The sequence below is a fragment of the Thauera sp. ZXT1-4 genome (assembly GCF_052598215.2).
In genome coordinates, this window is record NZ_JBQWSN020000027.1 from 1 (window position 1) to 44,682 (window position 44,682).

The 44,682-nt window shown below is 64.2% G+C and carries 32 protein-coding genes; 13 read left to right on the plus strand and 19 right to left on the minus strand.

All coding sequences use genetic code 11. The features are described 5' to 3' along the window. The coding region (locus tag ACUH78_RS15775) for an MFS transporter (RefSeq protein ID WP_445333978.1) at positions 1 to 1,193 on the minus strand (1,193 nt) is incomplete at its 3' end. Positions 1,194 to 1,859: 666 nt separating this feature from the next. Between ACUH78_RS15775 and ACUH78_RS15780 the strand changes: the two genes are divergently transcribed. Both ACUH78_RS15780 and ACUH78_RS15785 read left to right on the plus strand, forming a co-directional pair. After that, entirely contained in the window at positions 1,860 to 2,315 is a 456-nt protein-coding gene (locus ACUH78_RS15780; protein ID WP_418365005.1) for a universal stress protein, read from the plus strand. Between the two features lie 74 nt (positions 2,316 to 2,389). Continuing rightward, complete coding sequence (locus ACUH78_RS15785) at positions 2,390 to 3,880, plus strand: MFS transporter (RefSeq protein WP_418365006.1); 1,491 nt, start codon at positions 2,390 to 2,392, stop codon at positions 3,878 to 3,880. A gap of 86 nt (positions 3,881 to 3,966) precedes the next feature. Here ACUH78_RS15785 and ACUH78_RS15790 read toward each other — a convergent pair whose 3' ends face one another. The 5 genes from ACUH78_RS15790 to ACUH78_RS15810 all read right to left on the minus strand — a co-directional run bounded on the left by ACUH78_RS15790 (position 3,967) and on the right by ACUH78_RS15810 (position 11,257). Continuing rightward, positions 3,967 to 4,821 (minus strand): Crp/Fnr family transcriptional regulator, encoded by an 855-nt coding sequence (locus ACUH78_RS15790; RefSeq protein WP_445333977.1) that lies wholly within the window; start codon positions 4,819 to 4,821, stop codon positions 3,967 to 3,969. Positions 4,822 to 4,901: 80 nt separating this feature from the next. After that, a complete protein-coding gene (locus ACUH78_RS15795; RefSeq protein WP_445333976.1) occupies positions 4,902 to 6,473 on the minus strand; it encodes a protein adenylyltransferase SelO in 1,572 nt (523 codons plus the stop codon). 61 nt (positions 6,474 to 6,534) lie between these two features. After that, positions 6,535 to 8,016, minus strand: coding sequence for an ABC transporter permease (locus tag ACUH78_RS15800; protein WP_445333980.1), 1,482 nt, complete (start codon positions 8,014 to 8,016; stop codon positions 6,535 to 6,537). A gap of 20 nt (positions 8,017 to 8,036) precedes the next feature. After that, positions 8,037 to 9,014: an ABC transporter permease gene (locus ACUH78_RS15805; protein WP_418365009.1), complete on the minus strand. Its 978-nt coding sequence runs from the start codon at positions 9,012 to 9,014 to the stop codon at positions 8,037 to 8,039. Continuing rightward, on the minus strand, positions 9,014 to 11,257 hold the full coding sequence (locus ACUH78_RS15810; protein WP_445333979.1) for an ABC transporter substrate-binding protein: 2,244 nt from the start codon (positions 11,255 to 11,257) through the stop codon (positions 9,014 to 9,016). Before ACUH78_RS15810 ends, ACUH78_RS15805 begins: the two co-directional genes overlap by 1 nt. A gap of 230 nt (positions 11,258 to 11,487) precedes the next feature. Between ACUH78_RS15810 and fabI the strand changes: the two genes are divergently transcribed. Further along, positions 11,488 to 12,285, plus strand: a complete 798-nt coding sequence (fabI, locus tag ACUH78_RS15815; protein WP_418365011.1) for an enoyl-ACP reductase FabI — start codon at positions 11,488 to 11,490, stop codon at positions 12,283 to 12,285. A gap of 164 nt (positions 12,286 to 12,449) precedes the next feature. Here fabI and ACUH78_RS15820 read toward each other — a convergent pair whose 3' ends face one another. The 8 genes from ACUH78_RS15820 to acs all read right to left on the minus strand — a co-directional run bounded on the left by ACUH78_RS15820 (position 12,450) and on the right by acs (position 26,959). Beyond that, positions 12,450 to 14,342 (minus strand): SurA N-terminal domain-containing protein, encoded by a 1,893-nt coding sequence (locus ACUH78_RS15820; protein ID WP_445333975.1) that lies wholly within the window; start codon positions 14,340 to 14,342, stop codon positions 12,450 to 12,452. A gap of 171 nt (positions 14,343 to 14,513) precedes the next feature. Beyond that, the gene (clpB, locus tag ACUH78_RS15825) at positions 14,514 to 17,096 is read right to left on the minus strand and encodes an ATP-dependent chaperone ClpB (RefSeq protein WP_445333974.1); all 2,583 of its coding nucleotides are present in this window, start codon (positions 17,094 to 17,096) and stop codon (positions 14,514 to 14,516) included. A gap of 70 nt (positions 17,097 to 17,166) precedes the next feature. Then, positions 17,167 to 19,212 (minus strand): sodium:solute symporter family protein, encoded by a 2,046-nt coding sequence (locus ACUH78_RS15830; RefSeq protein ID WP_418365013.1) that lies wholly within the window; start codon positions 19,210 to 19,212, stop codon positions 17,167 to 17,169. A gap of 37 nt (positions 19,213 to 19,249) precedes the next feature. Next, positions 19,250 to 21,442 carry a 3'-5' exonuclease gene (locus tag ACUH78_RS15835; RefSeq protein WP_418365014.1) on the minus strand — a complete coding sequence of 731 codons (2,193 nt, stop codon included), beginning with the start codon at positions 21,440 to 21,442 and terminating at the stop codon, positions 19,250 to 19,252. Between the two features lie 3 nt (positions 21,443 to 21,445). Continuing rightward, positions 21,446 to 21,814, minus strand: coding sequence for a response regulator transcription factor (locus ACUH78_RS15840; RefSeq protein ID WP_418365015.1), 369 nt, complete (start codon positions 21,812 to 21,814; stop codon positions 21,446 to 21,448). A 31-nt stretch (positions 21,815 to 21,845) separates the two neighbouring features. Further along, positions 21,846 to 24,587, minus strand: a complete 2,742-nt coding sequence (locus ACUH78_RS15845; protein WP_445333973.1) for an ATP-binding protein — start codon at positions 24,585 to 24,587, stop codon at positions 21,846 to 21,848. A gap of 13 nt (positions 24,588 to 24,600) precedes the next feature. Continuing rightward, positions 24,601 to 24,798, minus strand: coding sequence for a hypothetical protein (locus ACUH78_RS15850; protein WP_418365115.1), 198 nt, complete (start codon positions 24,796 to 24,798; stop codon positions 24,601 to 24,603). A gap of 199 nt (positions 24,799 to 24,997) precedes the next feature. Beyond that, on the minus strand, positions 24,998 to 26,959 hold the full coding sequence (acs, locus tag ACUH78_RS15855) for an acetate--CoA ligase (protein ID WP_445333972.1): 1,962 nt from the start codon (positions 26,957 to 26,959) through the stop codon (positions 24,998 to 25,000). Between the two features lie 288 nt (positions 26,960 to 27,247). Between acs and ACUH78_RS15860 the strand changes: the two genes are divergently transcribed. Next, a complete protein-coding gene (locus ACUH78_RS15860; protein ID WP_445333971.1) occupies positions 27,248 to 28,780 on the plus strand; it encodes a fumarate hydratase in 1,533 nt (510 codons plus the stop codon). Positions 28,781 to 28,943: 163 nt separating this feature from the next. Here the strand turns inward: ACUH78_RS15860 and ppsA are convergent, their stop codons facing one another. Next, on the minus strand, positions 28,944 to 31,310 hold the full coding sequence (gene ppsA / locus ACUH78_RS15865; RefSeq protein WP_435751034.1) for a phosphoenolpyruvate synthase: 2,367 nt from the start codon (positions 31,308 to 31,310) through the stop codon (positions 28,944 to 28,946). A gap of 135 nt (positions 31,311 to 31,445) precedes the next feature. On the opposite strand from ppsA, the gene ppsR reads away from it, so the two are divergent. The 3 genes from ppsR (at position 31,446) to msrB (ending at position 33,928) form a co-directional block, all read left to right on the plus strand. Then, a complete protein-coding gene (gene ppsR, locus ACUH78_RS15870; RefSeq protein WP_418365020.1) occupies positions 31,446 to 32,279 on the plus strand; it encodes a posphoenolpyruvate synthetase regulatory kinase/phosphorylase PpsR in 834 nt (277 codons plus the stop codon). Positions 32,280 to 32,345: 66 nt separating this feature from the next. Next, entirely contained in the window at positions 32,346 to 33,515 is a 1,170-nt protein-coding gene (locus ACUH78_RS15875) for a DUF2863 family protein (protein WP_445333970.1), read from the plus strand. An 11-nt stretch (positions 33,516 to 33,526) separates the two neighbouring features. Continuing rightward, a complete protein-coding gene (gene msrB / locus ACUH78_RS15880) occupies positions 33,527 to 33,928 on the plus strand; it encodes a peptide-methionine (R)-S-oxide reductase MsrB (protein WP_435751032.1) in 402 nt (133 codons plus the stop codon). Positions 33,929 to 33,959: 31 nt separating this feature from the next. Here the strand turns inward: msrB and yjjJ are convergent, their stop codons facing one another. The 4 genes from yjjJ to ACUH78_RS15900 all read right to left on the minus strand — a co-directional run bounded on the left by yjjJ (position 33,960) and on the right by ACUH78_RS15900 (position 38,430). Beyond that, the gene (gene yjjJ / locus ACUH78_RS15885) at positions 33,960 to 35,333 is read right to left on the minus strand and encodes a type II toxin-antitoxin system HipA family toxin YjjJ (RefSeq protein WP_445333969.1); all 1,374 of its coding nucleotides are present in this window, start codon (positions 35,331 to 35,333) and stop codon (positions 33,960 to 33,962) included. A 175-nt stretch (positions 35,334 to 35,508) separates the two neighbouring features. Continuing rightward, positions 35,509 to 36,690 (minus strand): acetyl-CoA C-acyltransferase family protein, encoded by a 1,182-nt coding sequence (locus tag ACUH78_RS15890; RefSeq protein WP_445333968.1) that lies wholly within the window; start codon positions 36,688 to 36,690, stop codon positions 35,509 to 35,511. Between the two features lie 29 nt (positions 36,691 to 36,719). Further along, complete coding sequence (locus tag ACUH78_RS15895) at positions 36,720 to 37,634, minus strand: CobD/CbiB family protein (RefSeq protein WP_445333967.1); 915 nt, start codon at positions 37,632 to 37,634, stop codon at positions 36,720 to 36,722. Positions 37,635 to 37,821: 187 nt separating this feature from the next. Beyond that, entirely contained in the window at positions 37,822 to 38,430 is a 609-nt protein-coding gene (locus ACUH78_RS15900; RefSeq protein ID WP_445333966.1) for a CoA pyrophosphatase, read from the minus strand. Between the two features lie 197 nt (positions 38,431 to 38,627). Here ACUH78_RS15900 and ACUH78_RS15905 point away from each other — a divergent pair, with 197 nt between their 5' ends. From ACUH78_RS15905 to ACUH78_RS15930, 6 genes are all read left to right on the plus strand, one after another. After that, the gene (locus ACUH78_RS15905; protein ID WP_510497572.1) at positions 38,628 to 39,077 is read left to right on the plus strand and encodes a GspH/FimT family pseudopilin; all 450 of its coding nucleotides are present in this window, start codon (positions 38,628 to 38,630) and stop codon (positions 39,075 to 39,077) included. A 39-nt stretch (positions 39,078 to 39,116) separates the two neighbouring features. Continuing rightward, on the plus strand, positions 39,117 to 39,560 hold the full coding sequence (pilV, locus tag ACUH78_RS15910; RefSeq protein WP_445333964.1) for a type IV pilus modification protein PilV: 444 nt from the start codon (positions 39,117 to 39,119) through the stop codon (positions 39,558 to 39,560). A 2-nt stretch (positions 39,561 to 39,562) separates the two neighbouring features. Continuing rightward, positions 39,563 to 40,615 carry a PilW family protein gene (locus ACUH78_RS15915; RefSeq protein WP_510497573.1) on the plus strand — a complete coding sequence of 351 codons (1,053 nt, stop codon included), beginning with the start codon at positions 39,563 to 39,565 and terminating at the stop codon, positions 40,613 to 40,615. After that, positions 40,608 to 41,162, plus strand: coding sequence for a pilus assembly PilX family protein (locus ACUH78_RS15920; RefSeq protein ID WP_445333962.1), 555 nt, complete (start codon positions 40,608 to 40,610; stop codon positions 41,160 to 41,162). The genes ACUH78_RS15915 and ACUH78_RS15920 overlap by 8 nt, the downstream gene beginning before the upstream one ends. Positions 41,163 to 41,175: 13 nt before the next feature. Continuing rightward, positions 41,176 to 44,340: a pilus assembly protein gene (locus tag ACUH78_RS15925; RefSeq protein ID WP_445333961.1), complete on the plus strand. Its 3,165-nt coding sequence runs from the start codon at positions 41,176 to 41,178 to the stop codon at positions 44,338 to 44,340. A gap of 1 nt (position 44,341) precedes the next feature. Next, the coding region (locus tag ACUH78_RS15930) for a hypothetical protein (RefSeq protein ID WP_445333960.1) at positions 44,342 to 44,682 on the plus strand (341 nt) is incomplete at its 3' end.

Genomic DNA, 44,682 nt, shown 5'->3' on the forward strand with positions numbered 1-44,682 from the left:
CGCTCCTCGAGCACATCGGTGCGGCGCACCTCGGTCCAGTACATCCAGATCAGCGACACCCAGGTCACGCCGTAGAGCAGCATGAACGCGCTCGAGCGCACCCCGGTGAGATCGAGCAGCGCGCCGAACATGATGGGCAGCAGGAAGCCACCCATGCCACCCACCAGGCCGACGATGCCCGACACTGCACCGATCTCCTTGGGAAACTCGTCCGAGATGTACTTGAACACCGAGGCCTTGCCGAAGGCGAAGGCCACGCCAACGACGAACAACAGCGCGGTGAAGACCCAGACATTCAGATGAATCGCGAAGGTTCGCGGCCCATCCACGGTCTGGACGGTGAATTCGGTATGCGGGTACGAGAGCAGGAACAGGCAGATCCACGACACCCACATCACCCACCAGGTGACCTTGTGCGCGCCGTAGCGGTCCGACAGCCACCCGCCCACGGCGCGCAGGACCCCGCCTGGCAGCGAGAAGCAGGCCGCAAGCAGTGCCGCCACCTGGATCCCCAGACCGAACTCGGCGACGTAGTACTTGGTCATCCACAGCGACAAGCCCACATAGCCGCCGAACACGATCGAGTAGTACTGGCAGTACTTCCACACGCGCGGATCCTTCAACACACGCAGCTGCTCGCGGAAGGTCACCGTCGAGGACACGCGATGCGAAGGATCGTCATAGGTGAAAAACCAGAACGCGAGCGCGATGATCAGCATGGCCGCAGCATAGATCTGCGGCACCGCAGCCCAGCCGAACAGCACCACCAGCGTGGGCGCCACCAGCTTCGTGACGGCGGCGCCCGAGTTGCCCGCGCCGAACACGCCCATCGCAAACCCCTGCTGCGCACGCTCGTACCAGCGCGCGCAGTAGGCGATCCCCACCGAAAACGACCCTCCAGCCAGACCTACGAACAGACCGGCCAGCAGGAATTGCCAGTACTCCGTGGCGTGCCCGATCAGGTAGATGGGCAGAACCGTGCACAGCATCAGCACGAAGAAGACGACCCTGCCGCCAAATCGGTCGGTCATCATCCCCAGCGGTAGTCGGACGAGTGAGCCCGTCAGCACCGGCGTGGCCGCAAGCAGGCCGAACTGGGTCTCATTGAGCGCAAGCATCTCCTTGATCGGGATGCCGATCACCGCGAACAGCATCCACGCCGCGAAACACATCGTGAATGCCGTCGTGCTCATGATGAGCACGGAAAGCTGCTGATACCTGCGCGTTGCCACGTCGGACCACTCCTGCACACCCGACCCCCTCGGGAACAGTCCGAAGCATAGGCATGCAACTGCCTGCGCACCATTCGCCAAAAGCAGGAGGCACAAAGGGCGCAGCCTCTCAACCTACACCTTTCGAACTAGGCCACACCCCGTATCACCACCTCCCCCCGGAACTACTCAGATTCCAGAACATGCCAAAAACATGATCCACTTCAATCAAAAAAATCAAGATGAAATCAAAGACCAAACAAATCCAGCTCTAAAAAAATTGAATGGTTTTTCTCGGCGAGTTTTTACATCACGCCTTGACTTTCTTTAGTCAAGCCGTGATATTAATTGGCGGATATTTTTTGAGCTAAATCAAAAATCAATATAAAACAGCTATTTGCTAACACAGAAAGCACATTGGCATCAATTCCCCATTCGCATTAACAGGCGCCTTTTTTCGAATTGCCCTACCCTCCTTCCGGCTTATGGCGACCCTCCTAAGCGGGGTCTAGACTGATTTCCGAAATGCCGGGGAGTGAATCGTTCGTCTCCAGGGTTCGGCTGAAACACGGCCTGTGTTCAGCACTATCCGAGGTCATCGTCCGCAAGCGCACTCCGGCTGGTCAGACCGCCAACTGGAGGTGTTCCATGAAGATCATGATTGCGTACGACGACTCACGTAATGCGAAGCTTGCCCTCGCGCAGGTCGTCACCCTGTTCGGCAGACTCTCCCCCGAGATCACCCTCGTGACCGTGGTGGAGAACCCGGGCGACTCCACCGACAAGAACCTGGAGTTCTTCGACCAGGAAACCGAGGAGTTGCGCCAGGGGGTGGATCAAGCCCTGGCCTTCTGCTCCAAGGAAGGCATCAAGGCGCATGCGCTGTTCGCGCAAGGCGACGCGCGCAAGATGATTCTCGCCGCCACCAAGAAACACACGCCCGACATCCTCGTCGTGGCCCGCCACAGCCATCAGCCCGACGGTGGCTTCATCGCGAAATCCCTGACCTATTTCGTCGACGAGGTCGACTACATGACCTTCGGCAGCGTCAGCGCATTCCTCGCCCGCCGCGTGGAATGCCCACTGCTGATCCTGCCGAGCTGAGCCGGAACATCAAAACAAGAACAAGCGCCTGACAGAGAAAACGATTTCTCCTCATCACGCATCGAGGCCCCAAAATGGTCGTAGCCGATCTCTTCAAGTACCGGAATCCCGAAATCAGGGCACTGCACCTGACCTGGATTGCCTTCTTCATCTGCTTTTATGTCTGGTTCAACATGGCGCCGCTGGCATCGAGCATGCTGCGCAGCGCCGACTGGCTGACGAAGGACGACATCCGGCTGTTCGCAATTTGCAACGTCGCACTCACCATCCCGGCCCGCATCCTGGTCGGCGCCGCGCTTGACCGCTTCGGTCCGCGCCGTGTGTTCTCCATCCTGATGGTCACCATGGCCATCCCCGCCCTGTTCTTCGCATTCGGCACCACCAAGACGCAGTTGCTGGTGTCGCGCCTGGTGCTGTCGAGCGTGGGCGCCAGCTTCGTCGTCGGCATCCACATGACCGCGCTCTGGTTCAAGCCGCGCAGCATCGGTTTTGCCGAGGGCTTCTATGCCGGCTGGGGCAACTTCGGCTCGGCCGCGGCAGCCATGACGCTCCCGACCATCGCGCTCACCATGTTCGGCGGCGATGATGGCTGGCGATGGGCGCTCGCGATGAGCGGCATCGTGATGGCGGTCTATGGCGTCTTCTACTGGTTCGCAATCACCGACGGCCCCACCAACACCCACAGCAAGCCGCGCAAGACCGCAGCACTCGAGGTCAGCACCTGGGCGGACATGATCAAGCTGATCATCATGACGATTCCGTTGCTGGGCATCCTCTCAGTGCTCGTATGGCGGGTCGAAAAGATGGGCTACATCGACAGCGGCACGGCCTGGCTCTTCCATGCACTGATCGCCTTTGGCGTGATCTACCAGATCATCCAGATCCTTCGAGTGAACGTGCCCATCCTCAAGCAGGGCGTGCCCGAGGACGACCGATACCCGTTCAATAGCGTCGCGGCGCTCAACACCACCTATTTCGCCAACTTCGGTGCGGAACTGGCCGTGGTGTCGATGCTGCCGATGTTCTTCGAGCAGACCTGGGGTCTTTCGGCAGCAGCCGCCGGTCTCATCGCGTCCTCCTTCGCCTTTGTCAACCTCTTCGCCCGCCCGATCGGCGGTCTCGTCTCCGACCGTATGGGTAACCGCCGCTTCGTGATGCTGTCGTACATGTTCGGCATCGGCGTCGGCTTCGTGCTGATGGGGCTGATGAACGAAACCTGGCCGCTGTTCATCGCGGTCGCCGTGACGATCGCCTGCTCGGTTTTCGTGCAGGGCTCCGAAGGTGCCACCTTCGGCATCATCCCGTCGATCAAGCGCCGTGTGACCGGACAGATCTCCGGTATGGCTGGCGCTTACGGCAACGTGGGCGCGGTGTTCTACCTCACGCTCTTCACCTTCACCACCGCCGAGCAGTTCTTCTTCATCATCGCCGGCGGCGCCTTCGTCAGCTGGCTCGTGTGCTTCATCTGGTTGAAGGAGCCGGAGGGAGCGTTCGCCGAGGAATACTACGAGTCGTCGGTCGACCGCCAGATCGCACTCGAAGCGCAACAGGCCAATAGCGCCTGATCGGGCTCCTCAAGCCACGCAAGAACGCCACCACAAAATGTGGTGGCGTTCTTTTTTGTTCTTCAGCAGCGCAGGGAAGGCGCGGATCAGCCTTCGGCCGGCTGTGACTCGGCCGCAGCGCATTCGAGCAGACGAGCCAGCTGCGAACGGTTACGCACACGAATCCGCCTCCCCGTCACGCTGAGAAGCTCGTCCTCGACCAGGCTGCGCAGCACCCGCGAGAAGGTCTCGGGCGTGAGATTGAGGAGCGAGGCGATGGTCTTCTTGGGCGCGGGCAGGATGACGCCCGCCTCGGGCCGTTCCAGCCGGTCGTACTGATCGAGCAGGTAGCTCACAACCCGCACCGAAGCGGTTCCGGCAGCAGTGCAACTGATCGCATCGATAAGACGCTGGATCCGCGCGCAGACCGCCTCCAGCATGCGGTTCGACAAGGCGGCGTCGAGCGCCACCGCCTCGAGGATCCGCTCCCTGGGAACGTGGATCAGCAACGCGGTGCCCACGGCCTGCGTCCAGGTCCGGTAACGGTGTCCGGTGAAGACCCCGATCTCGCCGAACATTCCGCCCGTCTCGAAGATCTCCACCACCTTCGGCCGCCCCTCCGGGCCATGCGACATCAGGCGCACCGCGCCACTGCACACGAAGAAGATCCCGGTCGGCACCGAACCACGCTCGAAGATCGAGGCGGAAGGCGAGAACCGGACGAATGCAGCTTCGCTTGCCAGGATATCCAGCACGCGCGGATCACTGCCTTGCAGAATCGGCATGTCCGCCAGCACCTCCCGGACGGACGCTCTTTTTGTTATCGAATGCACGCGAAACAGCCCCCTGGAATCGGTGCCGGCCATCATCGATGAATGACGACCCACGTCCTGCGCCAAGTGCACATGATCGCGGGCCGTATTTTTTTTCCTATCGTAAGCCCGTTCGCCCCAGGTTTCCATTGCCCAATCGAATGCCGACCTAGGTCGAAAGAACTAGGCTACACCCTACTCAAGGCCAGGCGGACTCCTGCAGTACCCGCTCAGGAACTGCAGGAGAGCATCGAGCAGCCAGCACGCGCACGCGCCCAGTCCGGCCTGCGTGCCGCAAAGCGCTCATAGCCAGGCTGTTCGCGATAGGGGGTGCGCAGCACCTTCATCAGCAGTTCCAACTCGGACAGATCCCCCTGCTCGGCCGCGTCGATGGCCTGTTGCGCAAGATAGTTTCGGGGCACATAGAGGGGGTTCACTGCGTTCATCTCCGCCTTGCGCAGCGCCTGCGGGCGCCCCTCCTGTCGCAGGCGCGCGGCATAGTGGACCAGCCAAGCCTGCAGGGCCTCGGCACTCTGCTGACGGCGTACGGGGTCGTAGAACGCCGGTTCAAACGGACCGCTCTGCGGGGCATGCTCGTCGAGCCCGGCCAGGGTGCGGAAAAACAGGGTCATGTCGATCTCACCGGCCTGCAGTGCTGCATGCAGTTGCTCCAGCAGCCGGTCATCGTCGCCCCCCTGCCACTGCGCAAGGCCGAGCTTGGCCTGCATCATGCGCCGATAGGCCGCATCGTACCGATCCGGAAAGGCGGCCAGCGCCTGCTCCAGCGCTTCGGCCTGACCGATCGCCGGATGGAGGGCATTTGCGAGTTGCCACAGATTCCAGTGCGCGATCCGGGCCTGATGGCCGAAGCGATAGCGGCGACCACCCGCGTCAGTCGTGTTCGGCGTCCAGTCGGGATCGTAGTTGTCGATCCAGCCATAGGGCCCATAGTCGATGGTCAGGCCGAGGATGGACATGTTGTCGGTGTTCATCACGCCATGCACGAAACCGACCCGCATCCAGTGCGCGATCAACTCCGCGGTACGCTGGCACACTTCCTCGAACCAGCGCACCCGCCGGCGCGCAGGGTCCGACTCGGCCGCGCACAATCCGGGAAAGTCACGGTCGATAGTGAAGTCAATCAGTTGCCCCAGCACGGCCTCCTCGCCGCGCGAAGCAAGGATCTCGAAGTTGCCAAAGCGGATGAAGGAAGGTGCCACCCTGCAGACGACGGCGCCCGGCTCTGGGCGCGGATGTCCGTCATAGAACATGTCCCGCACCACCTGTTCGCCCGTGGCGACAAGGCTGAGTGCACGCGTGGTCGGCACGCCGAGGTGATGCATGGCCTCACTGCACAGGAACTCGCGCATGGAGGAGCGCAGCACCGCACGGCCGTCCGCGCGGCGCGAATACGGCGTCGGGCCGGCGCCCTTGAGTTGCAACTCCCAGCGCTCGCCCTGCGGGTTGATCGTCTCGCCCAGCGTAATCGCCCGCCCGTCGCCAAGCTGGCCCGCCCAGTTGCCGAACTGGTGGCCGCCATAGCATGCGGCATAGGGCTCCATGCCCGGAAGCAGCGCATTGCCACCAAATACCTCGGCGAACACCTGGCTGCGGATGTCCGCATCGTCGATGCCCAGCAAGCCGGCCACCTCCGGCGACCACGCCAGCAGCGCCGGCGCACGCACCGGTGTGGGTTCGACACGCGAATAGCAGGCGCCATGCACCTGGCGTACATGCCGCCCTTCCTCCGGGTCGCCGGGCAGCTCGCGCACGAAGCGGTTGTCGAATCGAGGCGCTCTCATGGGGAATCCCTTTTTTATATAGTCGCCGCGGGGCGCGCACGCCGGCCAAGGCTGCGACGCACTAGCCCCGGCGCGGATCGAAAGCGTCGCGCACCGCGTCCGCGAACAGATTCGCTGCCAGCACCAGCACGAACATGAACACGAAGGCTGCGGCCAGTGACCACCAGACCATCGGCTCGCGCGCAAGTTCGGCACGCGCCATGTTGATCATGGTGCCAAAGCTGATCGTGGTCGGATCGACACCGATACCGACGTAGGACAGCACCGCCTCGGCCAGCACCAGGCCGGAAAAATCCATCACCAACGCGATCATCACGATATGCATGACGTTGGGCAGGATGTGGCGGCGCAGGATGGCAGGTGTGCGCACACCGAAGGCGCGTGCCGCCTGCACGTACTCCAGCTCGCGCAGCTTCAGCGTCTCGCCGCGCAGCAGACGGGCCAAGCCCGTCCAGCTGGTGATGCCGAGGATGAAGCACAGCGCCAGCAGGCGCGCATCCGACCGCTCGGCGGCGGTGTCGAACCACTGTGGGTTCGTATCGATCACCACCTGCATCATCAGTACCGCGGCCGCGATCAGCAGCACCCCGGGGATGGCATTGAGTACCGTGTAGAGGTACTGCACCACATCATCCACCCACCCACCGAGATACCCTGCGGCGATGCCGAGCGCCACCGCGAAGGGCATCATCACGAGCGTCGTCACTGTGCCGATCACGAGCGCGGTGCGCACGCTCTTCAGCGCCAGGTACAGCACGTCCTGCCCCACCTTGTCGGTACCCAGCACATGGTAGTAGGGCGCGAGCTGCACGCAGGCGGCTGCGATCAGCAACAGCACACCCAGCGTCAGCAGCGCCGCACGCCACGCCAGCACGGTCCGGCCGACGAGCATCGCCCCCGCGACCTCGCTCCAGCCCAGACCGCTGCCCCGCCACACCGCGGTGGCGAGGACCAGGAACGCACCACACCACCACAGCACGGCCTGCCCCAGCGCGCGCAGCAGGCGTGCGCCCACGTCCCCCGTGCGCGCTTCAGCGGGCAGATCGAGATGCACGGCTCCGTGCACGAGCCGCGGGTACTCGCGCACCTGTCGGCCATCGGGCAACTCGATGGTTTCGCGCTGGTACAGCGTCCATGCGAACGGTGCGGAGTAGGTCTTTTCGGTCTGCGCCCGCAGCGGCGAAAGCAGGGCATCGAGCACCGAAACGACCTCGGTGGAGTACCGCGCCGCCGGCATCGCCCCCGTACGCCCGGACCCGCCTGCTTCGCCCACCTCATTCGCCTCGTTCGCCGACTGCCCCACCTCCGCGCCCGCGCCCGCCGGCGGCAGCAGTTCGCGGTAATGAAGGCTGTCAAGCACCCCTATGGCGACAAAGGCAAGCAGCACGGTGGCTGCCGCCATACCGACCGGTCGCCGGCCCACCTTGCGCCACGCTTCGCACAAGGGCGGCTGGCTGCGGACATGGAAGACCGCGAGCACGCCCAGCCCGAGCAGCAGGAACAGCAGCGCGTCGGTCCACAGCAGCACCGGCTGGAAGCGCATCGCGGTCTCCAGTGGCGCACTCATTCCAGCCTCACCCGCGGATCGGCCAGCGTGTAGGAGAGGTCGGTCAGGATCAGGCCGATGATGTACAGCACCGAGCCGATGAAGACCATCGCCCGCACCACCGCGAAGTCCTGCGCGTTGATCGCGTCGATCGTGTAGCTGCCCAGCCCCGGAATCGCAAAGAAGGACTCGACCAGCAGACTGCCCATGAACAGCAGCGGGACCACCACCACCACGCCGGTCAGGATCGGGATCAGCGCATTGCGCAGCACGTGGCGGAACAGCACCGCGAGTTCGGACAGGCCCTTCGCACGCGCGGTGCGCACGTAGTCCTTGGAGATCTCCTCGAGGAAGATGGTGCGGTACCAGCGCGCAGACGAGCCGATTCCGGCCAGCACGCTGATCAGCACCGGCAGCACCAGAAAGCGCGCCGCATCCAGTCCGGGGGCGTAGCCCGAGATCGGCACCAGCGCCCACATCTTCGATACCAGCCACTGCCCGCCGATGATGTAGAACAGGCTGGAGATCGACATCATCGCCACGCACAGCACGACGCCCCAGAAATCCAGCCGGGTGGCGCGGAAGAACACCAGCAGCAGCGCTAGACTGATCGACACGAACAGGCTGAGGATGAAGGTCGGAACCGCGATCGCCAGCGACGGCCCCATGCGGTCGCGGATCTCCTGGCCGATGTCGCGACCGTCGTCGGCGCGACCGAACTCGAGCGCGAACATGCGCAGCGACTTGTCGAAGAAGATCGTCTCGGTGAAACGCGCCGGCCCCTCGGCCGAGGCGTTCACGAACATGGGCTTGTCGTAGCCGCGCTCCACCTTCCAGCGCTCGATCGCCTCCGGCGTGGCCCGCTTGACGCCGATGTGCATGCGCGCCATGTCGTCGGGCGAGTTCACCACGAAGAAGAGCACGAAGGTCAGCAGGTTCACCCCGATCAGGATCGGAACCGCGTACAGCACGCGGCGCAGGAGATAGGCCAGCATCAGCGCAAAGTCCCCGTGTCCGTCTGCGCGGTGGCGGTTTCGCTCCGCCGCCAGTGCAGGACCGCCGGCGCCACCAGCGCCAGCAGCAGCAGCGCAACCAGCCCCAGCGGCCACAGCACCGGCCGGTTCCACTGCGCGCGCGCGGCCTCGCGGCGCTCGATGTCGAGGCGCTGGTACTTCATCGTATTACGCACCATCGCCCCGGTCTTGCGGTTCAACAACCACCCATGCTGAAGCGAATACGACATCGGGTGGAAGGCGAAGATCCAGGGCGCATCCTGCTGCAGCATCGCCACCATGCGATCGATGATCTGCTGGCGCGCGGGGCCGTCGGGCATGGCCTTCATGCGCTCGAACAGCGCGTCGTACTCGGGGTTCTCGTAGTTGGCCGCGTTCTGGCCATTGAACCTCACCTTGCCCTGCGGACCATGGAGCAGGAAGAGCAGGTTCTCCGGGTCCGGGTAGTCCGCGTTCCAGCCGAAGAAGAAGAGCTGTGCATTGCCCTTGCGCACCTTGTCCTGGAAGCGGTTGAAATCAGTCGGCCGCACCACGAACTGCACCCCCAGATCCCGGAATTTCTTCGCCAACCAGTCCGAGCGCGCCTTGTCGCCCAGCCCGCCGGGCGTGGTGTCGAGATGGATCACCAGCGGCTCGCCGGTTTGCGCATTGCGCCCGTCGGGCCAGCCAGCCTCTGCGAGCAGTTGGCGCGCCGCGTCGACGCCCCGGCGCACCGGGCGGCCTCCCGCCTCGTTGCCTTGCCACGCATAGACGACAGGGTTGATGCCCGCCCTGCCCTCGCGCGCGCCAAAGATGCCCGGCGGCAACGGGCTCATGCCCGGCAGTCCCCGCCCGTTGAGGAAGATCGACACGAACTCCTCCATGTCGAGCGCAATCGAGATCGCCTGGCGCAGTTTGCGCGCACGCGCCTGCTCCGCCTTCGACGCGCCGCCGCCCACCAGCGGATCAAGCATGTTGAAGCCGAGGTAGAAGATCGATGGCGAAACCGAGGTCAGCAGGCGGATGCCCTTGTCCTCCATGTCCTCGGACAGGGAGACCTCGCCCTGACTGGTCAGCGACACGGCCTGATCGAAGTTGTCCGAGGACACGCCCGAAGCGTCGTAATAGCCTTGCAGGAACTTGTTCCAGTATGGAATGCCCTCGCGCTCACGCGAGAACACCACCTTGTCGATGAAGGGCATGAGCTTGCCGCAGTCGGCGAGCAGGCCGGCTTCGACATCCCCCGGCTCGCCCTCGCAGGGATAGGCCTCGCCGCGGTAGTTGGGGTTACGCGCCAGCACCATGCGCGCATTCGGATTGTTCTCGACCAGCATGTAGGGCCCGGTGCCAACCGGCCACCAGTCCAGCGTGAGGTTGCGCTCGACCATGCCCGGCTGGGCGAAGAAGCGGTCGACCTCGCGCGGCACCGGACTGAAGAAGGGCATGGAGAGCCAGTACAGGAACTGCGGGTAGGCACCCTGCAGCGTGATGCGATAGACCTGCTCATCCACCACCTCCACCCCGGGCAGATCGAAGCGGTCGAGGTCCAGCCATCCGGTGGCCGGCCCCGCCGCCCCGTCAGCCACATGCGGCTTTCCGTCTGCTGCACGCCCTGCGTCCAGCGCGGCCTGCAGATCCGCCTGCAAGGTCTTCAAGCCCGGCAGGTACTCCGCCATGAGCTCGAAGATCGGCGAATGCAGCCGCGGATGGGCAAGGCGCTTGATCTGGTAGACGTAGTCCGCAGCACGCAGCTCGCGCGTCCCGGTTTCGGGGAAATCGGCCAGGCCGCGCACACTGCGCAGATCGGCCGCGCTCAGACCCAGATAACGCGGGCGACCATCTTCCCCGCGAGCAAACGCAGGGTGGGGCTGGTACAGGATGCCTGGGCGGATGCGTACTTCCACCACGGTGCGGGCGACCCTGGCCGGATCGGCGTCCGCGGCCAGCTCGCGTCCGGCCGCATCGAGGCGACGCAGCCGCGGCATCCCGTCGGCTGTCGCCGGCTCCAGCGCATAGGGCCGTTTCAGGTAGTGGTACTGCAGCGGGGGTTCGACGATCTGGTACAGGAAGGTGGCCTCATCCTCGCTGTAAGACTGCACTGGATCCAGATGCTTCGGGCGCTCGGTGAAGGCGGTATAGAGCACGTTGCCGCCACGCTCGGCAACCGGATACGGGTCATTCCATACATCGCCGCAGCCCGCGGCAAGCGAGGCGGCGAGCACAGCGATGCCCACCCGCAACAGCACCGCAGGGCGCGCACGCACAAGGCCCACTCCCCGTCCAGCGGGGAAGGCGCAGGCACAGCGTAGGGCTCGGAGAAGGCTTTGGGTCCAGCGCACGTGGAGGCTTCAGTTGGGCGGTCGGGGCGTCGGAGCCGTGGATTCTGGCAGCTTTTGGTGCCGGACGCGATCGGGGGCGCCTATCCCGGCCGGGGTTTTGGCTATAATTCCCGCCTTGACAATAGGAGTATCGATCCATGGGCTTTCTTGCCGGCAAACGAATCCTGATCACGGGCCTGCTCAGCAACCGCTCGATCGCTTACGGTATTGCCAAGGCCATGCACCGCGAGGGCGCGGAGCTCGCCTTCACCTACCAGAACGAACGTTTCAAGGACCGCGTCGCCAAACTGGCGGCCGACTTCGACAGCACGCTGATCTTCCCGCTCGATGTGCAGGACGACGCACAGATCACCGGCCTCTTCGAACAGATCGGCCAGCACTGGGACGGGCTCGACAGCCTGGTGCACTCCATCGCCTTCGCCCCCGGTGAAGCGCTCGAGGGCGACTTCCTTGATGGGCTCACCCGCGAAGCCTTCCGCATCTCGCAGGAAGTCAGCACCTACAGCTTCCCCGCGCTGGTCAAGGCTGCACGCCCGATGATGAAGGGCCGCAACGGCTCGGTGCTCACCCTGTCCTACCTGGGCGCGGTACGCACCATGCCCAACTACAACATCATGGGTCTGGCCAAGGCGAGCCTCGAGGCCTCGGTGCGCTACCTCGCCGTGACCCTCGGTCCGGAAGGGACGCGCGCCAACGCGATCTCCGCCGGCCCGATCAAGACCCTGGCCGCCTCGGGTATCGGCAGCTTCGGCAAGCTGCTCGCCTTCAACGAACATAACGCACCGCTGCGCCGCAACGTCACGATCGAAGAGGTCGGCAACGCCGCAGCCTTCATCTGCTCGGACCTCGCCAGCGGCATCACCGGCGAGATCATGTATGTGGACGGCGGCTTCAACACCACCGCCCTCGGCAACGCCCTGCCCCTGCCGCAGTAAGCCTGGCAATGCCTGCCGACCAGCAGTTCCGGTCGGCAATCTCCTAGCCAGCAAAAAGCCCGGACTCGAGAGCCCGGGCTTTTTCATGTCTGTACAGCGGGCAGCGTTCGCTGCAGAGAGCCTGTCGGCGTGCCTGCCGCTGAGCGCCACGGGGCGCTCAACGCTCAGGGCTTCTGCAACACTGCCTGATTGACCTGCACCTCGTAGCGCTGACGCAGATCGGAAAGGAAGGCGCCAAAATCGCGCCCTGCAAGCAGCTGCGCATACTGCGAAGCCACCGCCTCCACGCGCGGATCGTCCTTGTCCAGATCGGGGCGGGTCACCGCCTCGATGCGATAAATCACATAGGCACTCTCCGGTAACTGCACGCCGACGTGCGCCGGGAGCGCCTCGGTCGCCGCGGAGAACACAGCCTGCATGGCTGCCGCGGGAAGACTCGGCGCTCCACGCTGTGCGGCGCGCTCCTCGCTCCACTTCGCCTCGACCGACTCCCCCTTCTCCAGGCGGGCCAGCGTCGCCTTGCCCGCCGCCTCGGCCCGCGCCCTGCCCTGCTCGTCGCGCAGCATACCGACGATGCGCTCGCGAACGGCCTCCAGCGGCAACTGGGTTGCAGCCTCGAAGGTCTTCACGCGCGCGGAAACCAGCGCGCCTGAAGCGATCTCGATCGCCTCGGTGTTGTGGCCCTTCTGCACCGCCTCTTCGCTGAACACGGCACTGATCAGGCGTGCGTTGTCGAAGGGCGCCGCAGCCGGGGCATCCCGGCTGATCCAGTCGGTGGTACGAACCTCCAGACCGAGCGCCTCTGCGGCCGGCGCCAGGGTATCGGGCTGCTCATAAACCGTGTTGGCGAACTGCTCGGCCAGCTCGGCAAAGCGCCGCCCGGCCTCCTGCGCGCGCAACTCGGCGAGGATCTCGCCGCGTACCTCGTCGAAGGCACGAAGCGAAGCCGGTTTGATCTCGGTGACCTCCACCACATGCACACCAAACTCGCTGCGCACCGGATCCCCAACCTGCCCCGGTGCCTGCGAGAAAACGGCCTCCTCGAAGGCGCCGACCATGACACCGCGCCCAAAGAAACCGAGGTCGCCGCCACGACTGGCTGAACCCGGGTCTTGGGATTTCTCCTTCGCCAGATCCGCAAAGCGGGCCGGATCGGAGCGCAGGGTTTCGACCAGGCCGCGTGCCTCCGCCATCACCCGATCAACCTCGGCCTGCTCCGCACCCGCATCGAGCGCGAGCAGGATGTGGCGGGCACGGCGCTCCTCGGCCACACCGAAGCGCTGCGGGTTGCCGTCGTAAAAGGCGCGTACAGCATCGTCTGCGATCTCGATCTTCTGCTCGACGGCTGCACGGTCGAAGATCAGGTACTCGGCCTGCACGCGGGCGGGCTGCTCGAAGCGCGCCGGGTTCTGTGCGTAGAACGCCGCGACTTGCTCGTCCGTGATCTCGACGCCTTCGACATGGTCGGCAGCCGCGAAACGCAACTCACGCACCTTGCGCTCTTCAAGCTGCGCGTCGAGGAAGCGGCGCGCCGAGGCCTCCGGCACAAAACCCGCATCGCCCACCGCGGCCACGACCTGCTGGATGCGCACGTCCTGCGCCAGGCGCGCTTCGAAGCTCGCGGGCGTCATCCCCTGCGCGCGCAGCATGGTCTCGTAGCGCTGTAGCGAGAAGCGCCCCTCCTCCTGGAATGCGGGCACGCCCGCGATCGTGTCCTGAAGCTGGGCGGGCGTCACCACCAGCCGGCTGTCGAGCGCGTACAACGCAAGCACACGCTGGTTGATGAGGTTGTCCAGGACCGCCTTGCGAAGCTCGGGAGAGTCGAGCAGTTCGCGGTTGATCTGCCCCCCTGCGCTCTCGCGCAGACGGTCCTGCTGGTTGCGCAGCGCATCGTCGAACTCGAAGGTGCTGATGCTGCTGCCACCGACTGTGGCGGCATCGTTGCCCCGGGCGGAGTCGCTGAAATACGCATCCATGCCAAAGAACGCGAAAGGAATGATGAGCAGCGCCAGGATGACCTGTGCGACCCGCTTGTTTTTGCGAATGGATTCGAACATCTCGATTTCCGTGGGAACTGACGGGAGTCGTATGCGCATGACGGGTCCGAACGAACCCCTCCGCGCACGAAAGGCAGCAGTTTAACGCATTCACCGCCTGATCTGGCTGCAGGCGCGACAACGCCCGGGGGCTTCTCAGCCACCCGGGCGCGGGCGCAATTCCAGTCGTCTTCAGGCGAGCCTGTCGAACACCAGCGCGCCTTCACGGGCGTCGACCCGGATGCGGTCCCTGGCAGCGAATCTGCCTTCCAGGATCGCCTTCGCGAGCGGATTCTCGATGCGCTCCTGGATCGCGCGCTTGAGCGGCCGGGCGCCGAAAACCGGGTCGAAGCCCGCACTCGCCAGTTCGGCCAGCGCACCGTCGGTCACCTCAAGCCCCATCTCCAGCCGCGCCAGACGCTTCTCGAGGTACTGAAGCTGGATACGAGCGATGCCGGCGATATGCTTCTCGTCGAGCGCATGGAACACCACCACCTCGTCGATGCGGTTGATGAACTCGGGGCGGAAATACGTTTTGACTTCCGCCATCACCGCGAGCTTGATCACGCCGTAGTCGTCGCCAGCCATGGCCTGGATCATCTGGCTGCCGAGGTTGGAGGTCATCACGATCACGGTGTTCTTGAAGTCCACCGTGCGCCCCTGGCCGTCGGTCATGCGGCCATCGTCGAGCACCTGCAGCAGCACGTTGAACACGTCCGGGTGCGCCTTCTCGACCTCGTCGAACAGGATCACGCTGTAGGGCTTGCGCCGCACCTGCTCGGTCAGATAGCCGCCTTCCTCGTAGCCGACGTAGCCCGGCGGCGCGCCGATCAGGCGGGCGACCGAGTGCTTCTCCATGAACTCGCTCATGTCGATGCGGATCAGGTGCTCCTCGGAATCGAACAGGAAGCTCGCCAGCGTCTTGCACAGTTCGGTCTTGCCCACGCCGGTGGGGCCGAGGAAGAGGAAGGAGCCGTACGGGCGATTCTCGTCCGACAGGCCCGCGCGCGAACGTCGGATGGCGTCGGCCACCAGGCGTACGGCCTCGTCCTGACCGACCACGCGCTCGTGCAGCTTGTCTTCCATCTTCAGCAGCTTCTCGCGCTCGCCCTGCATCATCTTGCTCACCGGGATGCCGGTGGCGCGCGACACCACCTCGGCGATCTCCTCGGTACCAACCTGGGTACGCAAGAGCTTGTTTGGCGTGGCGTTCTCGCCCGCCTGCTCGGCCATCTTCAGCTGGCCCTCGAGTTGCGGCAGTTTGCCGTACTGCAGCTCGGCGACCTTGTCGAGCTGGCCTTTGCGCTGGAACTCCGCCATCTGCGCACGCAGCGCGTCGATCTCTTCCTTGATGTGGGCCGAGCCCGCGGCCTTGGACTTCTCGGCCTTCCAGATTTCCTCCAGGTCGTTGTACTCGCGCTGCAGCTTGGCGAGTTCTTCCTCGATCAGCTGCAGACGCTTCTGCGAGGCCTCGTCCTTCTCCTTTTTCACCGCCTCGCGCTCGATCTTGAGCTGGATCATGCGGCGGTCGAGCTTGTCCATGACCTCCGGCTTCGAGTCGATCTCCATCTTGATGCGCGCGGCCGCCTCGTCGATCAGGTCGATCGCCTTGTCGGGCAGGAAGCGGTCGGTGATGTAGCGGTGTGACAGCTCGGCCGCGGCAACGATGGCCGGGTCGGTGATGTCGACGCCGTGGTGGATCTCGTACTTCTCCTGCAGACCACGGAGGATGGCGATCGTCGCCTCCACCGTCGGCTCGTCGACCAGCACCTTCTGGAAGCGGCGCTCGAGCGCGGCGTCCTTCTCGATGTACTTGCGATACTCGTCCAGCGTGGTCGCGCCGATGCAATGCAGTTCGCCGCGGGCAAGCGCGGGCTTGAGCATGTTGCCGGCATCCATCGCGCCCTCGGCCTTGCCGGCGCCGACCATGGTATGGATCTCGTCGATGAAGAGGATGATGCGCCCTTCTTCCTGGGCGATCTCCTTCAACACCGCCTTGAGACGCTCCTCGAACTCGCCGCGGTACTTGGCGCCGGCGAGCAGCGCGGCCATGTCGAGCGACAGCACTTTCTTGCCCTTGAGCGTCTCGGGGACCTCGTCGTTGACGATGCGTTGCGCCAGGCCCTCCACGATCGCGGTCTTGCCTACGCCGGGTTCGCCGATCAGTACCGGGTTGTTCTTGGTGCGACGCTGCAGGATCTGTATCGCGCGGCGGATCTCGTCGTCACGGCCGATCACCGGGTCCAGCTTGCCGCTGCGTGCACGCTCGGTCAGGTCAAGGCAGTACTTCGACAGCGACTCGCGCTGTCCCTCGGCATCCTGGCTGCCCACGCTGGCACCCCCGCGCACGGCCTCGATCGCGGCCTCGAGCGCCTTGCGATTCAGTCCGTTCTCCTTCAGCAGCCGGCCGGCCTCGCCCTTGTCCTCGCACAACGCGAGCAGGAACATCTCGCTGGCGATGAACTGGTCGCCGCGCCTCTGCGCCTCCTTGTCGGTGACGTTGAGGAGATTGTTGAGATCGCGTCCGATGCTGACCTCGCCGCCATGGCCTTCGACCTTGGGCAGCCGGCCGATGGCTTTAACGGTCGCGGCCTTGAGCGGTGGCACATTGACACCGGCACGCTGCAACAGCGACACACTGCCGCCGTCGTCCTGCTCGAGCAGGGCCTGCAGCAGGTGCAGCGGCTCGATGAATTGCTGGTCGTTCCCCACGGCGATGCTTTGCGCATCGGCCAGGGCCTGCTGGAATTTGGTAGTGAGCTTGTCGAAGCGCATTGCGGGCATCCTCGGGAATCGTTGAACTGAACCCTATGTGGGGTGCATCGGCCACGCTTCAAGGGCCGGATCAGCCTTGCGGTCGGTCCTGCCCCGGCAGGTCGGGGTAGCGCACATAGTCCACCAGATCCTGGATCTCCTGCGGCGGCGGCTTGGTCAGCAGACTGACGACGAAGATCGTCAGGAAGCCCAGGGGTACGCCGAAGGCCCCGGCCGAGATCGGGTTGATGTCGAACCATGCGTTCGCCATGGACCCGCCGAAGAAGGGGTGCGTGCGCACCACGTAGAACAGCGCGACCGCCAGCCCGACGATCATGCCCGTCACCGCCCCGGGCCGGTTGGCCCGCTTCCAGAAGATCCCCAGCACCAGCGCGGGAAAGAACCCCGAAGCGCCGATCGAAAAGGCCAGCCCGACCATGAACAGGATGTTGTCCGGGCGCAGCGAGGCCACCCACGCCGCCACCACCGCAACCACCAGCAACTGCGACTTCGAGATCACCAGACGGCGGTGCGTCGAGGCCTGCGGGTTGATCACCTTGTAGTACAGGTCGTGCGACAGCGCGTTCGAGATCGTCAGCAACAGCCCATCGGCGGTCGACAGCGCAGCGGCCAGCCCCCCGGCCGCCACAAGGCCCGATACGACGTAGGGGAGACCGGCGATCTCCGGCGTTGCGAGCACGATGACATCGGTGTTCAAGCGCAGCTCCGCAAGCTGCAGCACCCCGTCGCCATTGAGGTCGTCGAGCGTCACCAACCCGACCCTGCCCCAGGAGGCGACCCAGTCGGGGAGGATCGCAATGCTCGAGCCCACCAGGTTGTGATACACCTCCCACTTCGCAAACACCGCGTAGGCCGGTGCGGTCACGTAGAGCAGGAAGATGAAGAACAGCGACCACGCGACCGAGCGCCGCGCCTCCATGACACCTGGCGTGGTGTAGTAGCGCATCAGGATGTGCGGCAGCGCCGCAGTGCCGACCATGAGCACGAACATCAGCGCGAGGAAGTTGTTGCGTGCGACCGCGGACAGCGCGGGCGTGCTGCCCGGATGGGCCTCGGCATGCCGTGGCGGGGGCTTCGAACGCTCGAGCGCCTCCAGGCGCTTGAGCTCCCATTGCTCGCGGGCCTGCGCCGGGGTGGCGGGCAGATCGCGCAGCGCCCGCTCGGTCAGCGCGATGTCCCGCGCAGGCGCATGGTTGATGCGCATCGAATTGACCTGATCGATCAGTGCCTGGCGTTCGACCTCGAGCGAATCAGGAAGGGCCGCGATCTTCGCCGCGTGGTTGTTCGCCTGCGCCGCGTACATGTCGCGCACCTCGCGCTCCGTGGGCGAGGCAAACAGCACCTCCTCCCGCTCGCTGATCTGCTGCAGCACGGTGCCGTACACCGCCTGTGGAATCGGAATGCCGGTGAGCTTGTAGGACAGGATCACCACCGGCACCAGGTAGGCGATGATCAGGATCACGTATTGTGCTACCTGGGTCCAGGTGACCGCCCGCATGCCGCCGAGAAAGGAACACACCAGGATGCCCGCCAGGCCGATGAAGAGTCCGATCTCGAACTCCACGCTGACGAATCGGCTGGTCACCAGCCCCACGCCGTAGATCTGCGCCACGAGGTAGACGAAGCTCGCCAGCACCGCGGCGGCGAGCCCCACCAGGCGCGCGACGTTGCCTTGGTAGCGCGCGCCAAGAAAGTCCGGGATCGTGTATTGCCCGAACTTGCGCAGATAGGGCGCGAGCAGCAGCGCCACCAGCACGAAGCCGCCCGTCCATCCGGTGACGAAGGCCAGCCCTTCGAAGCCGCTGAAGTACAGGGTGCCGGCGAGACCGATGAAGGATGCGGCGCTCATCCAGTCGGCTGCGGTCGCCATGCCGTTGAACACCGCCGGCACCCGCCGCCCGGCCACGTAGTACTCGGACACGTCCGAGGTGCGGCTCATCACGCCAATCGTGGCGTAGATGGCGATGGTCACGAACAGGAAAACATGCCCGATCACGCGCTCGGAAAGCCCCAGCGACTCACCGATCGCGAGTGCAACGACGAAAAACGCGAAGGTGAGCGTGTACAGCCCGTAATACTTGCGCAGCCGGCGCGTGAAACCGACGTTGCGCTTCAAGACCGCCGCCCCACGCGCCTCACGCCCGCAGCCCGCATCAGTACTTGATCCGTGCGTAGTAGGACTTCTCCGCCGCCTCGCGCGCATCGCGCAAGGTACGAATACCCATCTCGGCCAACAGCGGGATCAGCTTCAGGAACACCTCTGCGGTGACGATCGCATCGCCCAGCGCGGTGTGCCGCCCCACGATGGTCAGCCCGAGGCGCTCCGCGATGGCTTCGAGACGGTGGGACGCCTGGTTCGGATGCACCACCGCCGAAAGCAGCAGCGTGTCGATCACCGGCTGGTCGAATCGCAAGCCGGTCTGTGCCTCCTTGAGCTGCAGGAAGCGCATGTCGAAGGCAGCGTTGTGCGCGATCAGCACCGTATCGGCGGCAAAGGCGTGGAAGGCCGGCAACACCTTGTCGATGGTCGGCTGCCCGCGCAGCATGTCGGAGGTGATGCCATGGATCTTCGCGGACTCCGGCGCCAGCGGTCGCTCGGGGTCGACGAGCTGCTCGAAGGATTCACTGCGCAGCAGCTTGCCGTTGAGCACGCGCGTTGCGCCGATCTGGATGATCTCGTCGCCACCGGACGGGTTCAGGCCGGTGGTTTCGGTGTCGAACACCGTATAGGTCAGCTCCGACAGCAGCCGGTCTTCCAGCCCATGCGAGCGCTCGGACCACGCGAAGAGATCGAAGTCGTAGTATTCCGGCCGGCTTTCACCGCGCAGGTAGGTGTCGGCCTCGACCTGCTCCTGCGGCGTCGCGGTCGGCAGCAGGATGCGGAAGAACGCGCGATGGCGTACCTTCTCGCGCTCCAGCCACATCTCGCCGCCATGGCGGTCGATGACATCGCGCACGCTGAGCGGGCTGTTCTCGCCCTCGATCTGCATGGGCTCGAGTTCCCAGCTCATCACTGTCTCGGTGCTCATCGCCTGCCCGGACCAGATCAGGTCGAGATGGGCGAGGCGGCCGGCAGGCGTGAGACGGAAACGCACCTCGCGCACCTCGAACTCGTCGGAGAGCCGGTTCGCGAGATAGGTGATGGCCTGCAGCAGCGCGAAACTGTCCACCCGGACCCAGAGTGACTCATCCACCTCCTCGATCTTGGTGGGCAAGCCGATGCGTTTCTCCACGCGTTGCTGGGCGGCGGCGATGAGGTCCGCACCGAGCATATCCTCGAGCTCCCAGCGCGCCTTGACCGAGTCGGCGAACTCGGCCGCAGCCTGGTCGAGACGCTGACTCATCGCCGCAACCTCGTCGCGCACCACCTTGCGGAAGCGCACCCGCATCTCTTCGGGCAGGTCGTCGTACTCGAGCATGTCGGCCGCTGCGCGCACATTGGCGAGCGCCGCGCGGTTGCCCTCGGTCAGGCCATGCAGCATCTGGTCGCGGCGGGATTCGGACTCGAAATCGCGCGTGATGTTGTCGAGCATCAGGATGAAGCCGGTCAGGGCGCGCTCAGGCTGCGCCGCCGCGGCCTCTTCCTCCTGGGCGGCCCCAGCCACGGACAGCACCGGAGACATCTGCACGCGCAGCAACTGCCCCGCCCGCGTGGTGGTGACGAAATTGGCCTGCGGCTGTGCAACGCCGCGGCGAAGACGCTGCTGGATGGAGTCGAGCGCGTGGGCAATCAGGTTGCGCTCGAGCACGCCGTAGATCGAGCGTCCCAGGCCGATCAACTCGCCGCCACCCGCGACGCCGGGGGCATCGGAGAGCGCGCGGAACTGGGTGCGCGCCCGGTTGTTGTAGAGCAGCACACGGCCGTCGAGGTTACACACCACCACGCTCTGCGTAAGTTCCGACATCAGCGCCGCGAGCCTGTTCTTCTCGAGCTCCACCGACTCCTTGGCGCGCATGATCTGCGCCTCGACATCGGACATCAGCGCGTCGCGCTGACTCGCGAGCTCGTTCGCAGCCGCGGCCAGCGCCTGCACCTCGGGCGGTCCTTCGGGCTGCACGCGGAAACCGCGATTGGCGCCCACCATGAGCCGCAGGTGCTCGGCCATGCGCAACAGCCCCTGGACGTACTGGCGGAACAGACTCTGCACCACGCCCACCCCCGCCGCGAAACCGACCGCGGTGAGCACGGTGCCCAGGGTCAGGTGCGGCGTGAGCACATCGATCAGCAGCGTTCGCCCCTCACCGCTCGTCTCCAGCCAGACGATCAGGGCCGTAAGCAGGAAAGGCCCGGTCATGAGCATGAACAGCACCATGACCGCGAGAATGAAGCGCACACGGGCGGACATGGTTCATTGCTCCAGCATGCTGCGCACCTTGTCCACCAGTTCACGCGTGGAAAAGGGCTTGGTCATGTACGCGTCGGCACCGAGCGCAAGCCCCTTGGCAACCTCCGTATCCCGCCCCTTGGCGGTGAGCATCAGGACGCGCACCGCTGCAAGCGCGGGGTCCGCCTTGACCTCCTGACAGACCTCGAATCCGGTCTTCTTCGGCATCATCACGTCGAGCAGCACCAGGTCCGGGCGCTCGGCCCGGATGCGCTGCACGGCTTCCTCACCGTCGTTGGCCACGACCACGTCGAAGCCCTCCCGCTTCATCAGGAACTCCAGCGAGATGACAATGTTCTGTTCGTCGTCGGCAATCAGGATCTTCTTGTTCATCGATCTCTCTCCTCCCCACGCCTATTCTATGTCATCCCTCGCTCGCCGCCGAAGTCAGTGGCAGCTCGAACGAGAAGGTCGCGCCTTCTCCGGGCGCGGACTGCAGCCACAGACGGCCGCCAAAGTGCTCGATGATCTGCCGGCTGATCGGCAGCCCCAGCCCGGTGCCCTGCGGCCGCGAGTGCTCGTCCCCACCCTGGCGGAACTTCTGGAACACCACCGCCTGGGTTGCAGGGTCGATGCCCGGTCCGTTGTCCTTCACATCCACGCGCATGTGCGCATCGTCGCATGCGAGCGTGACATCCACCCGGCCGCTACCTGCAGGAACGAACTTCGCGGCGTTCGAAAGCAGGTTCAGCATCACCTGCAGCAGGCGGTCGTGGTCGGCGCGCAGCGTGGGCGCCGAAGCCGGGAGATGCAGTTCCACCACCGCGCCGCGGTCGCGGAAGAGCTGCAGGGTCGCATCCACCGAATGCCGCACCAGCTCGCACGGATCAATATCGGTGTTGTGCCATTCGGCATGTCCCGACTCGATCTTCGCCATGTCCAGCACCTGATTGACCAGACGCGACAGGCGCACGGTTTCCGACACGATGATGCCGAGAAAGCGCTGCCGATCCTCAAGCGCGATCTCCGCATCGTCGAGCAGCATCTCGGAAAGCGCGCGGATCGAGGTAAGTGGCGTGCGCAGCTCGTGCGTCACCGAGGACATGAAATCGTCCTTCAGCCGGTCGAGCTCCTTCAGCTGCTCATTGGCGGCGCGCAGTTCGGCCGTGGCCGCCTCCAGTGCGCGGGACTTCTCCTCGAGCTGGTGCGAGTAGGCGCGCACCTGCGAGGCCTCGTCGAGGATGTCCATCACCTCGCCCAGACCGAGCGGCTCCTCCTGCACGACGGTGGACACCATCACGCGCGCCGACGCCCCCCCGATCGCCCCTGCCAGCAAGGACTCGGCGAAGTGCACAAGCTCCGGGTCGGCCTTGAGCCGCGACAGGTCATCCAGGCCGTGGCTGCGGGCGTAGGCACCGAAAGCCTCCTCGGTGCGGCGCTGGCCCAGAAACCGTGCCACCAGCGGCAGCAGGTCACGGACCTCCGCACCCGAGCGCCAGAAGCTTGCGGGACGCCCGTCTGCGCGCCGGAACGCATCGACGAAAAGCGCGCCCTGCGTGGCCTCGGCCCCCGTGGGCACGCGCGCGAGCGAAACCAGCAGATAGGCACCGATGTTGGCGAGCAGACTCCAGAACAGCGCATGACTGATGTTGTCCCAGCCTGCCAGGCCGAACAGTTGCTCCGGCTTGAGCCAGCCGAGCCCATACGGTCCATGGGTGAGGAAGCCCGGGTCGAGCCAGCCCGACTTCGCGAACGAGGGCAGCAGCAAGGTGTAGCCCCACACCACGAAGCCCGCGAGCAACCCGGCGAGCGCCCCCTCGCGCGTGCCGCCGCGCCAGTACATCCCGCCGAGCACCGCCGGAGCGAACTGCGCCACCGCCGCAAAGCTGATCAGGCCGATGCTCACCAGCGCGTAGGCCTCGCCCGCAAGCCGGAAGTAGAGATAGCCCAGCAGCAGCAGGACCACGATCGCCCCGCGCCGGATGCCAAGCAGCAGTCCGGTCAGGTCGCGCTCGCGCGCCAGGTCGAGGCGCTTGCTGCGCAGCAGCATGGGCATGACCAGGTCGTTGCACACCATGGTCGACAGCGCGATCGCCTCCACGATCACCATGCCGGTCGCTGCCGACAGGCCGCCGATGAATACGAACAGCGCCAGCGCCACGTTGTCGTGCGCCATCGGCAGCGTCAGCACGAAGGTATCGGGGTCGACCGTGCCCTGGCCGAAATGGAGCAGACCGCCGATGGCGATCGGCACCACGAACAGGTTGATCGCGAGCAGGTAGGCGGGAAAGACCCAGGTGGCGCGGCGCAGGTGCTGCTCGTTCACGTTTTCCACCACCGCGATCTGGAACTGGCGCGGCAGGAAGATGATCGACAGCATCGCCAGCAGCACGTGGGCGAACCAGCCGCCGTAGCCCAGCTTGCCCCCGCCATCGAAGACCAGCAGGTTGTGCAGTTCGGGCATCGCCACCGCGCGCGCGTAGAGGTCGCCGAAACCGTCGTAGAGCCAGTAGGTCACGTAGATCCCGACCGCGAGGAAGGCCAGCAGCTTGACCACCGACTCGAAGGCGATCGCGGCCACCATGCCCTCGTGGCGCTCGGTGGTGTCGAGGTGGCGGGTGCCGAACAGCACCGTGAATGCCGCCAGCGTCAGTGCGATGTAGAGCGTCCCGTCCTGCCACCAGCCACCGGAAGCTGCGACGCGAAACAGGTTGTCGTGCTCGCCGACCAGCAGTGCATAGCCACTGGAGATGGCCTTCAGCTGCAGCGCGATATACGGCACGATGCCGACGACCGCGATCAGCGTCACCAGTCCGCCCAGCAGATGGCTCTTGCCGTAGCGCGAGGCCACGAAGTCGGCGATGGAGGTGATGCGCTGACTGCGGGCGATGCGGATCATCTTCAGCAGCACCAGCCAGGCCAGTGCCAGGCCCAAGGTCGGCCCGAGATAGGTCGGCAGGAACCACAACCCGCCCGAAGCGGCACGACCGACACTGCCGAAGTAGGTCCACGCCGTGCAATAGACGGCGAGCGAAAGACTGAACACCCACGGGTTGTCGATGACCGAGCGCCCCTGATCCGCCCTGCGGTCGCCGAAATACGCCACGGCAAACAGCAGCAGCAGGTAGGCGAAGGACGCCGCGACGATCAGCCAGCCGGGCAGCATCGCATGCTCCGCATCAGCGCGCTCCGCGCTCGACGATCCACGCCGCAGCGACGATCAGGCCCAGCCACACCCCGAACAGGTAGAGATGGAGCAAGGGCAGGCCAAACACGCTCAGCGGGCGATCGAACAGCGAAAGAATCGGGTAATTGAGTAGCAGCAGGCCGGCGATGAACACCGCCATCAGGCGCTGGCCGGCGAGTCCCTTGCGCATCATGAGTCTCCCATGATGTCCGATTCGGCGTCGAAAAATGACGAGGCGCCGCCCCGCTCTTTGCGGCAGGGTCGGCGCATCGCACGATCAGGCACCGCGCGTCATGCGCGGCCGGTCTCCCCCGATGTCCGGCTTGTGCGCCGGATCTCCTCCTGTCGTTCAGGTCGGGGCCACCCTGGAAGAGCGGCCCCCGCGGTCGTCAGCCCTTGAGCTGCTCGAGGATATGCGGGTTCTCGAGCGTCGAGGTGTCCTGCGTGACGTCCTCGCCCTTGGCCAGCTGACGCAGCAGGCGGCGCATGATTTTGCCCGAGCGCGTCTTGGGCAGGTTCTCGCCGAAGCGGATGTCCTTGGGCTTGGCGATCGGGCCGATCTCGTGACCGACCCAAGCCTGCAGCTCCTTGACCACCTTGGCGGCCTCTTCGCCGGTCGGACGTGCGCCCTTCAGCACCACGAAAGCCACGATCGCTTCACCGGTCACATCGTCCGGACGGCCGACCACGGCAGCTTCGGCCACCTTCTCGTGCGCCACCAGCGCAGACTCGATCTCCATCGTGCCCATGCGGTGACCGGAGACGTTCAGCACATCGTCGATACGGCCGGTGATGGTGAAGTAGCCGGTCTCGGCGTCGCGGATGGCACCGTCGCCCGCAAGATAGAGCTTGCCCTTGAAGTCCTCGGGGTAGTAGGTCTTCTTGAAGCGGTCGGGGTCGCCCCAGACGTTGCGGATCATCGCCGGCCACGGCTTGGTGACCACCAGGATGCCGCCCTGGCCCCACGGTACTTCGGTGCCGGTCTCATCGACCACTGCAGCCATGATGCCCGGGAAGGGCAGCGTGCAGGAGCCCGGAACCATCGGCGTGGCGCCCGGCATCGGCGTGATCATGTGCGCGCCGGTCTCGGTCTGCCAGAAGGTATCGACGATCGGGCAGCGGCCGCCGCCGACGTTCTCGTAGTACCACTCCCAGGCGGCCGGGTTGATGGGCTCGCCCACCGAACCCAGGATGCGCAGCGAAGACAGGTTGTACTGCTTCGGATGCACGGACGGGTTGTTGTCGGCAGCCTTGATCAGCGAACGGATCGCGGTCGGCGCGGTGTAGAAGATGCTGACCTTATGATCCTGGATCATCTTCCAGAAGCGGCCGGCGTCCGGGTAGGTAGGCACGCCCTCGAACACGATCTCGGTCGCACCGCAGGCAAGCGGGCCATAGGTGATGTAGGTGTGGCCCGTAACCCAGCCGATGTCGGCGGTGCACCAATAGATGTCATCGGGCTTGATGTCGAAGGTGTATTTCATCGACAGCATGGCCTGAAGCAGATAGCCGCCCGAGGAGTGCTGCACGCCCTTCGGCTTCCCGGTGGAGCCCGAGGTGTAGAGAATGAACAGCGGGTGCTCGGCTTCGACCCACTCCGGCTCGCAGGTCTCGGACTGGCTGGCGACCGCCTCGTGGTACCAGCTGTCGCGGCCGGCGACCATGTTGATGTCTGCGCCCGTGCGCTTGACCACGATGACGTTCTTGACCGAGTCGCAACCGCCCAGCGACAGCGCCTCATCGGCGATCGGCTTGAGCGGCAGCGCCTTGCCGCCGCGGAACTGGCCGTCGGAGGTGATCACGGCCACGGCCGCGGCGTCCTCGATACGGTCGCGCAGGGCTTGGGCCGAGAAGCCGCCGAAGACGATGGAGTGGGTGGCGCCGATGCGGGCGCAGGCCTGCATCGCGACCACACCTTCGATCGACATCGGCAGGTAGATGATGACGCGGTCACCCTTCTTGACGCCCATGCCGCGCAGGGCGTTGGCGAACTTGCTGACGCGGGCGAGCAGATCCTTGTAGGTGACCTTGGTGACTTCGCCGCTGTCGGCTTCGAAAATCAGCGCGACCTTGTCGCCCAGGCCATTATTGACGTTGCGGTCGAGGCAGTTGTAGGAAACGTTCAGCTTGCCGTCGGCGAACCACTTGAAGAACGGAGGGTTCGACTGGTCGAGGACCTGAGTGAAGGGTTCCTTCCAGTCCAGCAGTTCCTTGGCACGGCGGCCCCAGAAACCCTCGTAGTCGTCCTCGGCTTCCTTGCACAGCGCACGATAACCGTCCATGCCGGACACCGCTGCGTTCTTGACCATCTCTTCCGACGGGTTGTAAATGCGGACTTGCTCGTTGGACATACTCACCTCTCCTCAACTGTTCAAATGGTTGAAGCTGACCCGGTTACGGGCGGGCTGGTTGGTTCCAGCCTGTTTGATCGCCTGACCGAAAGCCCCTCGGGGGCCTCCCGCTCGGGCGCTTCGATGCCTTCGAATCGCCGGCATTTTAGTGATGTCTATCTTACACAGGACTTACACAGCCCGGCCAGCGGCGGTTGAACGCCCCCGGTGGTAGAATCCGACGCCTGTCCGGGCCGGCCGGCCCGTGCACGTCATTCTGCCCCCATGTCATTCCGGAGACCAAGCGTCATGACGATCATTCGCCAGGAAGACCTCATCCAGTCGATCGCGGATGCCTTCCAGTACATCAGCTACTACCACCCGCTCGACTACATCCAGGCGCTCGGCGAGGCATATGAGCGAGAGGAAAGTCCCGCGGCCAAGGACGCCATCGCGCAGATCCTGACCAACTCGCGCATGGCCGCCGAAGGCCACCGCCCGATCTGCCAGGATACCGGCATCGCGGTCGTCTTCCTCAAGGTCGGCATGAACGTGCAGTGGGACGCGAAGATGAGTGTCCAGGACATGATCAACGAAGGCGTTCGCCGCGCCTACAACAACCCTGACAACAAGCTGCGCGCCTCGGTGCTGCTCGACCCGGCCGGCAAGCGCCAGAACAGCAAGGACAACACCCCGGCGGTGGTCCATTACGAGATCGTCGAGGGCGATGACGTCGAGGTCATCTGTGCGGCCAAGGGCGGCGGTTCGGAAAACAAGACCAAGATGGTCATGCTCAACCCGTCCGACTCCATCGTCGACTGGGTGCTCAAGACCGTTCCGACCATGGGCGCCGGCTGGTGTCCGCCGGGTATCCTCGGCATCGGCATCGGCGGCACGCCCGAGAAGGCGATGCTGCTGGCCAAGGAATCGCTGATGGACCCGGTGAACATCCACGAGCTGCGCGAGAAGGCTGCCTCGGGCGCCCAGCTCAGCCGCGTGGAGGCGCTTCGCCTCGAACTGATGGACAAGGTCAACGCGCTCGGTATCGGCGCCCAGGGCCTGGGTGGCCTCACCACCGTGCTCGACGTCAAGATCATGGACTACCCGACCCACGCCGCCAGCCTGCCGGTCGCGATGATCCCCAACTGTGCCGCCACCCGCCACGTGCACTTCCACCTCGACGGCTCGGGCCCCGCGCACCTGCCGACGCCCAAGCTGGAGGACTGGCCGCAGGTCACCTGGAAGGCCGACACCAACGTCGCCACCCGCGTCAATCTGGATACCCTGACCAAGGAAGAAGTCGCCTCCTGGAAGCCGGGCCAGATCCTGCTCCTCAACGGCAAGATGCTCACCGGCCGCGACGCCGCCCACAAGCGCATCGCCGACATGCTGGAAAAGGGCGAGAAGCTGCCGGTCGACTTCACCAACCGCGTCATCTACTACGTCGGCCCGGTCGACCCGGTGCGTGATGAGGTCGTCGGCCCGGCCGGTCCCACCACCGCCACCCGCATGGACAAGTTCACCCGCATGATGCTGGAGAAGACCGGCCTCATCTCGATGATCGGCAAGTCCGAGCGTGGCCCGATCGCCATCGAGGCAATCAAGGACAACCGGTCGGCCTACCTGATGGCGGTGGGCGGTGCAGCCTACCTGGTGTCGAAGGCGATCAAGGAAGCCAAGGTGGTCGGCTTCGAGGACCTGGGCATGGAAGCGATCTACGAGTTCACCGTGCAGGACATGCCGGTGACGGTCGCGGTCGACGCCAACGGCACCAGCGTACACAACACCGGCCCGAAGGAATGGCAGGCGAAGATCGGCAAGATTCCGGTCACCGTCGCCTGAGCAACGCAGCCTGCGCCGCCACCCGCAGCGCAGCACCACACACAGCCCGGCCAAGGGAAGCGAACCCCGGCCGGGCTTTTTCATGGGCAGACAAAACAAACGGGGAGCAGGCTTCACGCCCCTCCCCGTTCTTCACTTCAGCACCGGCTCACCGGCCGCCGCCTTACTGCGCGCGATGCGCAGCCAGCTTCAGCCAGGTATCGACCACCGTATCCGGGTTCAGTGAAATGGTCTGAATCCCCTCGTCCATCAGCCACTCGGCAAAATCCGCATGGTCGGACGGACCCTGGCCGCAGATGCCCACGTACTTGCCGAGCTTGTTGGCCGCCTGGATGGACATCGACAGCAGTTGCTTGACCGCCGGATCGCGCTCGTCGAAGGCGTGCGCCACCAGACCGGAGTCGCGGTCCAGGCCCAGCGTGAGCTGGGTCAGGTCGTTCGAGCCGATCGAGAAGCCGTCGAAGTACTGCAGGAACTGCTCGGCCAGGATGGCGTTGGACGGAATCTCGCACATCATGATCAGCTTGAGATCCTTCTCGCCGCGCTTGAGGCCGTGCTCCGCGAGCAGATCCACCACGCCGGCGGCCTCTTCGAGGTTACGCACGAACGGGATCATGATCTGCACGTTGGTCAGCCCCAGCTCGTTGCGCACCTTCTTCATCGCCGCCACTTCCATCTCGAAGCAGTCACGGAAGCTGTGCGCGATGTAGCGCGAGGCGCCGCGGAAGCCCAGCATCGGGTTCTCTTCCTCCGGCTCGTAGATGTCGCCGCCGAGCAGCTTGCGGTACTCGTTCGACTTGAAGTCGGACATGCGCACGATCACGGGCTTCGGATAGAAGGCCGAGGCGATCGTGGCCACACCCTCGACCAGCTTCTCGATGAAGAACTGCTTGGGCGTGGCGTAGCCGCGCGAACGGCGATTGATCTCGTCACGCAGGCTGGCCGGCACCTGGCCAAGGTCGAGGATGGCCTTGGGGTGGATGCCGATCATGTTGTTGATGACGAACTCCAGGCGCGCCAGGCCGACGCCGCCATTGGGGATCTGCGCGAACTCGAAGGCAAGCTCGGGGTTGCCCACGTTCATCATGATCTTCACCGGAATCTCGGGCAGGTTGCCCATGTCGGTGGTGATGACCTCGAACTCGAGCTTGCCGCGATACACGTAGCCGGTATCGCCTTCGGCGCAGGACACGGTGACCGACTCGCCTTCATTGAGCACCTCGGTCGCGTTGCCGCAGCCCACGATGGCGGGGATGCCCAGCTCGCGCGCGATGATCGCCGCGTGACAGGTGCGGCCGCCGCGGTTGGTGACGATGGCGCTCGCACGCTTCATCACCGGCTCCCAGTTGGGGTCGGTCATGTCGGTGACGAGGATGTCGCCCGCCTGCACGCGGTTCATCTCCGAGGCATCGCCGACGATGCGGACCACACCGGCACCGATCTTCTGCCCGATGGCACGGCCATGGGTGAGCGCCTTGCCGTATTGCTTGAGGCGGTACTTCTCCATCACCAGGCCCGTATCCTGGCTCTTCACCGTTTCGGGGCGAGCCTGCAGGATGTAGAGCTTGCCGTCGACACCGTCCTTGCCCCACTCGATGTCCATCGGGCGGCCGTAGTGCTTCTCGATGATCACCGCGTAGCGGGCCAGCTCCAGCACGTCCTCGTCGGTCAGCGAGAAGCGGTTGCGATCCGCCTCGGGAACATCCACGGTGCGCACGGACTTGCCAGCGACGGCCTTGTCGGTGAATACCATCTTGATCAGCTTGGAACCCAGGTTGCGGCGCACGATGGCGGGCTTGTCCAGCGCCAGCGTGGGCTTGTGCACGTAGAACTCGTCCGGGTTCACCGCGCCCTGCACCACCGTCTCGCCCAGGCCGTAGGAGGCGGTGATGAACACCACCTGATCGAAGCCGGATTCGGTGTCGATCGAGAACATCACACCCGAAGCGCCCGAGTCGGAACGCACCATGCGCTGCACGCCTGCCGACAGCGCCACGTCAGCGTGGGCGAAGTTCTTGTGCACGCGGTAGGCAATCGCACGGTCGTTGTACAGCGACGCGAACACTTCCTTCATCGCATGCAGGATGTTCTCGTAGCCGTGGATGTTGAGGAAGGTTTCCTGCTGGCCGGCGAAGGACGCATCCGGCAGGTCCTCGGCGGTCGCCGACGAGCGCACCGCGAAGCTGCCCTCGCCCTCGGCAGTGATCGCCTCGTAAGCCGTCTTGATCTCGGCTTCGAGCTTGGCCGGGAACGGAATGTCGATGATCCACTGGCGGATCTGCGCGCCGGTCTTCGCCAGGGCTTCGACGTCTTCGACGTCCAGTGCGTCGAGCGCGGCATTGATGCGGTCGGCAAGGCCGTCGTGGGCCAGGAACTCGCGATAGGCCTCGGCCGTGGTCGCAAAGCCGCCCGGGACACGCACGCTCGAAGGAAGCTGGCTGATCATCTCGCCGAGCGAGGCGTTCTTGCCGCCGACCTTCTCGACATCGGTCATGCGCAGTTCGTTGAAGGGGATCACATAGCGTGTCATGGGTGGCTTCCGCAAATGTTGGAGAGAAAGCAAAATAACCGAGCGCGAAGTTTAACGTTTTTTTTGTGCTCTGCCGCATCCGGGCTTGTATGTATGTATAGAAGCCGCTGATGCAGGAGCCACAAGGCCCAACACATGACCGACATTCCAAGCCGCAGCGTCTTCTTCGTTTCCGACGGCACCGGCATCACCGCAGAAACCCTGGGCCACAGCCTGCTGGCGCAGTTTCCCGAGGCGAGATTCCGCCAGATACGCGCCCCCTTCGTCGACGACATCGACAAGGCGATCGACTGCGCCAACCACATCCGAGAGGTCGCCCGGGAAGACGGTGTGCGCCCGATCGTGTTCAGTACCCTGGTGCATGAGGACACCGTTGCTGCGCTGCACAAAGCGGACGCGCTCTTCCTGGATCTCTTCGACAGCTTCATCGGACCACTCGAATCCGAGCTCGGGCAGCGCTCCACGCACGCCGTCGGCCGGTTCCACGGCATTGCCGACAGTCTCAACTACAAGCACCGCATCGAGGCGATCAACTTCGCCATGGCCCACGACGACGGCATCTCCAGCGACGGAGAACTGGCCGAAGCGGACGTGATCCTGGTAGGCGTGTCGCGCTCGGGCAAGACCCCCACCAGCCTCTACCTCGCCATGCAGTTCGGCGTGAAGGCCGCCAACTATCCGCTGATCCCCGAGGATTTCGAGCGCAACAAGCTCCCGGGCGAACTGCACAAGTACCGCGCCAAGCTCTTCGGCCTTACCATCGCGCCGGAGCGCCTCTCTCAGATCCGCCAGGAGCGTCGCCCCAACAGCCGCTACGCCTCGCTGGACAACTGCCGCTACGAGATCGACGCGGCTCAGAAGCTCATGCGCCGCGAGAACATCCGCTGGCTCGAATCCACCACCAAGTCCATCGAAGAGATCTCTGCCACCATCCTCCAGACCGTGCGCGTGGAACGCCCCGGCTTCTGACCTGCCCAAGGGCGGGCAAGCACGAAAATCGAACGGACCAAAACAACGCCCAACACAGGACAAGACATGAAAAGAACGCGCATCAAGCGCCGAGGCGGCCTCGGCCGCAGCGCCGAACGACTCGTCCGCCTAGCCACCGGCCTCGCCCAGTCCGGCAGCCGCATCGAAGACCGCTACTGGGAGCGCCAGCTTGCGGGCCTGATCGATGAAACGCTTGCGGACAACGACGAGGAAGTGCTCAACACCGCGCTCGACCACCTCTACAGCACCGAGCCGCGTGCCTATGACGAGCTCGCAGACAGCATCGAATCGCGCGCCGAATGCGCCGCGGGCGCCCTGCCCGAGCACGACGTGGTGCTCATCGCCGCGCCGGTGCTCGCCTGGTCGCGCTACCGCATCGGCGCCACCAGCATTTCGCCCGCCGTGCTCGCCAACCTCCGCGTGCACCTGCAGGCGCACGTGCTCGCGAAGGACGCGCGGCTGTCGGTGGCCGACTTCCTGTTCAGCCCCGACCAGTTGCCGCAGGGCTACTGCGCCACCGCCGAATTCGCCAAGGTGATCTGCGCTGCCGCCCTCGAGGGCCTCGATCTGCACATCGAGACCGAAGGCATGCCGGAAACCGCCCAGTTCCTCTCCGACACGCGCTACCTGCTCGCTGCGGTCGCCGTCCCGCGCGACGCCCCGATCTTCCGCTGGCAGGAAGAAGACGGCTCGCGCGATGGCGCACTCGAGCACTGGCGCACCCAGGGTGGCGCCTGCCTGACGCCGCTGCTGCCGGGCTGCGTCGTGGATCTGGTGCTGCCCGAGTCCTACTTTGCCGCCAGCCGCGCCGCCGACAAGGAGAGCCGCCCCTACTCGGTGCGGGCCTCGGTTGCCTATCTCGCCACCACGCTCGAAACCCCGGCCGCAAACTTGCGCGCCGTGGTCGCCCCGTACTGGGACCGCGCGCTGGAGGAATACCGGATCGGCTTCACCGTCCGCGATCAGGACCAGGTCGTGCACGGCGTGGTGTGGCCGTTGCTCGGCGCCGAGGACGAAACCTCCGACTGCATCGGCGAGATCGAAGCCGTGCTGCGTGAATCGGGGGTCAGCGAGATCCTCGCGCTCGACCACCACTTCCCGCTCGAGTATTGCGACGACTGTGGCGTTCCGCTCTACCCCTCGCCCGAGGGCGAAGCCGCCCACGCCGAGATGCCGGCCGAGCAGACCGAGCAGATCCCGCGTCACCTGCACTGAGGAAGTCGCCCGTGTCCCGCAAGATCGTCAAACCCGAAGCCGAGTGGCGCGCCCAACTCACCGACGCGCAATACCACGTCACACGCGAGAAAGGCACCGAGCGCGCCTTCACCGGCGAATACTGGAACGTCTGGGACAAGGGCGCCTACCACTGTGTGTGCTGCGGCGCCCCGCTCTTCCGCTCCGAGCACAAGTTCGACGCGGGCTGCGGCTGGCCCAGCTTCTGGACCGCCGCCGAGCCCGACAATGTCGAAACCGCCGAAGACCGCAGCCACTTCATGATCCGCACCGAAGTCCTGTGCCACGCATGCGGCGCCCACCTCGGCCACGTCTTCGAAGACGGCCCCCAACCCACCGGCCTGCGCTACTGCATCAACTCGGCGTCGATCAAGCTGGAAAAGGACGCGGGCTGAAGGAAGGCTCAGGGATGCGGGCTGAGCGTGCTCACACGCGGCCCGCTGCATTCTCGAGCCGGTTTGCGTTATCGCGGAACACCTCGCGCAGGGGGTCGGAGATCCGGCGATCACCAGCGGCCGCGCTCCAGAAGACCAGCGCCTGTCTGCAGGCCTCCAGCCAGATGGCGCGCTCTCCGGGGAGCGGCAAGGGCGGTTGCCATACCTTCGTAGGTAGTTCGCCGCCGGGCAGCGGAGCGTAGTCCATTGGCACCATGTCGTAGGCTGGCGCGGGCGTGAGCCGGCCATCGGCCACGCGGAAGGCGCAGTTGCCAAGGTGCATGTCGCCATTGGCGATCAGGCGCCCGAACCACCACAGCCGGCCGATGCTTGCTGCATCCACCGGGAACAAGAACCCTGCCTCGACCAGCGCACTGGCATGTTCCCGCCAGTCACGCGCGCCCAAGCCAAGAAGATGCGCGCTGACCGCTTGCAGGCTTACGACCGGCAGCCGACCGAAGCGACCCAGCCGGTCGAAGCGCTCCGACTCGAGGAAGGTTCGACCCTTGCTGGCGAGGATGCGAGTTCGCGCAACCTCGATACCCGTCAGCCCCTGCGCCGCGCCCAATGCAAGGTGCTCGCAGACCAGCAAATCGGCCCAGCGCTGGCTGCTCTCCCCCGCACCGGAAAACTTCACCAGCACATGCGGTGTGCGCTGACCCGGTAGCTCGCGTAGTGACAGGAACTTCGGAAACTCACCCGCCGCGCTGCTCCCCGCGATACCGAGTGACACGCTGCGCTCCGCCGAATCGTGATAAGCCGCGAGCAGCGTCGACTCGGTGAGGACCGGCGTAGGCGCCAGCGCCTCGGCCTGCCACAGCCGCGCTGCCTGCTCGCCGAAAATCAGGTGACCGGGAAGGTCAACGCCGCGGCGGCTCAGGACCCAGGCGATTTCGTCATCGCCCCAGCCGCGGGGATCATCGGACACCTCGAGATCCAGGTGAAGTTGGCGGGCGAACTGGCGCCCGAGGTATCCCTGCGGCTGCATGTCGTACAACGGATAAGGCAAACCCGGCCACCACCCGTCTCGTGCCTCGCCATCGACCGGAAATCCGAGCCTGTCCAGCGCGCACCAGGCCCCCTCTGGCTGGAGCAGGCGCAGGACCCCACCCTCCTGCAATCGACCGTCGGCACCGACATGAAACACCGGAACCGGCGCCGACGAACCACCCAACGGGCGGCACGCAGCGTACCGCGTTCTACCCGCCGCCCCACCACGGCATACATCCGTGCCCAACTCTTCAAACAGGCGCAGCACCGTTCGCGCCGACACGTCCAGTTGCCGCGCCAGATCGGCCGCACGCGCAGGCCCTCGCCGCAGGAGGGCGATCAGCCGCTGGCGTACTTCAAGATTCCTGGGGCGCATAATGTCGAGCTAACTGCATCGTTAAAATAAAAATTAATCTCTAATAATCATATTGTTAGGCTAGCATGTTGCCTCATTACGTCTAGAGTTTTGTCCACAAATTACCCGGATGAAAAAAACCCGCGCCAGCCTCACGGCCGCGCGGGTTTCTTTTATCAGAGGGCAAAGACAGCGCTTACACGCGTTCCCACACCGTGGTGATGCCCTGGCCGCCGCCGATGCACATGGTGGCCACGCCGTAGCGGCCATTCACGCGGATCAGCTCGTGCAGCAGCTTGGTGATGATCACCGAGCCCGTCGCGCCCACCGGGTGGCCGAGCGAGATCGCGCCGCCGTTGGGGTTGACCTTGGCGGTGTCGAGGCCGAGGCCGCGGTTCACCGTGATCGACTGCGCCGCAAAGGCCTCGTTGGACTCGATCACGTCGATCTGGTCCAGCGTCAGGCCAGCGCGCTTGAGCGCGAGCCGGGTCGCGGGGATCGGGCCTTCGCCCATCACCTCGTTGGGCACGCCGGCGATCGCGTACGACACCAGGCGGGCGATCGGCTTGTGGCCGGCGGCCGAAGCCTTGGCCGCATCCGCCAGCAGCAGGAAAGCGGCAGCGTCATTGATGCCCGAGGCGTTACCCGCCGTGACGGAACCGTCCTTCTTGAAAGCGGGCTTCATCTTCGCCAGCGCTTCCAGGGTGGTCATGCGCGGATGTTCGTCGGTGTCGAACACCACGGTGCCCTTGCGGGTCTCGAAGGTGATCGGGACGATCTGGCTCTTGAAGCGACCCTCGGCGATCGCCGCCGCAGCGCGTTTCTGCGACTCGAGCGCAAAGGCGTCCTGCTCTTCGCGGGTAATGCCATGCTTGGTGCACAGGTTCTCCGCGGTAATGCCCATGTGGCCGACGCCGAAGGGGTCGGTCAGCACTGCAACCATCGAGTCGATGGCCTTGGTGTCACCCATGCGCGCGCCGCTGCGCAGTGCGGGCAGCAGATAGGCGCCACGCGACATCACCTCGACGCCGCCGCCGATCGCGTAGTCGGCATCGCCCAGCATGATGGCCTGGGCCGAGCTGACGATGGCCTGTTGCGCCGAACCGCACAGGCGGCTGACCTGGAAGGCCACGGAATCCATTGCCATGCCGGCGTTGATGGTAGCAACACGAGACACGTAGGCGTAGCGGGAGTCGGTCGGAATCACATGACCCACGGAAGCGAACGAAACTTCCTTCGGATCGACACCGCCGCGTGCGATCGCCTCCTTGATCACCACCGCACCGAGGTCGGACGGCTCCATGTCTTTCAGCGAGCCACCAAAGCCACCCACCGCGGAACGAACAGCACTCAGAACAACGACTTCACGATTTGCCATAACCCACTCCCTTGTTGAGATGAAACGTGTCACCCGCCCGCCGCGCCCGCAACCACGAGCAGCGCCAGCAGGAACAGACACACCAGCAGAGCCCGCCAGAGCAGACCCACCGTACCTTGCATGTGGTCGACGCCCGCCTCGCTGCCCAGCCCCATCTCGGGCCGTTCGACAAGCGCACCCGCTTCGTGAATCGGCCCGCCCAGGCGGACACCCAGCGCGCCACCACCGCTTGCAATCAGTATAGCCGACGACCTCTCCGGCCACAGCACCGCCTGCGACCGCCAGCAATACACCGCATCCTCGAAGTTCCCCACCACCGAAAACACCAGCGCCGTCAGCCGTGCCGGCAACCAGTCGAGGGCGAGAAAAACGCGCTGCGCAAATCCGTCGCAAGCACCGGACTGCACCGCGCGCCCAGCCGCCAGCAGCGCCGCCAGGCGATAGAGCACCACCCCGCTCGGCCCGGGCAGCAGCACGAACCAGAAGATCACCCCGAACACCGAACGGTGCGCTGCAACCAGCGCCTGCTCGATCGACAGCCGTGCAACCTCTCCGGTGGTCGCGGCGTCATGGCGCACGCCACGCCAGTCCGACAACAGGGCACGCGCGCCATCGAGATCCCCCATGCGCAGCGCCACGTGCACTTCGTTGAAGAACCGACTGTCGCGCGCAAACCCCATGCCGGCGAACAGCACCGCCACGTTGAACAGGAAGGCCAGCAGCGGATGCAGCGACCACAGCATGCCGTACAGAACGGCGCTCGCCAGCGCAGTCGCGGGCACGACCAGCAACCAGGCCGTCCGCCCACCCGCCCCGGTGCTCGCCTGCACGCGGCGCTCGAACCAGGCGACGAAGCCCCGGCCGAGCCTGCCCGCCAGCGACCCGGCACCTGCCGGCCAGAATTGCTGCAGCACGAGCGCAACAAACAAGGAAAGAAGGGTCATGCGGCAGCCCAGGAAGGCATCAGGAGCGAAACGTGGAATAAAACTGAAAGACTGAAAGACCGAAAGACTGGAACGACTCCAGAATAGTACCGCAGCACCCTACCGGACATGCTGCGCAGGCGACGTATGCACGCAACACCTGTTGCATCCGCGCCCGCGCCTGCATGTGGCACCGACGCCGTACAGATCAGCTGCGCTGTCCCAGCAAGCGGTACAGCGACATGATGATCCCCGCCGTCGCGCCCCAGATGAAATACCCCTGGTACGGCATGGCATGGAAGGTGCGCAGCCGCCCCTCGTGCACGATGCTGTGTGCCTCGTGGTTGGCCGGGTCGAGAAAGTGCGCCAGCGGCACCTCGAACGCCTCCGCCACCTCGAAGGCATCCAGCGTGAGCTCGAACGGCGGCCGCACCACCCCCACCACCGGCGTCACGCGAAACCCCGTTCCGGTCAGATAATCGGGCAAGGCACCGAGTAGCTCCACATGGCGGCGATGCAGGCCGATCTCCTCCTCCGTCTCACGCAGCGCAGTCTCCACCGGCGACGCATCACCCGCCTCCACCCGCCCCCCTGGAAAGCTGATCTGGCCCGGGTGGTGGTGCAGGTGGTCGGTGCGCTTGGTGAAGAGCAGCGCGGGCGCCTCGGCGCGCACCACCACGGGCACCAGCACCGCAGCCGGCGTGGGCGCGCGATTGTCGGCAAGCTCGGCCCAGTCTCCGGAGGGCGCACGCGCAGGCGCGGCGGCGAGGCGTTCTCGCAGCGTCGCGATATCGCCGACGGACGGGTAATACGACACGGCTGGCTTCCTCATCGTGCTGATATAAACACTCTTGGACTAAAACAGATGCTGCGCCGGAGGTGCGCATTATCTCACCCGCAGCAGCGACGCACACGGTCACGCCCATCCGAAAAAGGGCTCCGTTCGTCAGCACCCGGTGGCACCTGCAAAAGCGACGCCGCACACTACAAACACAGAAATCGGACATCAAGCCAATGAAAAAGAGGCAACACAGGGGGTTCACCCTGATCGAAATGATGATGACGGTCGCCATCATGGGGATCATTGCCACCATCGCCGCCCCGTCGTTTGTGGAGATGATCCGGAACAACCGGGTGACGTCCGCAACCAATGAAGTGCTTCTTTCGCTTCAGCTTGCGCGCGCCGAGGCGATCAAGCAGCGTCGCACCCTGACGGTCTGTTCCGGAGCCAGCGCCTGCACCAATAGTGCGGACTGGTCTGGCGGATGGATCGTGAGTAACAGCGACGGTGTAATCCGGGTCTGGGACGCCCGAGCAAACCTCAGCATCACGGGGCCCGCCGGGGGCGTGATCTTCTCGGCAGATGGTCGTGGAGGTGCGGCCGAAACCGTCACAATTTCATCGGACAGCGTTTCTCGCACGATCGACATCACTCCTACTGGGCGTGCCAGCGTCAGACACTAAGCTCACCCCACCCCCTAGACACGGCAATACGGTGATTCCATGCACAAACAATCCGGCTCATCCCTGCTCGAAGTGCTCGTTGCTGTGGTGATCCTCGCGTTTGGTCTGCTGGGCCTCGCGGGGCTGCAGGCAACTTCGGTCAAGAGCAGTCATAGTGCCTATCAACGCTCGCAGGCAACCCTTCTCGCCTATGACATGGCCGACCGCATGCGTGCCGCCCGCGAAGATGCGCTCGCGGGCCTGTTCGACAACGGCAGCACCCACGCCGGTCGGACGTCTTGGGATGACTTAATTCTGCGCACCTTGGGGGCCGGCGCCGCGGGCACGGGCAGCGTTGTGCGCGCAGCGAACGATCGCGTCACCATCACCATCAGTTGGAACGACAACCGCGGACGGATCCGGACGAGCACTACGGCAGATGCGGCCGGTTCGGTATCCGCCACCGACGACGTGTCCGACTTTGTCTTCCAAACGGAGTTCTGAGCATGCGCGTTAGCACTAGACACCAACGCGGCCTGACGATCGTGGAGCTGATGGTCGGCTTGGCACTCGGGCTCTTCCTGCTTGGCGGCGTGCTGCACATCTACCTGAGCAGCAACCAAACCTACCGCAGCACTGAGGCCTTGGCGCGCATGCAGGAGAATGGTCGTTTCGCGATGGATTTTCTTCTGCCCGATATTCGCGAAGCTGGGTACAAGGGTGTTTGCAGCCGGGATCAGCCAATCAAGACGCATTTGAATACCACTTCCGCAGACAAGTACTTTGATGTAGGCGCAGGTATTGAGGGATGGGAAGCGGGAACGGGCGGGAACGCTCTTCCGGACTATCTTGCAGGCACCGACACCATCCTGCTCAAACACGCTGCGGCGTGGTCTGGGGTTACGGCGAGCGGCAATACAGGCACCAACGCTGACACCATTAACCTATCAGGCAGTAGTGGCATCCCCGCAGGCACCATCATGGTGATTTCGAGTGAAATTGGCTGCGAGATCTTTCAGAACACCAACAACGCGAACGCACACGCCATCACCAAAGCGAGCGGAGGGGCAGTAACCCCAGGTAACGTGACCCCAGGGGACGATTTCATCGATGGCTACACGGGCACTATGGAGATCAGTTTCCTGCAAAGCGCCATTTATTACATCAGCCAGCGGGCGGGAGCGCTTCCGATGCTTCGGCGCGTCACCTTCAACGCGGGAACAGCCGTCACGGCGGCCGCAGAAACCGAATTGGTCGAAGGCGTCATCGACATGCAGATCTGCTACGGCGTGGACACGAACGAAGACATCAGCGTCGACAGCTTCGAGAAGGCGAATGCCGTAACCAACTGGGACGACGTTCGCGCCGCCCGCATCACCGTGGTCACGGTAAGCCCGCAGGAGAACGTGGCTACCGAAGCGGTCTCCGTGCAGTTTCCCGACTGCGACGGAGCCGTGCTGACGCGCACCGCTGCCGACTATCCAGAACTTGGCCAGCGACGGCTCGCGCAAGCTTTCACCTCCACCATCGGTCTTCGTAACAGGCTGCATCATGAATAAGCACCCAACCTCCCGCCCCCGCCAGCACGGCACGGTTCTGCTGGTTGCGATGATCATGCTGCTCGTCATGTCCATGCTCGGGATCAGCAGCATGCGCGGCACCGCGCTCGAAGAACGCATGTCCGGTAACTGGCGCGACCAGAACCTGGCCTTGCAGGCAGCAGAAGCCGCCCTGCGCGAAGCCGAGCGCAGTCTGCCCAACCTGCGGCCTGATCCGTGCCTCAGCACGCAAACCTGCCAAGTGTACGAACTGCTGCAGAACGACTCCGCCACCTACAACTATCTGCTTTCGACCGACCCGGTCAAACAAGCGGCATGGCGCGCGCGGGCAACGCCCTACAGCGGCACCATCGCGGGCGTGGCTGCGGCGCCGCGTTACCTCATCGAGTATCGCGGTGCAATTCGTGACTCGCTTACCAGCGGTTTCGGCTATGACGGCGCCACGGAAGGGCAAAGAGACCTCTATCTCGTCACTGCGGAAGGATTGGGCCAGACGCTCGAAACCTCACGAGTTCTTCAGACCATCTATTCGAAACGATACAACTGAAATGGACGCGATCATGAAAACCAAGATCCTCGTGCGCGCACTTCGACTCGCGCTGGTCCTTCCCGCCCTCTGGGTCGGCTCTCTCCATGCAGGACCGCTTGCCCTGCCCGACGCACCGCTCACGGTATCGGCCTCGGTGGAGCCGAATGTCATGCTTCTGATCGACAACTCCGGGAGCATGGAGCACATCATATGGCATGAGAACTTCAACCCCTCCGGAGCCTATGACAGCTGGAACTACCTTGATAGCGCTGGAAACTGGATCAGTCTGCAGAACGGATCGACGTATTATCCTTCCAATTTCTACAGAGGATCATGCAGCACCGGATTTGATAGATTTCGCCTTGGCTCGACAAGCACATATAAATGCCTGAAGCTACCGGCACCGAACGGAAGCAGCGAAACTCGCTATCTTGGTCGCTATGTGCGTTTTCTTCTCGACCAATACCCAAGCGGCACCGATCTCACTGCAGGACAGATTCCGAATGAATTCAGAATGCAGGTAGCCAAAGATGTTGCAAAAGATCTGATTAATAGCACGCCAGGAGTGCGGTTTGGCATCACCCGCTTCAACAACAACGAGGGTGGAAAAGTTGTCGGAAATTGTGGTGACACCTCGGCCAGCCTTTTGACAACAATTGATAGTCTTGTAGCAGAGACGTGGACTCCACTAGCGGAAACCTACTATGAGGTGACCCGCTATTTCCGGGGACTTTCCAGCTATTACAACTCAAACACCAACTACACCAGCCCGATTCAATACCGCTGTCAGAAAAATTTCACGATTGTTCTGACGGACGGACTCCCTACGTATGACGCCACCTACCCCTCCGACGACCCTGACGACGTTGCAGACTCCACACGCTCTCTTCCCAACTGGGATGGAGTAAACAACGACAACCCCCATGCCACAACGTCGACCGAGGGGTACAACCTCTACCTGGATGACATCGCAAAGTTCGCCTGGGATATCGACTTCAAGAAAACCGGTACGGATCTGGCAGGCGGCAGCTATAACGATCCGAAGTTCTCGAAACAGAACATGTACACCTACACGGTGGGCTTCACCGTGGCGAACCAGATGCTGGAGGATGCGGCAGGGTACGGGAATGGTCTGTATCTCACCGCGAATAACGCTGCGCAACTGACAGATGTGCTGGCAAGAGCAATGAGCGACATCCAAGGCAAGCTCGGCGCCTCCTCTTCGGCCGCAGCTTCGGGTGGCTACATTACCGCTGGCACGAAAGTCTACCAAGGGCGGCTGAACAGCGAGAACTGGACAGGCCAGTTGCTGGCATTCGGTATCGACACCAACCCGGCCAGCACGTCCTACGGCAGCATTCTGACGACCGGCAGTGGTCCGGATGGGGCTCTGTGGGACGCAGGCACCCTGATTTCGCCCACCAATCGCAGGGTCATCACGAATACGGGCAGCGGAATCCCCTTCACCTGGGCGAGTTTTACTGCTGCAGAGCAAACCGCGTACTTCAACTCCACCTCGTCGCTGGTCGACTACCTGCGCGGCGCGAACATCGCCGGGTATCGCTCGCGCACCAGCCTGCTCGGTGACATCGTGAACTCGGCCCCGCAATACGTCGCGGCGCCGAGCGCGCGCTATAAGGACAGTCTCGAAACCGTTACCTACTCCAGTTTCAAGACTGCACAGGCAGGTAGAACCCCGATGATCTACGTCGGCGCGAATGACGGCATGCTGCATGCCTTCAACGCCGAAACCGGCGCGGAAGCACTTGCCTACATTCCCGGCGCCGTTCTTCCTACACTGCGTCACCTTTCAAGTCTGGACTACCAGGACAACCACAAGTTTTACGTGGACGGCACCCCAACGGTCGCGGATGCGTTTGTGAGTGGAGCCTGGAAGACCATTCTCGTTGGCGGCTTGAACAAGGGCGGGCAATCCATCTATGCCCTGGACGTCACCAACCCGTCGAGCTTCAGCGAGGGCAATGCAAACTCGATCTTCAAGTGGGAATTCACCGACGCCCAGGACGCAGACCTCGGATACACCTACAGCCGACCGGCCATCGTGAAGCTGAACGACGGCACGTGGGCAGCGGTTTTCGGTAACGGCTACAACAACACCAGCCTGGACAACCACGTCAGCACCACAGGCAATGCAGTGCTCTACATTGTTAACCTATGGACGGGCGCGCTCATCAAGAAGATCAGCACCGAAGTCGGAACGGCGCAGGATCCAATCGGGCGGGGTCGCCCGAACGGACTCGCCACCGTCTCCCCGGTGGATCTTCAGGACGACGGCAAGATCGACTACATCTATGCGGGAGACCTTTTCGGCAATATGTGGAAGTTCGATTTGAGCAGCACGAACCCCACGCAGTGGAAGCGGGACTACCTTCTCTTCAACGCATGCGCAGCAGTCACTTGCAATCTCGACAATCAGCGCGCCATTACCACGCGGCCAACGGTCATACGACACCCTGAAGGCCGTGGGCGCATCGTCTTGTTTGGCACCGGAAAGTACATTGAGGTGTCCGACAACGGCAGCGGGACCGGTGGCCTCCAGTCCTTCTATGGCATCTGGGACACGGATCCGAACAACAGCCCCACGGTAAGCCTGTCCCAACTTCAGAAACAGGAGATTCTGGTCGAGCAGACCCTCTCTGTCACCGACAGCAACGGCAACACATTCAGCGAGCCGCTGCGTGTCACCACAAACCACCAGGTCGACTGGACAACGAAAAAGGGCTGGTACATGGATCTCGGCTTGAGCGGCCAACCGCTGCAAGGCGAGCGTCAGGTGACCAATTCCATCGTTCGGAACGGCCGACTGATCTTCACCACCATGATCCCCTCGGACAGCGTCGACCCCTGCGCCCCCGCCGGCACAAGTTGGATCATGGAGTTGGACGCTGCAACCGGATCCCGGCTGACCTATTCGCCCTTCGACCTGAATCGTGATCACTCCTTTACGCGCACGGACTTCGTAACGGTAACTGTTGGCGGTCAGACGATCAGCGTGCCGGCATCGGGCCGCAAGACCGAAGGTGGTCACGCACAAACGCCCTCTGTGGTTTCGGGCGACGGTGCTGAATTCAAATACATCTCGAGTTCGCAAGGTCTGGAAACCATTGTAGAGAACCCGGGGACCGGCATGATCGGACGACAGAGCTGGCGCGAACTCTATCTGGAGAAGAACTGACATGGGCAAGATCGCTGCAATCCTTCTGAGCCTGGCCATGGCCACCGCCTTGCACGCAAACGCGCAGAACGAGCCAGGCAGTCGCCCCACGCTGAAACAGGAGCCCGGCATCACAGGGACCGTGGAAGACATAGACCTGAACAGCCGCACGATTTCGCTGCTGGGGCAACTCTATTCCGTCCCCTTCGGCACACCGATCATGGGTTTTGGCGAAAAGGGCACAACCAACCTTGGTGTCATCGAACCAGGCATGGGAGTGCGACTGAAGCTGGCACCCGGGGGCAGCCCAATGCCGTTTAGTTTAGCCCACGGTCAGCGCTTGGGGGCTGTCGGCTCATGCCA

What these genes read in the sequence shown, in the direction of transcription:
- ACUH78_RS15805 (WP_418365009.1), bottom strand. Translation starts at nt 9,014, where the DNA reads ATGCTGGCCTATCTCCTGCGCCGCGTGCTGTACGCGGTTCCGATCCTG.
- ACUH78_RS15920 (WP_445333962.1), top strand. Translation starts at nt 40,608, where the DNA reads ATGAATAAGCACCCAACCTCCCGCCCCCGCCAGCACGGCACGGTTCTG.
- ACUH78_RS15785 (WP_418365006.1), top strand. Translation starts at nt 2,390, where the DNA reads ATGGTCGTAGCCGATCTCTTCAAGTACCGGAATCCCGAAATCAGGGCA.
- ACUH78_RS15845 (WP_445333973.1), bottom strand. Translation starts at nt 24,587, where the DNA reads ATGCTGCCCGGCTGGCTGATCGTCGCGGCGTCCTTCGCCTACCTGCTG.
- ACUH78_RS15925 (WP_445333961.1), top strand. Translation starts at nt 41,176, where the DNA reads ATGAAAACCAAGATCCTCGTGCGCGCACTTCGACTCGCGCTGGTCCTT.
- yjjJ (WP_445333969.1), bottom strand. Translation starts at nt 35,333, where the DNA reads ATGCGCCCCAGGAATCTTGAAGTACGCCAGCGGCTGATCGCCCTCCTG.
- acs (WP_445333972.1), bottom strand. Translation starts at nt 26,959, where the DNA reads ATGTCCAACGAGCAAGTCCGCATTTACAACCCGTCGGAAGAGATGGTC.
- ACUH78_RS15800 (WP_445333980.1), bottom strand. Translation starts at nt 8,016, where the DNA reads ATGCGCTTCCAGCCGGTGCTGCTGTGGACCGACGCGCTGCTGTTCCTG.
- ACUH78_RS15860 (WP_445333971.1), top strand. Translation starts at nt 27,248, where the DNA reads ATGACGATCATTCGCCAGGAAGACCTCATCCAGTCGATCGCGGATGCC.
- ppsA (WP_435751034.1), bottom strand. Translation starts at nt 31,310, where the DNA reads ATGACACGCTATGTGATCCCCTTCAACGAACTGCGCATGACCGATGTC.
- ACUH78_RS15835 (WP_418365014.1), bottom strand. Translation starts at nt 21,442, where the DNA reads ATGTCCGCCCGTGTGCGCTTCATTCTCGCGGTCATGGTGCTGTTCATG.
- ACUH78_RS15905 (WP_510497572.1), top strand. Translation starts at nt 38,628, where the DNA reads ATGAAAAAGAGGCAACACAGGGGGTTCACCCTGATCGAAATGATGATG.
- ppsR (WP_418365020.1), top strand. Translation starts at nt 31,446, where the DNA reads ATGACCGACATTCCAAGCCGCAGCGTCTTCTTCGTTTCCGACGGCACC.
- ACUH78_RS15875 (WP_445333970.1), top strand. Translation starts at nt 32,346, where the DNA reads ATGAAAAGAACGCGCATCAAGCGCCGAGGCGGCCTCGGCCGCAGCGCC.
- fabI (WP_418365011.1), top strand. Translation starts at nt 11,488, where the DNA reads ATGGGCTTTCTTGCCGGCAAACGAATCCTGATCACGGGCCTGCTCAGC.
- ACUH78_RS15840 (WP_418365015.1), bottom strand. Translation starts at nt 21,814, where the DNA reads ATGAACAAGAAGATCCTGATTGCCGACGACGAACAGAACATTGTCATC.
- ACUH78_RS15850 (WP_418365115.1), bottom strand. Translation starts at nt 24,798, where the DNA reads ATGCGCAAGGGACTCGCCGGCCAGCGCCTGATGGCGGTGTTCATCGCC.
- ACUH78_RS15780 (WP_418365005.1), top strand. Translation starts at nt 1,860, where the DNA reads ATGAAGATCATGATTGCGTACGACGACTCACGTAATGCGAAGCTTGCC.
- ACUH78_RS15790 (WP_445333977.1), bottom strand. Translation starts at nt 4,821, where the DNA reads ATGGAAACCTGGGGCGAACGGGCTTACGATAGGAAAAAAAATACGGCC.
- ACUH78_RS15795 (WP_445333976.1), bottom strand. Translation starts at nt 6,473, where the DNA reads ATGAGAGCGCCTCGATTCGACAACCGCTTCGTGCGCGAGCTGCCCGGC.
- clpB (WP_445333974.1), bottom strand. Translation starts at nt 17,096, where the DNA reads ATGCGCTTCGACAAGCTCACTACCAAATTCCAGCAGGCCCTGGCCGAT.
- ACUH78_RS15890 (WP_445333968.1), bottom strand. Translation starts at nt 36,690, where the DNA reads ATGGCAAATCGTGAAGTCGTTGTTCTGAGTGCTGTTCGTTCCGCGGTG.
- ACUH78_RS15915 (WP_510497573.1), top strand. Translation starts at nt 39,563, where the DNA reads ATGCGCGTTAGCACTAGACACCAACGCGGCCTGACGATCGTGGAGCTG.
- ACUH78_RS15820 (WP_445333975.1), bottom strand. Translation starts at nt 14,342, where the DNA reads ATGTTCGAATCCATTCGCAAAAACAAGCGGGTCGCACAGGTCATCCTG.
- ACUH78_RS15895 (WP_445333967.1), bottom strand. Translation starts at nt 37,634, where the DNA reads ATGACCCTTCTTTCCTTGTTTGTTGCGCTCGTGCTGCAGCAATTCTGG.
- pilV (WP_445333964.1), top strand. Translation starts at nt 39,117, where the DNA reads ATGCACAAACAATCCGGCTCATCCCTGCTCGAAGTGCTCGTTGCTGTG.